Source organism: Paraburkholderia sp. BR14374 (genome assembly GCF_040948685.1).
Classification (GTDB): Bacteria; Pseudomonadota; Gammaproteobacteria; order Burkholderiales; family Burkholderiaceae; genus Paraburkholderia; species Paraburkholderia youngii.
Genome location: NZ_JBFPKF010000007.1, coordinates 113682 through 171352, shown reverse-complemented (window position 1 = coordinate 171352; position 57671 = coordinate 113682). Strand labels below are relative to the sequence as shown.

The window sequence follows — 57671 nt, the reverse complement described above, 5'->3', positions numbered from 1 at the left end:
CCGGTCCGTCTGCGATGTCGTGGATCAGGTGAAGCACCGTATGCAAGCGCGGTATCTCATGCATCATGAACGCATGTCGCATGACATTGCCACTCCGATTCGTCTCGCCTGTTTGATTCACGCAGTTCTCCCTGTTGACGGACCTCGGGCGGGTATCGATCCCTGATGGACAGTTCAGTCAGAACCGATGCCGGATTCCCGCGCCAATGAGCAGCTGGTTACGGCCGGATGACGGCTCCGCGCTGTTGATCACTGCCGGCGCGTCCGTCGAGGCCCGCTGGTAGACCGTCTCGACATATGCATCTGTACGCCTCGATAGCAGGTAAGCCGCCTGCAAGCCGGCCTGGTGCCAGTGCTGGTTCGAACCGTTCGTATAGTTGTACATGCCGGCAAGCGACAGCGTCGGCATCAGCTGATATTGCGCGTTGACCTCGTAGTTGTTGAACTGCGCCGAAGGAGCAGGGTTGCCGGTGTCCGCATCGGCCAGACCGCTGAATGTGGAGCGCGACCACGCTGCTCCGAGCGTAAGGTCGCCGATCGCGTAGTTCGCCCCCGCACCGTATGTATTCTGCGTCTGCGCGAACGCGTCAAACGTGCGGCGAGCACCGCCTGGCACAATGACCGCATCGTACGCACCGGTGCTGGTGGCACCACGCCCGCTCGCATGCAGCCACGCTGCCCCGGCGTTGAACGGACCATTCTGGTAGCTGATGCCCAGGCTATACGCGCGGTTGTTTGCGAACTGACCGGCAGCATTCGATAGTGCGTACATACCGCCAACGGTCAAACCGCCGAATGACGGGCTCGTGTACTTCACCGAGTTGCGTGCGAGGTACGAGTTGTTGGCGTTGTCGTTGTCGAACGGATGAGCGAACGCGGTGCCGCCCGCTCCGCCCGTCAGTGTTACCGGAGCGAAGAAGTCGTGGACCGAATCGTACTGAAGGCCGAGCGTTACCGTCCCCCACGCGTCGCTGCTCAGCCCGAGGTAGGACGGGTGATCATCGAATAGCTCCCCTGTCGTGATCGAGAAGCCGCGTTCGAGCATAAAAATGGCCTTGTTGCCGCCGCCGAGATCTTCGCTGCCCTGGAGTGCCCAGAAGCTGCCGTCGATCAGACCGCTCGTTGCCTTGTATTGCGCATGACCGCCCACGTTGTTCAGCCAGGCCAAGCCAGTGTCGAGTTCACCGTACATCGTCACGCTGCTCTGGGCTTGTGCGTTGGTTGTCAAAGCCGCAAGCGCCATTGCGCCAGCTGTGAAACCGTCCAGGACTGCCTTTGTTGTTGTCGACATGCAACCATCTTCCTGAAAGTTGTGAATGGAACGGGCGGGCAGGCGGGTGCCGCCGCGCCCCGCATCAACCGCCGACGCGCCCGGACGTCAGCGGAATCGCCGTGTCAGTACCACCGGCCATAGCGCCGGATATAGACGGTCTTGACGAGTTGGGTAAGCAGCATGTAGCTGGCGATGGTCGCGACGAGCCATCCCCAGTAGCGGTGATCCAGCGCCTGGAAGCCAAGCGCCGATGCGAATGGCGAGAACGGCAGCCAGCAGCCAACGAGAATGGCAATGGTCGTCGACAGCGTGACCGGCAGTGCTGCCATGCTCTGCAGGAACGGAATCCGATGCGTGCGCAGCATGTGCACGACCAGCGTCTGCGACACGAGACCTTCGATGAACCAGCCGGAATTCATGATGATCTGGCCGCCGCCATCGGAGTAATAAGCGGCGCCGGCGCCGAACACCGTCCACATCAGCCAAAAGGTCGTGATGTCGAATACGGACGAAGTCGGCCCGAGCCAGATCATGAAACGTTTGATGTTGCCGGCATCCCACTTGCGGGGCTTCCTGAGGAATTCAGGGTCCATCCTGTCCCAGGGCAGGAACATTTGCGACAGGTCGTAGATCAGGTTCTGGACCAGCAACTGCATCGCGAGCATCGGCTCCCATGGCAGGAACGCACTCGCCACCAGCAACGAGAACACATTGCCGAAGTTCGAGCTGGCAGTCATGTTCAGGTACTTGAGGATATTGCCGAACGTTTCCCGGCCCTTGATGACGCCTTCTTCGAGCACCATCAGGCTCTTTTCGAGCAGGATGATGTCGGCGGTTTCCTTGGCGATGTCGGTGCCCGTGTCGACCGAAACGCCCACGTCCGCGTCGCGCAGCGCGGGCGCGTCGTTGATGCCGTCGCCGAGGAAGCCCACCGTATGGTCGTTGGTCTGCAAAGCCTTGACCACGCGGGCCTTCTGCAACGGCGTGAGCTTCGCGAAGACTGTCGTGCACTCGACCGCCGCACAGAGTTCGTCGTCGTTCATCTGCTCGACGTCGCGCCCTAGCACCGGGATGCCCGGATCGAGGCCGACGTCCCGGCAGACCTTCGCCGTCACGATCGGGTTGTCGCCCGTGAGTACCTTGATCGTCACGCCATGTTCGTTCAGCGCGCGGATCGCTTCTGCGGCAGAGTCCTTCGGTGGATCGAAAAAGGTCAGGAAACCGCGAACCACGAGGCGCTCTTCGTCGGCGTTCCGGTACTGCAGTTTCGCTTCGGCTCGCGAGATTTCGCGCGTGGCGACGACCAGTACGCGGTAGCCTTCCGCGTTGTATTCCTGCGATCTCGCAATCATCGCACTGCGCGCGGCCTCGTCGAGCTCGCAAACGACATCGCCGTGCTGCACCTGCGTGCAGGCTGCAAGCATCTCCTCCACTGCGCCTTTGGATACCATCAGTTGGCTGCCGTCGGCGCGCTCGACGACCACGGACAGACGTCGGCGCACGAAGTCGAACGGCAGTTCGTCGACCTTCGCGAAGTGGGCCTGCGTGGGTGGCACGCCGGCCGCCTCTGCATGGCTCACGATCGCAATGTCGATCAGATTCTTCTGCCCGCTGTGATGGAAGCTGTTGAGCCATGCCAGCTCGAGGATATGGTCGTCGCGGCGGCCCTCGATGTCCAGATGATGTTCGAGGATGATCCGGTCCTGCGTGAGAGTGCCGGTCTTGTCGGTGCACAACACGTCCATCGCGCCGAAGTTCTGGACAGAGTTCAGGCGCTTGACCACCACCTTGCGTCGTGCCATAGCCACAGCGCCTTTCGCAAGATTCGCCGAAACGATCATCGGCAGCATTTCCGGCGTAAGGCCAACCGCGACGGCAAGCGCGAACGTCAGAGCGGAAAGCCAGTCACCTTTGAGCAGCCCGTTGATCAGGAATACGACGGGCACCATGACGAGCATGAAGCGGATCAGTAGCCACGAAACGCTGTTCACGCCGCGATCGAAGCTCGTTTCGATCCGCTTCCGGCTAGTCACGTTCTTCGCGAGTGCGCCGAAGTAAGTATCGGCACCGGTCGCGACGACAACTGCCGTTGCCGTGCCGCTGACCACATTGGTGCCCATGAAACAGACGTTCGCCAGTTCGAGCGGATCGGCCGGGCCCGCATCGGCGACATCGGCCGACTTCTGCATCACGGCGCCGAGCGTGTCGTACTTCTCGACCGGCAGTGCTTCGCCCGTAAGCGCGGCCTGGCTGATGAACAGATCGCGCGACTTGATGAGGCGAATATCGGCGGGAATCATGTCGCCCGCTTGCAGCGCAACGATATCGCCGACCACGAGATTGGACATCGGAATCTCGCGCTTCACCGACTTCCCGGCCTTCGACGCACGGCGTACGACGGTAGCCGTGGTCCGCACCATCGACTTGAGCCGTTCCGCTGCCTTGTTCGACCGGTATTCCTGGAAGAAGCGCAGCAGGCTGCTCACCGTGACCATCGTGAGCAGGATGCTCACGCCGGTCCAGTCACGATCTCCTGCCGCGGCAAAGTGGACGTCTGTGCAATAGCTGATGCCGGCGAGCACGAGCAGCACGATCACAAACGGGTTGTAGAAAGCATGCAGCACCTGGATCAGCGCGTGTGGCGGCTTGTCGTGCGCGACTTCGTTCGGACCCGTGCTGCGCAGGCGCTGTTCGGCTTCGGCGTCGACCAGGCCGTCAACGGAGCTCTGCGTATGCAGCAAGGTGGCTTCGATGCTGTTGCCGGCTTCGCTGGCAATCTGCGCGGAAATCCTGTTGCGATCCCTGGACGAGGATGCACTTAGAAATCCCTTCTGTCTGAGACGAGATTCGTGATGATGCGAGGGTTGTTTTTGCATGGACTATCCCGGGCAGGGGCGAGCGCTAGCCGACCCCTGTCGCGGCCTCAAAAAGGTTGATGTTTAATGCAGAAAGTCAGCGGAACCGGACGCGGACTGCGGCCCAACACTTTCCGATCAATGTGATGTTTTGATGCTCGCCGGTACGCAGAGTGAGCAGCGAGTCATAGTACGGGCGTGCCTCTTGAATATGAGGCAGGTTCGATACAAGAAGAGCGAAGTGCATGATGTTTCTCCGTCCGGGCTATGGCCCGGAGCGTCGTTCCGGTTTGCCTGACCGAAGGCCTGAACCATGACGTCAATGCTCAATGCTCGAGTGACGGGAAACGGTGCAGCCTCCGCTCAGGCGGAAGAAAAAGTGGGTGGAGGTAAGGGACAAGAGTCACCGTCGGGCATAGGGGCTCCTTCCTCGTGCCAGATGCACGAGCGCGTTTATTCAATCAAGACCCGTACTGATTACAAGAACCGTACGGACGTGAACGGACAACGCTGCGCGAATCGAAGTGCGCAACGCGGGAAGCACGAAGGAGCGCAATCGCGCCGGTTTGTGCGTCGATAATTGAAGGTGCGAGGGGGGTACTGCGACGAATACTGCGACGCGCACCGTCCCGCCTGATGGCGGGACGGCGGCTTGATGGGGCGGACGTCCTGCCGGTCAGGCGGTCAAACTGCTCGAAGATCGACTACTACAGGGTTCCAAGGCATTAGCCCCAATCGTTGAAAACGGACGAATCGTAAACACCACGAAAGGCTATGTCAAGCAGACCGAAGGAAAATCTGCGAGGAGATGGTTTGGGGAATTTTGAGAGAGTCTCAACCCATGCGCGAGTTCTATTGATTCCCATAGCAACGCACAAAAAATGGCGCCGCAGACATTCAGCCCGCGGCGCCATTTCGTGGCGCTACGACGCGAACAACACGCCGTAGCCCGACAGCACACTTACATCGTTACGGTGTCGGCAACTTCCTTGAAGTCTTCGATCTGGTCGAAGTTCATGTATTGATAGATCTTGTCGCCGTTGGCATTGAGCACGCCCATGTCGGCCATGTACTCTTCCCTGGTCGGGATCTTGCCCAGACGCGAGCAGATCGCCGCCAGTTCCGCCGAGCCGAGGTACACGTTCGTGTTCTTGCCGAGGCGGTTCGGGAAGTTGCGGGTCGAGGTCGACATGACCGTCGCACCTTCGCGCACCTGGGCCTGGTTACCCATGCACAGCGAGCAGCCCGGCATTTCGGTACGCGCACCAGCCGTGCCGAACACGCCGTAGTGGCCTTCCTCGGTCAGCTGCTTCTGATCCATCTTGGTCGGCGGAGCCACCCACAGCTTGACCGGAATGTCGCGCTTGCCTTCGAGCAGCTTCGACGCGGCACGGAAGTGACCGATGTTGGTCATGCACGAGCCGATGAACACTTCGTCGATCTTGGCACCCGCCACGTCCGACAGCGTCTTCACGTCGTCCGGATCGTTCGGGCAAGCCACGATCGGCTCGTGGATGTCGGCGAGATCGATCTCGATGACGGCTGCGTACTCGGCGTCGGCATCCGGCGACAGCAGTTGCGGGTCGGCCAGCCACTGCTCCATCGCCTTGATGCGGCGCTGCAGGCTGCGCGGGTCCTGGTAGCCCTGGGCGATCATCCACTTCAGCAGCGTGACGTTGCTGTTCAGGTATTCGATGATCGGTTCCTTGTTCAGGTGCACCGTGCAACCGGCGGCCGAACGCTCTGCGGAAGCATCCGACAGTTCGAACGCTTGCTCGACCTTAAGATCGGGCAGGCCTTCGATTTCGAGAATTCGGCCGGAGAAGATGTTCTTCTTGCCTTGCTTGGCAACCGTCAGCATGCCTTGCTTGATCGCGTACAGCGGAATCGCGTTGACGAGATCACGCAGCGTCACGCCCGGCTGCATCTTGCCCTTGAAGCGGACCAGCACCGATTCGGGCATGTCCAGCGGCATCGTGCCGGTGGCGGCCGCGAAGGCGACCAGACCCGAACCTGCCGGGAAGCTGATACCGATCGGGAAGCGCGTGTGCGAGTCGCCGCCGGTGCCCACGGTGTCGGGCAGCAGCATGCGGTTCAGCCACGAGTGGATCACGCCGTCGCCCGGGCGCAGCGCGATGCCGCCACGGTTGCTGATGAAGTTCGGCAGCGTCTGGTGGGTCTTCACGTCCACCGGCTTCGGATAAGCGGCGGTGTGGCAGAACGACTGCATCACGAGATCGGCCGAGAAGCCGAGGCACGCCAGGTCCTTCAGTTCGTCGCGGGTCATCGGGCCCGTGGTGTCCTGCGAGCCGACCGAGCTCATCTTCGGTTCGCAGTACGTGCCCGGGCGGACGCCCTGGCCTTCCGGCAGACCGCAAGCACGGCCGACCATCTTCTGCGCCAGCGAGAAGCCCTTGCCGCTGTTGGCCGGCTGCTGCGGCAGGCGGAACAGCGTCGACGGAGCGAGACCCAGCGCTTCACGCGCCTTGGCGGTCAGGCCGCGGCCGACGATGAGCGGAATGCGGCCGCCGGCGCGCACTTCGTCGAACAGCACGTCGGACTTGACCTGGAACTCGGCGATCACTTCACCGTTCTTCAGCGCACGGCCTTCGTACGGGCGCAGTTCAACCACGTCGCCCATTTCCATCTTCGACACGTCGAGTTCGATCGGCAGCGCGCCGGCGTCTTCCATCGTGTTGTAGAAGATCGGGGCGATCTTGCCGCCGAGGCACACGCCGCCGAAGCGCTTGTTCGGGATGAAGGGGATGTCTTCGCCCGTGAACCACAGCACCGAGTTGGTGGCCGACTTGCGCGAGGAGCCGGTGCCGACCACGTCGCCCACGTACGCGACCAGGTGGCCCTTTTCCTTCAGCGACTCGATGAACTTGACCGGGCCGCGCTTGCCGTCTTCTTCCGGCGTGATGCCGGGGCGCGCGTTCTTCAGCATCGCCAGCGCGTGCAGCGGGATGTCCGGGCGGGTGGTCGCGTCCGGGGCCGGGGACAGGTCGTCGGTATTGGTTTCGCCCGTCACCTTGAACACGGTGATGGTCAGGCTTTGCGGCACTTCGGGACGGCTCGTGAACCATTCGGCGTCGGCCCAGCTTTGCATCACGGCCTTCGCGTTGGCGTTGCCCTTGTCGGCCAGTTCCTTGACGTCGTGGAACTGGTCGAACATCAGCAGGGTCTTCTTCAGCGCGTCGGCGGCCACGGTGCCCACTTCGGCGTCGGACAGCAGTTCGATCAGCGGCTGGATGTTGTAGCCGCCCAGCATCGTGCCGAGCAGTTCGGTGGCGCGCTCGCGCGAGATCAGCGCGCAGGCGGTCTCGCCTTTGGCCACGGCGGCGAGGAAACCTGCCTTCACGCGGGCGGCTTCGTCCACGCCGGCGGGCACGCGATTGGTGATCAGGTCGAGCAGCGTCTGCTCTTCGCCAGCGGGCGGGTTGGTCAGGAGTTCGACCAGCTCGGCGGTCTGCTGAGCCGTCAGCGGCAGGGGAGGAATGCCGAGCGCGGCGCGTGCGGCCACGTGAGCACGAAAGTTTTCAAGCATGGGGGACCTGCTGGTATTTGCGTTTCAGGGAAAGGCTTTTTAGGCACTCCAAGCTGTGCCGGGCACTGCTTCGATCGCGATTTTAATTGCAATACCCCTCCACGGTCAAATGTCTTATGTCTTATATAAGAGTTGAGGCCTGAAAACCCGCGATGCGCGATGCGCTTCGGGTGCTGTGCGCACGCCTGCCCGCCACCGCAAAAGCACCGATTGTGTAAGCCGTTTCAATCATTCGCCGTCGCTCGAATGCTTTGATTACTGCCCCCTTAACGCCTACAACAGAGGATGTCCGGCGATGTTCTTCCCGGCCGGATTCAACCGGCAGCGGAGGCGCAAATGAGCTATCAACTGATGGGCAGCATCCTCGAAGTGTGCGAATGCAAGGTGCTGTGTCCGTGCTGGATCGGAGAAGATCCCGACAACGGCGTTTGCCGCAGCGCGCTTGCATACCACTACGAGCAAGGCACGATCGACGGCGTCGATGTGTCGGGCCTGACTATCGCGTTCGCGGCATTCATTCCCGGCAATGTGCTCAAAGGTGGCTGGCGCGTCGCGATGTTCGTCGACGAGCGCGCGAGCGACGCGCAATTCGACGCTCTGGTGAGCGTGCACCGTGGCGAGCACGGCGGCCCCCTCGCGGATCTCGTGCAGCTGATCGGCGAAGTCGTGTGCGTGGAACGCGTCCCGATCGAATACACGGTCGTCGACGGCAAGGGCAGGATGAAAGTCGGCGAAGCAATCGATGCCGAGTTGGAGCCCTATCGCGGCCCGACCGGCGAGCCGACCAAGCTGGTCGAAAGCATCTTTTCGACGATACCGGGCTCCCCTGCTTTCGTCGGCAAGGCGAACTCTTTCCGCCTGCGGCACGAAAAGCTCGATCTCGACCTAGCCTTGAGCGGACATAACGCCATTCAGGGATCGTTCAACTTCGCGTCGTGAAGATGCAAGCACGCTCGCGGCTGTTCGCGCCGCTCTTCGTCGCATTGACGAGCAGCGCGTGGATCGCGTTATGGGTGTGGGACGCGGGGCCCTATGCGCGTTACCTGCGTCACGCGAGCTGGGCCGACCTGCCGCTCGTCGGCCCGATATGCCGCGAGGTGCCCGGTGCTAGCGTCACCATCGCGGCGCTGCTGCACAGCGCCGCATGGCTGCTGATGATCGCGGCGATGATGCTGCCGAGCGCCTTCCCGCTGTTCGACACTTTTCGTCGGATGACCGTCGCGCGCGAAAACCAGCGCACGCTGATAGCGCTTCTGATCGTCGGTTATGCGACGACGTGGGCGCTGTTCGGCGTAGTCGCGCACGGCTTCGACGCGGCGCTCCATCTGGTCGCCGGGCAAGTTCCGAACTTGCTTGCTAACGGCTGGCTGATCGGCGCCGCGATCGTCGCGCTCGCGGGCCTCTATCAGTTCAGCAGCCTCAAACATCGATGTCTCGACAAATGCCGCTCGCCGCTGATGTTCATCACCGGGCATTGGCGGGGCAAAAGCGCGCGCCGCGAAAGCTTCGTGCTCGGCGTCAGTCACGCCGCGTTCTGCGTCGGCTGCTGTTGGGCGCTGATGTTGCTGATGTTCGCGGTCGGCACCGGCAGCGTCGGCTGGATGCTGGCGCTGGGCGGGATCATGTCGGCCGAGAAGAACTTCCGCTGGGGCAGGTCCATCGGCAAGCCGCTCGGCGTCACGTTGCTTGCGTGGTCCGCGTGGATCGTCGTTCAGCACGCCGGCATCGCCTGAGCCAGCCGTGCCCGGCGGCCCGCGTCCACCTGCCCCGTTACCCTATGCGCTCCCAAAGAATGCCGTGAGTTCGTCGGCGACCGCGCGCGGTTGTTCTTCTGGAATGAAGTGCCCGCAGTGACTAATGGTGCGGCCTTGGACGTCGGTGAAAAACGTTCGCAGAGGGGTCGCCATATCGGCGATGGACCCTTGATCGGAGCCGAGCGTCAGCAGTGGCAAATCGAGCATGCCTCGCTGCTTCAATTCCGCGTTCTGTCGGGCGGACACGTGCGCGGCGCGGTAATACGCAAGGCCGGCGCGTAAGCCGCCGTCTTTCTTCAGAATGCGCAAATATTCATCGATATCGGCTTCAGTGAAAGTATCGGGATTGGCCGTCTTTCGCCGCAAAAACCAGTCGAGGTATTCGCGTTCCCTGCCGGCCAGCAGCACTTCCGGCAGGTCAGGTAGGACGTGAAACGCAAAATGCCAGGTACGCCATGCACGCTCGGGCGCGGTCGGCAACGCATCGGGCAACGTCACGCCGGGGATCCCCGCATCCAGCAGCGCGAGGCGACGGACCTCGTCGGCGAACATCACCGCGTACGGAAAAGCCACCCACGCTCCAATGTCGTGTCCGGCGAGAAAGTACCGGGTCACTCCGAGTTGCCGGAGCAAACCGTGGACATGGCTCGCAAGGGTCTGTGTGTCGTAGCCGTCCATCGGACGATCCGAATCACCTTGTCCGGGCAGGTCCGGTGCGACGATCCGGTAGGTCTTTGCAAGCAGCGCCATCACGTTGCGCCACGCGAACCAGCTCTGCGGAAAGCCCGCGAGCAACACGATCACATCGCCCTGTGGGTTTCCACCGGTGACGTAGTGCAGTCTCAGCCCGTCTACGGTCGCGAACTTGTGCTCGAATCCTTCTAACCCCGGAACGGGCCTTGATGCTGGCAGCGTGCTTACGATTTCGGAACTCCCAGATGGCATGGGCGAGTGAAGTGCTTTCACGAACGAGACTCCTTTGGGTTGAGTGATTACATCGTTGAACCGCTGTTTCTCATCGGCGGGTCAGGTTGGGAAATGATCATTTCCTAATTTGGCGAGCAGCACACGGAGGCGATGCGCTGTTATGTCGTGCTGTGCTTAGTCCAGCAGACGCATGGCCTGCTCCGCCGCCGCCATTATGTGCGCCCGGGGCCGCCCAACTTTGCCGACGACCCTCAAACCTTGCGTCAAACTCAGCAGGGCGCGGCCGGTAGCGTCCGCATCCACGGCGGACGCGATCGAACCGTCTGTCTGGCCCAGCCGGATCAGACGGCACAACAGACGCTCCGTTCGCTGCAAAGAAGCGGCGACATGACCCCCGACCTCATCATCGAAGGCCAGCAGATCGATTGCGCTTCCGACTACGAGACAGCCCCGCTTGCCCTCGTCGCCGACCGCGGACTCGGCGTAAAACCGCAGAACGGCCCGCACCTTGTCGCGGCCGGTTTGCTCCGCGTCGAGCAGGCTTTGCAACTGGCCATTTCGTAGATGGATGTAGCGCTCCAGTGCGGCAAGGAACACCGCTCGCTTATCGGTGAACGCCTTGTAGATACTGCCGGCCGTGAGGCCCATCGCGGCACCGAGGTCGCCAAGAGACGTCCCTTGATAGCCGCGTTCGCGAAAAATCCGGATTGCGCCGTCCAGCGCGACGTCCATGTCGAATTCGCGTGGACGACCTGGAGCTCGCGGCTGTCTGGCAGGATGGTGGCGTGTGGTCATGGCGCGATTATAGGAAATGATCATTTCCTAATCAAGATGTCCCCGTGTGTACGGTTGTGAGAATCGCGAACTCGGGGTGCGTCGAGCCGTGCAAACCCTAAGGCGAGGCGCTTCCTTCGGGCGAGTTTTGTACGGCATTCTTACTGTATGGCACGAGGTGAGACCTTATCGACAGCAGGCCGCAATGACTCCCATTGGCGGTCACTCCCTGGGCGACGCGCTTCGCGCTTCCGATACGCGTTGGCTGTCCCACACGCCTAGCTCAATCGCACGCTGCAGCATTCCGACTGTAATTGGCTCCTTATTTTTGTAGTCTTTCACGCCTCTGAGTTTTAGAAGATACCGGGTAAGAATCGAAAATGGCCAAACGCTGAATCCTTCCATATTAAAATATCTAAGAAATTCGAAATCGCCGGGTTGAACGTTAAATGTTATTGCGAACGTGTTAATGAGCTTGCTCGCATCGTCGCCCGTGACGCCAAAATCGTCTTCTAAAGAACTGGATGGCTTTATTGCTAATTTTGGCGGAATTCCGATTTTCTCCCGCAAGAATTCCTCCAGCTCAGCCGAAACTTCCGGTAGTGGCATCATTTATACGATCCTCGTTTTTTACCAGTTTATTGTAGTGCATGACAGATGAGGCGGCGATCCTTATAACGTCATAAGCTGCTAATGTAATACCTAGCTGCGGAATCCAGCGCCCTACGAATGCACCTAGATTTCTCGTCATGGAAAACCTGAAGTTCTTCATTGATTGATTGGTGAGGGTAGGCAGAATTGCTTCTTTGAAATTGACGTTCACGAGTGCGCGAAGGACCAGCGATGCAATAGATGTCCCACGTGTTGTCCCCATTGGCTTTGCTCGAGTTGGAATTAACGGTTGTCCAGCAAGTACCAATACGATTGCCAGCACACCACCGTAGTCCTTAATTCCAAAGTGTTTGCAAGCTTCTTCGGTTGCGATGCAAATGAAAAGTGTTTCGTTATCGACGGCCCTTCCGCCATAGATATATGTATTGATCTTCTTTGTTGAATCATTGCTTATGAGCTGCTCGTATTCGTTCACCTGTTTGGTGCTCCGCTTGCGTTACGTGCATCGCCTGGTGGCGCGTTGCATCACATCGATTAATGTCGTTACCGCGCCATGAGAGTGAATCGTTTTTACTCTGTGCGGCATATGATTCCATACTCTTTCGAAGAATTGGGGGTAACGTGCTCTATCGTCATTTCCAAAAATATTTTTGGGCCCGACTTCTGGGAGTTTCTTGAGTCTTTTTCAGCATACCCTATATGCTCGGGGGAATTTTCAAAATGCTGTCAAGATTTGCACATCCTCATTCCGACCCGAATGGCGTCGACCAGAAATGCGGGCCGTTAGCCTGGCGGTTCCAACATGTCGGTCCATAGTTGCGCATACCGTTTTCCCCGATTTACTTTGGGAACACTCGCTATTTGTCGTTGTGAGCTTGTATCGGGTCGACGTACATCACCGTTTTAAGCACGACGAAAGTTGTGCACGGAAGAGGTAGCCAAGACGGTGGACAAGTTTTGCACGAATGCCTGCTTGCGCTGCTAACCCACCCCGTCTCCAGGAAACGTCGGGTTCGGAGCGGCCACTTGGGACGATCGGCTGCGACGCAGCCCAGCGAATCCGGTGTAGTCTGACGGTATGGTGCTCATTTCGGAGGCGGCATGGAACGGGAGCTGAAGCTGCGCGTTGCGAACGAAGATCTCGGCAAGTTGCGTAACGCGTCGATACTTGCACAATCGGAAGCCACAGCGGGGGCGCCTCGCCTGCTGACGAGCACCTATTTCGATACGCCCGAGTTTTCATTTCACTGGTGCGGGGCTTCGCTGCGCGTGCGCAGCGTCGGCAAGGAGAAAATCCAGACGCTGAAGCTCGAAGGATCGGCCAACGCGGGGCTGTTCGACAGGGACGAGTTCGAGATGCCCGTGAATAGCGACACGCCCGATCTGAAGCTGCTGTGCGACCAGATCCCCAACGACAGCGACTGCGGGAAGCTGATTCGCGACGAGACCGTTCCCGCCCAACTGAAGCCAATGTTCGTCACGCGGATCAATCGCTCGGCGTTTGAGCTGCGCCAGCCGTCCGGAGACGAGCTCGAGCTTGCGCTCGACGAAGGAACCATCGAGGCGGAGTCGGGCTCGGTGCAGATCGCCGCCGTGGAACTGGAATTGAAACAGGGCGATCCGGACATGCTGTACCGCGTCGCGCTGGAAATGCTCGAAACCGTGCCACTACATATCGATCGTCGCAGCAAGGCCGATATCGGGTATGCACTGCTGGTAGCCGAGCACAGAGTGGCGGTGAAAGCGCAACCGGTGCAACTGGACAAGCGCGACTCGATCGAGGATGCTTTCTGCGTCATTGTGCGCAACTGTCTGGACCAGGTCCACGCGAATGAACTGGGCGTCGTGTCGGGCCACGATCCATCGAGCGTCCATCAGATGCGCGTGGGGCTTCGCCGCTTGCGTTCGGCTCTCGACCTGTTTGCGAAGGTGATCCCCGCCGCTCCCGGCTTCGACGATGAGTTGCGCTGGATTGCCTCGGAACTCGGCGCCGCGCGCGACTGGGAAGTGCTCGCGGCATCGACGCTCGAACATGCCGGCGCCGACGGCAATACGGACGAGATCCGCCCCGTCAGAGAGGCCTGCGAGCAGAATGCCGTCGACAACCGGCAGCGCGCGGCGGCCGCGGTCGAATCGGTTCGCTATACGCGGCTCGCGCTCCAGTTGGCGCTCTGGTTGAGCCGCAAGGGTTGGCGAGATGAGATGTCCGACGAACAGCGCGACGTGATCGGCAGCCCAGTGAAGCCGTTCGCCGCCGATGTTCTGCGCCGTCGGCACAAGAAACTGATCAAACGTGGCAAGGGTTTGGCCGATCTCGACGATCACAGCCGTCACCGCGCCCGCATCGCGGCGAAGAAGGTTCGATACGCCACCGAGTTCTTCGCGTCGTTATGCCCGCGGCGGGTCGTCCGCCACTATGTCGAAGCGCTCACCGCGCTTCAGGATGATCTCGGCTGGCGCAACGATGCAGTTGTCGCCGATCAGCTGCTGAAGTCGCTGCTGACGACGGCGCCCGAGGCCGCCTCGGGCGCGGCCTTCGCACGCGGCTTTCTCGCGTCACGGGTCGCTGCCGATCATCGGACATTGAAGAAGCTGTGGAAGCGCTTCAAGCTGCTTTCGTCACCGCACTGATTGTCGGAACAAACGCGCCCATACCGCGCGCACGCGGCGCGCGCGATCCTCGAACAGGTACGACGCAGCGAGCGCAAACAGGCCGGACATGATCCCCGTCGCGATGTGTTCGAGAGCGTGAAAGCGGTAGTGGCTCAGATGAGAGTAGGCATCGCCGATGGCGGTCAGGCAACCGACGAGCAGTGCGTTGCTATAGCGATTCCCGTACCACTTCGCCGCCGGCGTGAAGGTGAGCAGCAGCGCGAGCACACCGGTGAGCAGCCCGGTCTTGAATGCGATCGCCCAGTGCGTGAGGCTCATGACGTTGCCCCAGCTCCCCGGCATACAGGTCATGCACGCGCTGGTTGGCTGCCAGAAACGCTGGACAAGCAGTTTGAAGCGGCGTTTCCATGCGCTTCCCATGATGTACTCCACGATGTCCGGCGTGAGACTCCACGCGGAAATGGTACATCGCGAGCGCGCCGTAGCGTACCTGAGCGCCGTGGCGCACGAGGGAACTTCGCTATGACGACCGATCCCGATTACGCGCTCGCGTAGCGCCCGTAATCACCGCGATGCCGAGCAGAATCACGGCCACGATGGCAATGATGTGCTGCGCGACATGCAGCGCCATTAATCCCCACGCGACGCCGCCAATGAAAATGATCCATCCGACCAGATAGATGAGCAGGGTCATCGTTTTTCTCCTTGATCCACGGGTCTACCTGCAAGCACATTGCGCGCCTGACGCCATGCGCTGCTGTGTCTGGCATAGACTATGCTCCCAAGCCGAAGTCGCGTGCGGGAAGGAATGCCGCACGGAGCAAGTTGGCCGACGTGCGACGGCGGCTGCTGATTCAATATCCCACCTGGTTCGCGGACATCAAGCCATACGACGTGCCGGCGCTGCGTTTGACGTGGGTACTCGCCCGAAGGCAACGAACGCACTGCCCTCGCATGCATAAGCCAGATCAAATGTTCTAATCTTTCTCTGCAGCCCCGTAAGCTAGCAAGCATTGACCGGGCAGCAAAACGCGCGACGCCCATGGACCTCTGACATGCCGCTATCCAGTCCAGCCCGGAATGTGTCGACCAGACCGCCCGCCCCTCGCCTGACGACGCTCAGTCACATACAGATCGCGTCGCTGTGGTTTGCGCTGTTTACCCAATGGATGACGGTCGTTCCGGTGCTGGTGCCGTCACAGGTCGCCGAAATGCTCGGACGCGACGCCGCATTGAAGGAAGGGGTGGCCGGCTCCGTCATTGCGTCCGGCGCATTCGTTGCAATGATCGTGGCGCCGCTGGCCGGCGCGCTTTCAGATCGCTCCATCGCAAAACATGGACGTCGGCGATCGTTTCTCGTCACTGGCGTGTTCGGCACTGCGGTTGCCCTGGTATGGCTTGCTTCATTCAACAGAGGGGCGAGCGTATGGCTTTATGCAGTCGCGTTCCTGCATCTGCAGTTCTGGTGGAACTGGGCGGCGGGTCCGTATGCCGGGCTGGTGCCCGATGTCGTGCCAAAACGGGAAACCAACCGCGCGAGCGCGTGGCTCAACGTGATGTCCGTGCTCGGCACCATCAGTGGCAACGTCGTGCTCGTCGTGCTCTATTCGCCCGGCCGCCTGTATCCGACGGTGACCACGTTCATTGCGATCATGCTGCTCTGCCTTTGGCTGACGATTCGCGGCTCGCGCGAGCCGACGCCTGTCAGATCCCATGAACGGTTCGAACTCCTCGCGTTCATGCGCTCGTTCTATCTCGATCCGCGCCTCCACCGAAACTTTTACTGGGTGCTGGTAACCCGTCTGTTCGGCAACATGGGAATCTGGTCGATCTTCACCTTCATGTTGTACTACCTGCAGGACGTGATCGGCATTCGTCATCCGACCGGTGTGATGAACGGGCTTCTTGGTGTCGGCGTGGTGCTGGCGATCCCGGCCAGCCTGTTGGGCGCAAGGCTCGCCGACCGCCACGGCGCGGTCCCCGTCGTCCGCCTGACAAGCTGGATCATGGCCGGAGCCGCAATCGGCTTTGTCATGCTGGCGGTGCATCCGAACCTGTTGCTGGTGATCGCAGTCGGACTCGTTTTCTGCGCCGCTTACGGGACCTATCAAGCCGTCGACTGGGCGCTCGCACTGCAAGTGTTGCCAGACGATGCATCCAGCGGGAAGGACATGGGCATTTGGCAGGTGTCGATGGTGCTGCCGCAGATCCTCGGCCCCGCCGCGACCGGGTGGATGCTGTCGTGGGTCAAGGCGCTTGCTGGTGCCGGAACCGCCTACGTCGTCGCGTTCGTCGTCGCAGCGGGGTGGTTCGTGCTCGCGGCGTGGTTCGTTTCGCACATCAGGATTGCTTCGCAGCAGCACGTATCCACCGGGCTCGCCGGGCGATCGTCGTAGGGCGACCGCCCGCCTGTTGCAGGTTCATCCGGCCGTTACGGAGGCAGAAATGGCTCTCGCAGACGTCGATGTCACGGAACAAAAACGCTTGAACGACGCGCATGCGACGCAGGTGCCGTGGAAGCAGTGGGGGCCGTACTTGAGCGAGCGGCAATGGGGAACGGTCCGCGAGGACTACAGCGAAGATGGCGACGCCTGGAACTATTTCACCCACGATCAGGCGCGCTCACGCGCCTACAGGTGGGGAGAAGACGGGCTCGGCGGACTATCCGACGACCAGCAGCGGCTCTGCTTCGCGCTCGTACTCTGGAACGGGCGCGACCCGATTCTGAAGGAGCGCCTGTTCGGGCTCACCAATAGCGAAGGCAATCATGGCGAGGACGTGAAGGAGTATTACTTCTATGTCGACAGCACGCCCACGCACTCGTACATGAAGTATCTGTACAAGTACCCGCAGCAGGAATATCCGTACCTCGACCTGATCGAGACGAACCGCAAGCGATCGCGAGAAGAACTCGAGTACGAACTGCTCGATACCGGCGTGTTCGATGACGACCGCTATTTCGATGTATTCGTCGAATACGCGAAGCGCGATCCACAAGACATCCTGGTGCGCATTTGCATGCACAACCGCGGGCGGGACGCGGCGCAGCTTCGAATCCTGCCGACGCTATGGTTTCGCAATACATGGTCGGAGAACCACGACGATCCCAGGCCGTCGCTGTGCGAAGAGGCGCCGGGCGTCATTCGAGCGCGCCATCATGAACTGGGCGACTACTGGCTCTATTGCGAAGGCGCGACGGAACTGCTGTTCACGGAGAACGAAAGCAATGCACGGCGTCTGTGGAATCAACCCAATGCTTCGCCCTATGTGAAAGACGCATTCCACGCGTACGTGATCGGCGGACAACGCGAGGCGGTGAATCCGGCCAAAACGGGAACCAAGGCGGCGGCCCATTACGTATGCAACGTACCCGGCCGCGACAGCGTGACGATCCGGCTGCGCCTGAGCGCGATAAGCCGCGACAACGCGTTCGACGGCTTCGAGAACACCTTCAACGAACGCATTGCCGATGCTGACGAGTTCTACGAGCGCATCGCGCCGAAATCGCTGACGGAAGACCAGCGCCGGGTGCACCGTCAGGCGCTGGCGGGCATGTTGTGGGGCAAGCAGTACTACTACTTCGATCTCGAACTGTGGCTGCGCGAGCATGGGAGCCATCCGTTGCTGGACGGCGAGCGGCTCGATGTGCGCAACACCGGGTGGTTCCACATGCTGAACGCGGACGTGATCTCGATGCCGGACAAATGGGAGTACCCGTGGTACGCGGCCTGGGATCTGGCGTTCCACACGATCTCTCTGGCGCTCGTCGACTTCGATTTCGCGCAGGAGCAATTGCTGCTGATGTTGCGCACGCTGTATGTCCATCCGAGCGGCCAGATCCCGGCCTACGAGTGGAACTTCAGCGACGTCAATCCTCCCGTGCATGCGGCCGCCACGCTTTGGGTCTACCGGTACGGCAAAGAGTGGGGACGGGCCGACCCGCGCTTTCTCGAGCGCTCGTTTCAGGGGCTGATGCTCAATTTCAACTGGTGGGTGAATCGCAAGGACCCGTCGGGACGCAACGTGTTCGCCGGCGGCTTTCTGGGGCTTGACAACATCGGGGTATTCGATCGCAGCGCGCAGCTGCCGACGGGTGGATCGCTGGAACAGGCGGACGGAACCGCGTGGATGGCGTTTTATTGCCAGTGCATGCTGGAGATGGCGATCATCCTGACGGAATACGATCCGATGTACGAGGAGATCGCCTTCAGGTTCGTCCAGCACTTCATGTGGATCGCCTATGCGATGGATCGGCGCGGCGAACATCCGGACGACATGTGGGACGAGCATGACGGCTTCTTCTATGATCTGCTGCGGCTTCCCGACGGCCAGACCATGCGTCTGAAGATCAGGTCGATGGTGGGGTTGCTGCCGCTGTGCGCGACCACCGTATTCGAAGCAGATTCGGTGACGCGGTATCCGAAACTGATGGAGCTGATCGCCCAATTCCGCAAACGCTACCCGGAGCTGCTCGCCCACGTGGCTCCGACGGATACGGGCTTCATCGGCCATCGGGAGCGCAGGCTCCTTTCGATCCTGAACAGACGCAAGCTCGAACGGGTGCTCGGATACCTGCTCGACGAGAACGAGTTCCTCGGACCGCATGGCATCCGTTCGCTCTCCCGCTATCACCTCGAGCATCCGTATGTGCTCAACATCGGTGGGACCGATTACAAAGTGCAGTACCTGCCGGCCGAATCGAATACGGGCATGTTCGGCGGCAACTCCAATTGGCGAGGTCCGGTATGGATGCCGGTGAACCTGCTCGTTGTCAGGGCACTGATGAACCTCTACAGCTTTTTCGGCGACGAATTCAAGGTGCAATGCCCGAGCGGGTCCGGACATTACATGACGCTTTTCGAGGTGACACAGGAAATCGTCCGGCGACTGACGGGTACCTTCCTGCGCGATGCGGATGGAACACGTCCCGTCTACGGCGGAACCAGCAAGTTTCAGGACGATCCGCACTGGCGCGACCTGATCCTGTTCTACGAGTATTTCCACGGCGACAACGGTGCAGGGCTCGGGGCCAGTCATCAGACGGGCTGGACGGGCCTCGTCGCACCTCTGTTGGACATGTTCGGGCGGATCGACGCTCGAGCCGTGCTCGACAGCGACCGCTGGCGCGTGATGGCCGGCGCTTCGGCGCAACAGGCGGGCAGCAGCGACAATGCTCTCAACGCGCACCGTCCGTGACCATCGATCCGGACGTCTTGAGGCCCATGACTATGCTAAGGAGGCTCAAAAGCGTCACAGTAGCGGCCAGGCTCGCGGCCAGATGCAGACCTTCGGCAAGATGGTCGAACTCCGGCCGCACAAGGGCGCCGAACAAGCCCACGCCGAGCACGCCGCCAATCTGACGCGCGGTGTTCAATACGCCGGACGCAATGCCCATGTACGACGGTTCCACGTGCGCCAGCACCGCGGTGTTGATCGAAGGCACCGCGAACGCCACACCGACGCCAACACTCAGCAGAGGCAACGCGACTGCTAGCGCGCTGCTATCCACCCGCACGAACGCAAGCGAAACATAGCCGAGCGCCGCCAGTGCCTGGCCGACAAGCATCGGCAGGCGATAACCGAAGCGCGCCGTCAGCGATCCCGACGCGACGTTTGCGACCGCGACCACCGCCGTCATCGGCAGGAACGCGAGGCCGGTTTCGAGCGGCGTGTCGTGACGCGCGCTCTGGAAAAACAGACTCATCGCAAACATCAGTCCGTAGTAGCCGAAATTCAGCGACAGCCCCGTTAGCGCGCTGACGTTCACCGCGGCATGGCGGAACAGCGCGAGCGGTAAAAGCGGCTGCGCCTGCCGCGCCTCGACGATGACGAACAGCCCGCCCGCAACGGCCGCGACGGCCATTCCCGTCAATACGGTCATGCTGGTCCAGCCCAGTCTGCCGCTTTCGACAACCGCATACGTCAGCCCGACCAACGCAACGACGGCAAGCGTCTGGCCGGCCAGATCGATGCGACGGGTCGCATGACCCTGCGTGTCGGGTGCATGAGCGATGGTCAGCCAGATGCCCGCGACGCCAATGGGCACGTTGATCAGAAAAATGGCCGGCCAGCCGAAGCGGTCGACTAGCACGCCGCCGACCAGCGGACCCGCCCCCAGCGTGAGCGCCGCCGTGCCCGCCCAGATGCTGACCGCCCTGGCCCGTGCATGCGGCTCCGGAAACGCCGCGCCGAGCAGCGCCAGCGACGACGGCACGCACAGCGCCGCGCCGATGCCCTGCACCATCCGCGACCCAACCAGCAGCGCCGCGCCATCCGACAGCCCGCACCCCACCGATGCGCAGGTAAACACCACGAACCCGGCGACAAACATGCGGCGCGCGCCGAACCGGTCGGCCAACGCGCCGGCGGTCAGCAGCAGACTCGCGAACGCCAGCGTGTACGCGTTGACGACCCATTCCAGCGCCGTCGAATCGAGGCCGAGGCCATCTCGCATTCGTGCGAGCGCGACGTTCACCACCGTGACGTCGAGACAGATGATGACGAAGCCGAGGCTCGTCGCGAGCAAGGCAAGACGTGGTGACCGGGCCGGTGAGCTGAGCTGTTTGCGCATGATGTCCGTGCATGAAGTCGGGCGATGCGGAACCGGGATGGGCCGCAAGTGCCGTGTACGCGAACTGTATTCCCACAGCCAAGATTGATAAACGCACGGCAAATGGCAACAGAACCAATTATTATTGGGGAATGGACCTCCTCAAAGCGATGACCGTGTTCGTGCGCGTAGTAGAAAGCGGCAGCCTGACGGCGGCGGCGGTGGCATGCGACCTGTCGCCGACGATGGTCGGCAATCACCTTCAGGCGCTGGAAACGCGGCTTGGCGCGACACTCATCCATCGCACCACGCGCAAGCAGCAGATCAGCGCGTTTGGGCAGGCCTACTATGAACGATGCATCGAGATTCTCGGGCTGATCGACGATTCGGAACGGCTCGCTCTCGATCACCTCGCGACGCCACGCGGACGGCTGCGCGTAACCGCGCCCGTCGTGTTCAGCAACGAATGCCTGATGCCGGTGATCGCGGATTACTGCGAGCGCTATCCCGAGGTGAAGCTCGATATCGTCGCCACCGATGCGCTGTCGGACCTGCTCGACGACGGCTTCGAGGCGGCGGTTCGGATCGGCGCGCTGGGCAATCCGGATCTCGTCGCGCGGCCTCTGCAGCCGTACCGTCTGGTGTTGTGCGCGTCACGCGGGTATCTGGCAACGCATGGCACGCCGTCATCGCCCGACGCGCTGCGCGCGCATCAGTGCCTGACGTACGCGTATCCGCCGCGCTCGGAATGGCACGCGGCGCAGGCCGAATGGAGCTTGCAGGGTCCGGACGGCCGCGTGAGCGTGCCCGTCGACGGCAGGCTGAGGATCGACAATTCTGAAGCGCTGCGACGGGCGGTGTTGCGCGGCATGGGCATCGCCATGCTGCCCGAGATCCTGGTGGGCGCGGATCTGCGAGCGAAACGGTTGGTAGAAGTGCTGCCGGCGTTTGCCGCGCCCGAGCGGCCGCTGAACCTGCTGTATCTGCGTGAGCGGCGGACGTCGCCCAAGCTTCGGAGCTTTATTGAATTTATGGTCGAGCGCTTCGGTGCGGAAGCGGCATGGCCCAGCGGCGCTTGACCATCCCACGCTCAATGCGAATGCTGTCGCCGCCTGCGCAGGTTGTCGCGCAAACGACGAGCGACCAGAACCGTCAGGTAGTCGGTGATTCGTGCACCTTCGCTGTATTCGATCCACGTCTGTGCGTACATTTGCGAGACCGTTTCCTCAGGCGTGTTGGTAGCGGCGGCAATCTGCTTGATGACTTCCTCGACGTTGCGCGTGACCATTGCCTGGCTCCCGGCGTGCGGTGATAAAAGACCGTCACGCGCACGTTACCCGCCTCGAAGCGGCCGTTACTTGATCTGAGTCAATTGATTGCACCCATGACCGACCACGATCTGTTCGAGGCGGGTCGCAACGAGGCCTTCACTGAAACACCGGTTTTCCCGACGCATCCTTGACCTTGGTCTTCCACTGCTCGCGGATTTCCGACACGACCGAATCCGGCAGCGAGATGTAGTCGAGATCGCTGGCAGCCTGCCCGCCGTTCTTGAACGCCCAGTCGAAGAATTTCAGCGTTGCCGCGCCCTGCGCCGGCTTGTCTTGCGTCGCGTGCAGCAGCACGAAGGTCGCGCCGACGACCGGCCATGCGTCCTTGCCGGGCTCGTTGGTCAGGATCTGGTAGAACGACGTCTTCCAGTCCGCGCCCGAGGCGGCCGCCTTGAAGGTCTCGGCTTTCGGCGCAACCACCGCACCGGCGGAGTTCTTCAGGCTGGTGTAGACCATGTTGTTTTGCTTCGCATACGCCCACTCGACATAGCCGACCGCGCCCGGCAGCCGTTGCACGAAGGCGGCAACACCGTCATTGCCCTTGCCGCCCGTACCGGTCGGCCAGTTCACCGTCGTGCCTTCGCCGACCTTCGACTTCCACTCCGGGTTCACCTTCGACAGAAAGTTCGTCCAGATGAAGCTCGTGCCCGAACCGTCGGCGCGGCGTACCACGGCGATGTCCGTATCCGGCAGTTTCATGCCCGAATTCAGCGCGGCGATCGCCGGATCGTTCCATTTCTTGATCTTGCTCAGATAGATGTCGCCGAGCACCGCACCCGACAGAACCAGTTGACCCGGCTTCACGCCAGGCAGGTTCACGACCGGCACCACGCCGCCCACCACCGTCGGGAACTGGAACAGGCCAGTCTTCGCCAGTTCGTCGTCCTTCATCGGCGCGTCGGAGCCTGCGAAGTCGACGGTCTTCGCCAGGATCTGCTTGATGCCGCCCGCTGAACCGATGCCCTGGTAGTTGACCTTGCCGCCCCCCGCCTTATGGTAGGCGTCGGCCCACTTGTTATAGATCGGGGCTGCGAAAGTGCTGCCCGCACCGGTGATGTCGACGGTTTGCGCTTGCGCGGCCGCGAGAGGTAGAGCAACGGCAAGAACTGCAATTCCTCGTTTGAACAGCATGGTTTGCCTCCACGAGATTGACTGACCGGATCAATGGTTGCAGCAAGCTGCGCTCCGCGACGCAATTTCTCAACTACGCATCCTGCGGGCCTAGGGTACTTGCGCTGGACACCCGCAACTTGCGCGGGCGCGCGGTGTTCTTGCGATGATGCATTTCAATGCGCCCCAGCACGTCCGTGTCTGTATTGAGCGTTTCCAGAAGGTTTCGCCCCTTTGTTCGGCTTTACGCACCGGCACGGCTGCCCATCGCTCGAACCTTCAAACTTAAGCACTTCAGGTTACATTCCGTTGACAACGGCATTGTTCGATATCAGGGAGAATGGCTCGCCGTGCGCCGCCCCGCTACACCGACCGAGGCGAGCGAGCCCGCCAAGCGGGTTACTGCGCTTCTGTCGGTAGTGGAATGTCGGTGAGACTGTCCTCGATCGCAGCCAACACGGCGGGCATCAGCGGCTCCCTGCCGATCCCTGCCCCTCCCAGCGCTTGCAGCACAGTGACGATCTTGTTTGCGTCATATCGACGGCCACTGCCCACCGCCTCTTCGAAGGCGTTGGCCCGCTGGTTCGCCTCATCCGGATCGGCACTGACGAGCAATACGGCGTGCGCGAGCACCAGATGGCCCCGTCCATCGCTCGTCCGCATCGCGGCTGGCGCCTGTCGCCAATACTGCGCCGTGCCAGCAATCTTGCGAGCGTCAGTGTCGACTCCCCAAGCCAAATTGAACCGACCGTCGCAAAATGAACCGTCCACTGCCTGGTAATGGGTCGTGACGCCGATCACGCGCAGCGCGCTTCCGATGACTTCGCATAAGTGCAGGTACACCGCCTCGCTCATTTTGCTCGCCTGCTGCTCGACGAAATAAGCCAGACTCAAATTTAGAATCCCGGGACCCTGCGGTACGAGGCCGCCGCCCGACATGCGTAGCCAGACGGGGCATCCGCCGCGAAGGAAAGCGCAGCGTGCAGATTCGAACTGCGGATAGCGCAGATAGCTGCGCGGTACCACCAAAGACCTCGGCGCTTCCCACAATTGAGCAACAGTGCGGCCACGCGCCGCTAAGTCCAGCAGTGTGTGCTCTGCCTGAAGGGGGTCGTGGACGGTCGGATCAGGTTGGATGAATTCGAATGACATAGTCAAAACGCGAAACAGAGCAACTCTCAGGATCGGTTGCAAGACGCAATGGCCGAAGCCTCGTCTTTTCCAACGAGGAATGTGACATCAGTTTCCGAGCCGGTCAACGTTGACGTCGAACGGGCGCGCGATGCTTCACCGACTTTGAACGTCAGCAACGGTGTCTTCTTCTCACGACGGTGGAAATCAAGATCGGCATTGACAGGCCGTGTCAGGCGTGTTCATATTTGTGCACCATATTCTATTTTTCGCACCCAGTGCATCGATCCCGGCATCCACGTAAAGCGATCTGCACCCAGCAAGACGCGTAATGTCCACAGCCTGAACCCCAATGTCTTCCACGAAACCACAACCCGAGCCCGGCCCGCTTCGCTATCGCCCGTTTCGCGCAATATGGATGGCAATGTTGGCGGCGAGCCTTGGCGCCTGGGTGCAGAACGTTGGGGCGGCATGGTTGATGACTTCGCTCACGACGTCCCCGGTGATGATTGCACTGACCCAGGCTGCGACCACGATGCCGGCCTTCCTGCTCGGGATGCCGGCAGGAGTACTCGCCGATTCGATGGATAAACGCCGCCTTTTGCTAGCCGCGCACTGTTGGATGCTGGTCTCGTCGATCTTTTTTTATGTTCTGCTGATGCTGGATGCAATCGATCCAGTCAGATTGCTGATCTTCACCTTTTTGCTCGGTTCAGGCAGTGCCGTATCAGTTCCGGCCTGGCAATCCTCAACCGCGGAAGCAGTGCCTCGATCGGCGTTGCTCTCTGCGATCGCTCTCAATGGAGTCGCTTTCAATGGCGCGCGCGCAGTGGGCCCCGCGTTGGCAGGTGCAGTCATCGCTGGGGTAGGATCGTATGCGGTGTTCGCACTAACGACCGGACTATTTGCGGTCGCAGTGACCATCTTTTTGCTTTGGTACAAGCCGGAAAAAGAACAAGTCGTTTCAAAGCAGGAGCGTCTGGTAAGCGCGATGTGTGTGGGCGTACGCTATGTGCTTGGTTGCGGTGTTTTGCGCGGACATCTGGTTCGCACATTCACCTTTGTAGTTAGCGCAAGCGCGTTGTGGGCGCTACTGCCGATCGTAGCGAAAAATAACCCGGGTTTAGGCGGCGGCGGGTACGGTATGATGCTGGGGAGTATGGGAGCAGGCGCCGTGGCTGGTGGAATTGCACTTGGTCAGGTACGCCGTTTTCTGGCGCTCAATACTCTGGTCTGCGGTGCGTCTGTGTTGTTCGGCATTGCGACGCTGACCGCCGCCTATGTGCAGTACAGCGCACCCGTATATCTGTCCCTGCTCGTCGGGGGTGCCGCGTGGATCACATTCAACTCCACCGTCTCCTCGGCCTTCCAGGCGACTCTGCCCGCTTGGGTGCGAGCTCGGGCGTTAGCAGTTTTTTTGCTCACGTTCCAAGGCTCAATGGCATTGGGTGCATTGATATGGGGCGTTTGTGCGGATCAATTTGGTGTCTCGAAGACGCTAACTGCCGCTGCCTTGCTGATGCTCGCCGGACCGCTGCTCTTGCGGCGACACCCAGTGCACATGGAGGCCGAGTTGATGCCTCCATCCACAATGATTGAATCGCAAGGCGGTAGTTGAAACCCGCAGCAAAATCAGTAGCGGTTATCCGTATTCGGCCGCAAAATCCCTGTCGCCACTCAGCTTACGCTGCCAGGCGGCTTCAGTACTTATAGACCCCCCAACCGGCTTTTCGCCCTAGCCGTCCCGCCGCAACCAGCTCCCGCAATAGCGGGCATGCGCGATACTTGGAATCGCCGAAGTCTTTCAGATAAACATCCATGACAGAAAGACAAACGTCTAGCCCGACCAGGTCGGCGAGCGCGAGTGGCCCGATCGGGTGATTCGCACCCAGCTTCATTCCGGCGTCGATTTCTTCCGCGGTGGCGACGCCTTCCGCTAGCACGAAAAACGCCTCATTGATCATTGGCACGAGGATACGGTTCACTACGAAGCCTGGCGAGTTGGTCACGCCTATCGGCGTCTTGCCGAGCCGTTCAGTCAACTCGCGCACCGCATTGACAGTGGAGTCAGTGGTTTGCAGCCCACGGATGACCTCCACGAGCGTCATTAGCGGTACAGGGTTGAAGAAATGCATGCCGATGAAACGTGTCGGATCAGTAAGCACCGCGCCGAGCGCGGTGATTGAAATCGACGACGTGTTCGACGCAATGATCGCATCGGCACGCGCCACCGACTCGATTTGCTTCAGGATGCGGATCTTCAGATCAACGTTCTCGGTTGCCGCTTCGATAGTGATGTCTGCCGTCGAGAGGCGCTGATAGTCAGTGGAAGTTTCGATACGGGTTAGCGCAGAATCACGCGACGCCGCGTCCAGCTTTCCCTTGTCGACGAGACGCCCGAGATTCGCCGTCAAGGTTAACAGGCCCTTTGAGAGCGCCGTCTCGTTGACATCGGTCATGACCACGTGGAGACCCGCCACCGCGGCGACCTGAGCGATGCCATTGCCCATTGTTCCGGCACCGACTACAGCTAGCGTTTTGAAAATCATATGTTCTCTCCTTGCAAGATCGAGGTTATCTTGTTCCTTTTCATCGACGAATGCCGGCTTCGGACGCCAGCCCGCCGCGAGCCGCGAACAACGAGGGGCTCTCTATGAACCATGACGACAAGGCCTTTCGCACGATCTTTCCGGCAAGCAGCTTTTCGGCTCCTGCAGGAGGCGGAATGATCAAGCTGCGGCGGAAGTATCCTGTCAGGCAAGCGTGAATAAAAGTTGCCTCGAACGCGTAGTCGAGATCCTCAGATGTACCTGGCGGCTTTGCGATGCGTGCCAAGGTCGTCTCGATCGAGTACTGTGCAAGAAGCGCCGACTCCCTGAACATCGATGCCGGCAAAGTGCAATCGCCATCAATTTCCGTAGTGGACAGCGCGATCGAATACAACCGCCGCTTCGTCCCTATCCGTAGCACATCGACCAACCGCCGCTCGAGCTCGACACGCAACGCATCGATGCTTGCAATCGCGGCTTCTGCGCCGCACACAGTGAATGCATCCAGCGGAAGTTCTGAGCGTTCGAACAGCGCGCTTACGAGCGACCACTTGTTCGTGAAGTGACCATAGATGGCGCCACGAGTCGTACCGCTCGCACGAGCAATGTCCTCGAGGGTCGTCGACGAGACACCACGTTCGAAAAAAAGGCATTCCGCGCTATCGAGTAGCTTTTCTCGCGTAGCGAGTCCCTGCAATTTCCGCTTCATTGCTCGCCCTCGACGGTCGGCGGATGCACATTTTCTTCGCCATCAGTGATTCACTGACGGTCTGCGAAGAGACACTCAGCAGCAGTGCGGCCTTTCGACACCGAGTCCATGAACATCACGTCACGGCTGCTCGATACAAGATGCTGACCTCCGTCAACGACCAATGTCGTCCCCGTGACGCCATGCGCATTCGCGAGATACGCCGCCGCTTCGACGATATCCTCCGGTCGCGAACCGCGCAGAAGCGGCGTCATCTTATGGACTGTGCCGAATTGCGCCTGTGTTTGATCGCCCGACACTAACGTCAATCCCGGAGCTAGCCCCACGACTCTGATTTTCGGAGCGAGAGCCTGCGCGAGTGCGACGGTCGCGTTGGCTAGCGCAGCCTTGGTCGCCGTGTAGGAGATGTAGTCGGGGTTCATGTTGAACAGCTTCTGGTCGAGCACGTTCACCACTACACCGCGCTTCGCTTCGTCCGATACCGCGCTGTCCGGCACCACCTCGAAGAGTCCTCGCGCCAACGCCAGCGGCGCCGCGACGTTGATCGCCATCAGTTCGAGCAACCGCGCATAACCGAATGTTTGCGCGGTATCTTCATCGAACCGTGACGCACAGTTCAGCACGCAGTCAAGTCGACCGAAGGTCTCCACGCACGCTGGTACCAGTTGCTCGACCTGTTCCTCGATCGCCAGGTCAGCGCATAGGGCGACCGATCTGCGCCCCTGCGACTTGATGTGGTCGACAACCTCTCGGGCTTCCTGTTTTGACTCGTGATGGTGCACCGCGACATCCCATCCTCGCGCAGCGAAACCGAGCGCAAGCGCCCGCCCGATCCGTCTGGCGGCGCCTGTTACGAGTACTGCGCGGCGGGAGGACCCGCCGTGATCCGAGTCTGATTCGATCATGTCAAACGGCCGGAGTGGGAAGGCACGTGACCAGCCTTCGGATTGGCACCCTGTCCTGCTGGTCCACAAGCGCGGCGCAAGGCTATGCATGGAGAACTCAAATTTCCATGTTGTCGATCAGTCGCGTGTTGCCGAGGCGCGCAGCGGCAAGGATAACCAGCTTGCTGTCATCGGCCTCCTGCGCCGTGGGTGATCGCAGATTGGCCTGCTTGCGCACCGAGATGTAATCCGGCTGCCAGCCCCGATCGACCAACGTGGAGAACGCGCGTCGTTCGATACCCTGAATATCTTTCTCTCCGCTCAAAACCTTGTCGCGGATCTGGTTCAGGAGCCGATACAACGTTGGCGCCTCGACCCGCTCCTCGGGCGTCAGGAAACGATTGCGAGAGGACAAGGCAAGACCGTCGCAATCACGGATGGTTTCGCCCGCTACCACGTCCGTCGGCATCGCGAACTGCTTGCACATCTCCCGAACAATCATCAATTGCTGGTAGTCCTTTTTTCCGAAAACGGCGACACGCGGTTGGGCGCACAACATCAGCTTCATCACCACCGTGCACACACCCTGGAAAAACCCGCGCCGGAATTCACCCTCCAGCATGTCGCCAATGCCGCCAGGCGGCTGCACTCGATACTCCTGCGGCTGAGGGTATAGATCCTCTTCCGTAGGGGCAAAGACGACATAGACGTTCTCCTTCTGGAGCTTCTCGATGTCCGCCTCCAGCGTTCGCGGATAGCGCGCAAAATCCTCCTCCGGCCCGAACTGCAGCGGATTGACGAAGATGCTCGTGACGACCGGATCCCCATGCTGCCGGGCAAGCCGGATAAGCGACAAATGCCCTTCGTGCAGATTGCCCATGGTCGGCACGAATGCTGTACGGTTTTGCCCGCGCAACTGCGCGCGCAGCTCGTCGATTGACCGAATCAGTTTCATTCTGAGACTTACCTCTGAGACCTGGCTGACATCTGCTTACATGTTTGGATAGTTCGGACCGCCGCCGCCTTCCGGCGTGACCCACACGATGTTCTGGGTCGGGTCCTTGATGTCGCAGGTCTTACAGTGCACGCAATTCTGCGCGTTGATTTGCAGACGGTCCTCGTCCTGCTCGTCCTTCACGTACTCGTAGACGCCTGCTGGACAGAAGCGGGTTTCTGGGCCTGCATACGTTCGCAGATTGACGTTCACCGGCACACTCGCGTCCCTGAGCGTGAGATGCGCCGGCTGATTCTCTTCGTGATTCGTATTCGAAATGAAAACAGACGACAGACGGTCGAACGTGAGTTTGCCGTCCGGCTTTGGATACTCGATCGGCTTGCACTGCGAGGCGGGTTTCAGCATTGCGTGATCGCGATGCCGGTGATGCAGCGTCCAGGGCACATTACCGCCCAGCACTTTCTGCTCGATGCCCACCATCAGCGTGCCGAGGTACAGGCCTTTGCTCATCCACTGCTTGAAGTTGCGCGCCTTGTACAGTTCCGTGTAGAGCCACGACTGCTTGAATGCCTCCGGATAGGCCGCGAGTTCGTCGTGCTGGCGGCCAGCCTGCAACGCATCGAAGGCGGCATCCGCGGCCAGCATGGCGGTCTTGATCGCTGCGTGACTGCCTTTGATGCGCGAGGCGTTCAGGAAGCCGGCATCGTCACCCACGAGCGCACCGCCCGGAAATACCAGCTTAGGGAGAGACATCAGGCCGCCGGCTGTGATCGCGCGCGCACCATACGACACGCGCTTGCCGCCCTGCAGGAACTTGCGGATTTCCGGGTGCGTCTTGTAGCGCTGGAACTCCTCGAATGGCGAAAGATAGGGGTTCTGATACGCGAGACCGACGACAAAACCCACCATCACCTGGTTGTTGTCGATGTGGTACAGAAACGAGCCGCCATAGGTGTCCGACTCCAGCGGCCAGCCAGCCGTGTGAACCACCAGACCCGGCTGATGCTTCGAAGGATCGATCTCCCACAGCTCCTTGATGCCGATGCCATAGACCTGTGGATCGGCGTTCTTGCCGAGATTAAAATTCTCGTCGAGCTGACGGCCAAGATGACCGCGGCAGCCTTCGCAGAACAGCGTGTACTTCGCGTGCAACTCCATCCCGAGCTGGAAGTTCTCGGTAGGCTCGCCGTCTTTGCCAATGCCCATGTTGCCGGTGGCGACGCCCTTGACCGAGCCGTCCTCGTTGTAGAGGACTTCAGCGGCCGGAAAGCCCGGGAAAATCTCCACGCCCAGTGCCTCGGCCATTGTCCCAAGCCAGCGCGTGACATTCGCGAGGCTGATCACGAAGTTGCCGTGGTTCTTGAAGTTGTCCGGCAATGCCCAGTTCGGAACCGACTTCGCACCAGTTTCCGAAAGGAAAAGGAACTTGTCTTCGGTCACGGCGACGTTCAGCGGCGCGCCCTGTTCCTTCCAGTCGGGTATCAGTTCATCGAGCGCGCGGGGGTCCATGACCGCGCCCGAGAGGATATGCGCTCCGATCTCCGAGCCTTTCTCCAGCACACAAACGCCAATCTCGGCGTTCTTTTCGGCTGCCAGCTGCTTCAGGCGGATCGCCGCGGAGAGGCCTGCGGGACCGCCGCCGACGATGACCACGTCGTATTCCATCGACTCGCGCGGCCCATAGCCTTGCTGATTGCTTTCCGCCATCCCCACTGCCTCCTTGACGCGTCGAAACGTCCCGATACCTGTTGGACTGTCGCCCGACGAGGGCGATGTCAACACGGGAATTGCGCTCTGCGTCTCCCGTGGTCGACAGCAGGGAGTATATATAAATGAATGGCGTATAACAATATGAACGCAAGGCGAGCGAGGCACGCCGCCCCGTGACGTCTCAGAGCGGCGATCCCCGCGACACGTCAAGGAACCCCGCGGTCTGCAACTTCTGGAAGATCGTCTCTACAGCAACCTCGGCAGAACTGGTCGTGGTATTGATGTGGATTTCGGGCTTTACCGGCGCCTCGTAGGGTGAATCGATGCCAGTGAAGTTCTTCAACTCTCCGCGACGCGCTTTCTTGTAGAGTCCTTTCGGATCGCGCTGCTCAGCCACTTCCAATGGCGTGTCGATGAAGACCTCGATGAATTCACCCTCCTCCATGAGCTCGCGCGCCAGTGCGCGCTCCGCACGAAACGGCGAAATGAATGCGGTAATGACGATCACGCCGGCGTCGGCCATCAATTTCGCCACCTCGGCAATGCGCCGGATATTTTCGACGCGGTCTTCGGCCGTGAAGCCGAGATCCTTGTTCAATCCATGCCGAACATTGTCCCCATCGAGCAGATAGGTTCGCTTGCCCATTGCATGCAAGCGTTTCTCGAGCAAATTCGCAATCGTCGATTTACCCGCACCAGAAAGGCCTGTCAGCCAGACGACGCCGCTCTGATGCCCATTGAGGGTCCGTCGCGCATGTTTGTCGACTTCCAGCGTCTGCCAGCGAATATTGGTCGCACGGCGCAGTGCGAAGCGCAGCATACCCGCACCGACCGTGCTATTGGTCATGCGGTCAATAACGATGAAACCGCCCGTCTCGTGGTTCTGCTCGTATGGATCGAAAGCGATCGGACGGTCGAACTCCAGTTCGGCAACGCCGATTTCGTTCAACGCGAGAGTCTCAGCGGCGACGTGATCGAGCGTCTCGACATTGAGCTTGTATTTCAGCGGCAATATCGTTGCCGTGACGGTCCGAGTGCCGATCTTCAGCGGGTAGCTGCGCCCACGGAGCATGGGTTGATCGCTCATCCATACGAGCGTTGCTTCGAACTGGTCGGCAACCTGCGCTGGGGAATCGGCCGCTGAAATCAGATCGCCACGAGAGACATCCACTTCGTCGGCGAGCAGAAGGGTCACCGACTGTTCCGCGAAGGCCTCGTCGAGATCTCCATCGGCCGTCACGATTCTTGCGACGGTGGTTTCTCGCCCTGCCGGCTGAACTTGCACACGCTGCCCGACGCGTACAACACCGGACGCAATAGTTCCTGCAAACCCACGGAAATCAAGGTTCGGGCGGTTGACCCACTGCACCGGGAAACGCAATGGCTGGGTCTGCAAACGGGCCTCGTCGATCTCGACAGTCTCCAGGTGATGCATCAAGGACGGCCCGTCGTACCATGGCGTCCTTGTGCTCCTTTCAACAACGTTGTCGCCATTTACGCCCGAAATCGGAATTGCCGTCACATCGGATATACCGATTTTCTTTGCAAATTCGCAATACTCGCGTGAAGTTTCGTCGAACCGTTCACGCGAGTAATCGACGAGGTCCATCTTATTCACCGCAAGAACCACGTTGCGAATGCCGATCAACGACACGAGATAGCTATGCCGCCGCGTTTGCTGCAAGATGCCTTTGCGTGCATCGACCAGGATGATAGCCAGATCCGCGGTGGAAGCCCCCGTTATCATGTTGCGGGTGTACTGCTCATGCCCGGGCGTATCGGCCACGATGAACTTGCGGCGGTCCGTCGAGAAAAACCGGTAGGCGACGTCGATAGTGATGCCCTGCTCGCGCTCGGCAGCCAGACCGTCGAGCAGCAGCGCATAGTCTATTTCCCCACCACGCGTACCGACCTTCTTCGAATCGGCTTCGAGCGCGGCAAGCTGATCCTCGAATAGCATCCTGGATTCATAGAGCAAACGGCCAATCAACGTGCTCTTGCCGTCATCCACGCTCCCGCATGTGATGAAACGCAGAAGGCTCTTCTTTTCATGCTGCTTCAGGTACCCTTCGATATCGGTCCCGATCAGGTCAGAGACGTGTGCCATTAAAAGTACCCCTCCTGTTTCTTCCGCTCCATCGATGCGGCGCCGTCGTGATCGATCACCCGACCCTGGCGCTCGGAGGTCGTCGTCAAGAGCATCTCCTGAATGATTTGCGGCAATGTCGTTGCGTTCGACTCGACCGCACCGGTCAGCGGATAGCAACCGAGCGTGCGAAAGCGCACCATTCTGTCCTCTGCCTTTTCGTGCGGCGAAAGCGGCATGCGGTCGTCGTCCACCATCACTAGCGTGCCGCCCCGATTCACTACGGGTCGCCGCGCCGCAAAATATAGCGGCACGATGGGGATGTTCTCGTGGTAGATGTACTGCCAGATGTCCAGCTCGGTCCAGTTTGAGATGGGAAACACGCGGATCGACTCGCCATGGTTCTTGCGCGCGTTATAAAGGCGCCACAGTTCGGGTCGTTGACTCTTCGGGTCCCATTGATGGGTGGCGGTACGGAATGAAAAAATTCGCTCCTTCGCACGCGATTTCTCTTCGTCCCTGCGAGCGCCCCCCAAAGCGGCGTCGAAGCCGTACTTATCGAGCGCCTGCTTCAGGCCCTGTGTCTTCCACATGTCGGTGTGAACCTGCGAACCATGATCGAACGGATTGATTCCAAGTTCTTTCGCTTCCGGATTCTGGTGAACGATGAGCTCCATTCCGGCCTCGCGAGCCATCCGGTCGCGCATCGTGTACATGTCGCGAAACTTCCAGGTGGTATCGACATGCAGGAGCGGAAACGGGGGCGGCGCCGGGTAAAACGCCTTTTTTGCCAGATGGAGCATGCAGGCGCTGTCCTTGCCGATCGAGTAAAGCATCACAGGGCGCTGTGCCTCAGCGACGACTTCTCGCATGATATGAATGCTCTCGGCTTCGAGCCGCCGCAGGTGAGTCAATGTGGGCATGCCAAATCCTTTACAAAGGCGATTCACTGCGTGGCCGCGATAGCGGCCAGCATCAGTTCGGCGATCTCCGGTCGACAGATGAGCAGGTCGGGCATCGAGACGTCCGACCCGTTATAGATGCATGGGCTACCGTCGATGCGGCTGGCATGAAGTCCGGCCGCAAGCGCGACCCCTACCGGAGCGCACGAATCCCATTCGTATTGCCCGCCGGCATGAAGATATGCGTGCGCCTCGCCACGCAGCACTGCCATTGCCTTTGCGCCTGCCGAACCCATCGGCACGAGCTCGGCATTCAAGCGCTGGGCAACCCGTAGCGCCAGTTCGGGGGCGCGGGAACGGCTCACGAGAATTTTTAGGCGCCCCTCAGGCGCTGGGGGCAACTCAGGCGGCGATAAAGTTCCGAACGTGACGCCACGAGCCGGAAGCGCGACAGCGCAAGCGCGAGGCTCGCCGCCAACCGTCAGTGCGACATGGACCGCCCAGTCGTCGCGCCGCTCGAGGCATTCGCCATATTCGCGCGTGCCATCAAGCGGGTCGATGATCCATACACGATCGAGGCCCAGCCGCTTTGGATCCGGTGCCGACTCTTCCGAAAGGAAGCCGTCTGTCGGTCTGGTGTGAGCGAGAATGTGCGTGATCAGCTCGTTTGCCGTGGCATCGCCCGCTGCTCCCAGTGGTTTGCCCGCAAGGACCGCCGACGCGCGTATCGCGTTCAAGGCAGCTCCGGCCGCCGTAGCAATGTGCACGGCCAGGCGGTGATCGTCGTCAACCGAATGCACGGTGCCAGCCGGGTTCATTGAACCGCTCCATTGCGAGGCACCTGTTCCATCGCGGCCAGACCCGCTGGTGTGTACCAGATGTGCTCGATATAGTGGCCCAGCGTTGACCTGTGATCTGTGTAGAAGTACCGGGCGGACCCGGGCGATTGGCCGTCGATGACGATGGGCACGCCCGCAGCAGCCATTTCGCTACGCTGCGTTTCGAACGCCGCTTCGCTATCGATCAACTGCGCGATGTGGTGATGGCGAATCGCGAATCCGTCTCGCGGCAGCGCATCACGATACACACGGTCGTCGCCGGATAACGGCTCGATCAGTTCGAGCTGAACCGATCCGACGAATGCAAGCGCGATGTTCAGCTTGCAGTGTCGCCCGGCGATCGACTCGATTTCAATGCCGGGCAAGCACGCCCACGTCTGCACATGCTGTTCTCTGCAAAAGTGGTCAATTGCCTTGTCCACGTCGGTGGTGACGTACGCAATCTGCAGAAAGCCGGAAAACGGAGAAAGTGAGAGCGTGCTCATCATTGCAGTCCATAGGTAGTCATGTAGCGGGAGAATCGCTCCCGAATCGCCTCGGGTGCAAGGCCGAATTCGGCTTGGGTATATTTATGCACGCCATGAGCGCGTTCAGGGCTCTGCTCAATGCGTCGACGCATTGCCTCCATCGTTTCCTCGGTCAGTTGGAAGCCGAAGTGACCGTAAATCCGCCGCATCGTACCAATCGGATCGGCGTGAAGGTCGGCTTGGCTGATATCGAGGAACTGCTTCTTCGGCAAGGACGCGCGCGCCGCCATTGCTGCTTCGCTGGCCCACGCCCAATTATCGAGTTCGCGCGCGCCGATCTCGTGCCTGTCGACTTGCTCGCCCTCGGAAATTCGACGCGCCATCGCCAGCACGCTCGCGAGCGAAGGCAGCGCCTCCACGGGATCTCGATGTGTCTGCACCACGCATGCGTCGGGAAAAACCTCGAACAGAGCGGGCAACTGCATCAGATGTCCGGGATTTTTCAGCAGCCACGTCTTTTCGGGGTCGCGCGCGCCGATCAGACTAAGCGCCTTTGCAAAGTAGCGATAGGCCGGCAGTTCGCTCTGCTCGCGCCACCAGCGATCGTATTGAGGTACGCGGAAGGACGACCCCCACAGATTGCTGCAAAAACCCTGCTTGAGTATTTCGAGGCATTCATCGACCTCGTCGGCGACGATGTTATGTGCTGCGCGCATCTCTGGCGCCGACCTGAAAAAGGCCTCCAGTCCGGCCGCGGTCGCCTGGAACTGAACATGGTTGGTCCACGTGTCGCGAGGGGGCCGTGGCTGTGGAAAAACGGTCAGCCACTTTTCCAAACCCTGAAACTGCGGGTCGACCGAAAGCAGCTTGTGCAATGCGGTCGTCCCGGTCCGAGGTATGCCGGTGATGACGAGCGGACGCCGCGGCGTCTGCGGCAAGACATCGGCATGCCTGCGCACGCCCTCCACTAGCGTCAGGCGCGAGACCAAAGCACCGACAACTGCATTCCACGCGAATTCCCGGCCCTCTGGCGCGAAGCGCGGGCCATCTTCGTCGAATGCGTTCAGAAGTTGCGTCAGGCCCGGCATGTACTCGTCGCTGGAGCCGAAGTCGCTCAAGCCAGTAGCGGCACTCGCGATTGCATGAAGCTCATCCTGCGCACCCGAAAATCGTTTTGATGGCGACATCTATCGTCTCCTGAAGATACCTTGATTGTGCTTACCACCGCCGTCTCAGCTGCGCACCTATGCGTCTCTCGCGCAAGAGTCTCTCGCGTTCGGTCGCGTCAACGAAGCGAGTCCCTGTCGGCAAGTGATTGCGCAACTCGGACACCGGCACACGCTTGAGCGTCGGAACCGGCTCCGAGTTGCACTCATACCATCTGCCTATTGCGGTCCCCCGATTCACCGCGCATGTATCGAGCCAGTTCACGACACCCGGATCCCGGTGCGCAATCACCGCGCGGAAATAGCCGTCTTCGTCGACGTGCGCCTGATGCCCATTGAGGCTGCTTTGGTGATCGATATAGTCAAGCGCGTTGAACAGAGCGTCGTTCAATTGCACGTTCCAGTAGCGGCGTGTCTGCGGCAGCGCGGTTTCGAGAATGAGCGCTTCGTCGTCACCGAAATCGAAAATAGCTTGCCAGTACGCCTGTTTCGCGAGGCCACCGCCGAAAGCGAAAAACTCGAACTCGTTCACGTTGATCCGCGTGCGCAGTTGCTGCATATGCGTGAGCCAGCGACGTGATAGACGCTCCGCGTAGTCCATCAGCTCGCCGGTACGCCTCGCGATCTCCTCGTGGCCCATTGGCGGCTTGGTCCGGGGAGCGTCGAGGCACTCGATAGCGATTCGTGCGTCACGTTCCGCTCCCCACGCATACGAGCGCTGGCGCAGCATTGCGAAGTCAGCCTCGGGGTGCAACTCGAGCCAGTTGCCGTGATAGCCGGTGGGACGCCGTGCGCTCAACAGAACTTCGAAGCTGCCGTCCTCGCCGATCTCGAGGTCGTCCAGGTCGAACTGACCTAGCGGAGGGTGGACTTTGTCGGTAGTACCCATGATGCCGCGGCCGATATCCAGCGTCAGCAAATGCACGCTGCCGCGCTCTCCAACTAGCCGATATCGCAGGTCACCTCGCAACGGTGCGACGAAATAGGTGTCGTCGGGATTCGGCTGCAGCATGAAGACCGAGTTAAGGAAAGGCAACCAGTCAGGATGAAGCGGATCGGATTGGAAGTAGATGAAGTAGGCGAGCGAGAGATTCATCTGAAACTGCCGATACAGCTCCGCGCGCGTTTGAGGATCGTGCGGTGTCTCGGTCAACTCGAGCAGACTCTCCGCGTTTGCCAACTGGGAGAGATAGTCGCTCCAGGATTTCAGCTGAGCCATGGGTTCACCATTACCTTGCATTGCGTCGACCGTTCACGCAGTGCTTCAAATGCATCGGGTAACGCGTCAAGCGAGACGCGGTCGGTAATCATCGCGCGCGGTTCTACAGAGCCCGCGTCGAACACGTTCGCGACGTGAGTGAACTCTTGCATACTGTAGGTGACCGCGAACTGAATTCGCACTTCCTTCCATACCGCGACTGCCGGAATGAACTGATCTGGCACCGTGCAGAAACCGAGCACTACGATGTCGCCCTGCGGCTTGACGCAACGAATCGCCTTTGCAATCAGATCTTTCTGTCCCGCGCATTCAAACACGACGTCTGGTGGACCCTTGAGAGCATCGGCAGCTAGCGCCGCCAAATCCTGCCCATCCTGCGGAACCACAAACTCGTCGGCCCCCATGTGTCGCGCAAGCGCTTCGCGGCGCTGTGACGGAGCGGTCGCAACAATGCGGCCGGCGCCGAGGCGGCGAGCCCAGAACGTTGCGGCCAGCCCAACGGGACCCGCGCCGATCACGAGCACTTTCGCGCCCGGCGTGAGCTTTGCCAGCGCAACGCCGTGCAAGCCGACGGCCATCGGTTCGATCAGTGCGCCGTCCTCCATGCTCAGCGTCTTCGGAAGCCGGGTCGTTACGCGCTCCGCAACGACTGCATATTGAGCGAAGCCGGCTGCGGCGCCCTTGAATTCCGCGCAGAAGTTCGGCTTCCCGGAAAGACAGGTCGCGCAATGCCCGCATCCGACAAACGGGAGCGCGGTTACGGCATCGCCAACTTTCAGCTTCTCCACAGCCTTTCCTACGGCAACCACCTCGCCGGCAAATTCGTGACCCAGGGTCGAATTTTCTGGAAGCGTGAAATGCGGTGCGTGTCCATCCGTCATGTGGAGATCCGATCCGCAGATACCGCAGCGGTGAATCTTCAGCACAACTTCTCCGAATGCTGGAGCGGGATCTGCAACACTCCTAACTTCCAGAGGCAAACCTACTTTCGTGAAATATGCGGCCCTCATCGCTCGAGTCTCCGTTTGGCGTCAATGTGCTGCCTGTCATCGAACATCTAAAATATACTTTACTGGGAAAGTACATTGGCGTGACCAGGTGTTTGTACCGAGACGGCACTGGAAGCAAACGCGTCAATGTGTGCCCCTGAGCTTTCGCTCACGAACATAGCGTTATGCGGGATTGGCCATTGGCCACCGGATGCGTCGATGGCAACGAAAGACGGGAGAAGGCCTGCTGAGAGCGCAGGCCCAGGATGGGTTTTGTGTCTTGCGCGCTGATTGCGAGCAGCGATGGCGATGACTTAGGGGTTTGCTGCCGAAATGGTGATCACCGAAGCTATGTCAGCCGCGCTCGGCACCCCGACGTGCGGCCTCCGCGTCTGCAAAGAGATGCAGTTCCCGCAATAAGGTCGAGAGTGCCGCTCGCCGTTCGGGCGCCATATGACTGGACGCCACCCAGTCGGTGCCGTACGCCTCCTGATGGAGGATATTCTTCAATACTTTGCGTGCCTGTGGCTTCATTCGCACGAGAATTCCACGACCATCCGCCGGGTCCGGCATGCGCTCCACCAAGCCCATCTGCTCGAGCCTGCCGACACACTTCGTGATGCCGCCCAGCGTCATTGCCAGCGGTTTTTGAAGTTGCGTCGGAGACTGCGTGTAAGGCGGACCGGAAACCAGAAGCGCATCCAATAGCAACAGTTCGGCTGCCAGCAGGCCCTGACTCGCGGCGGCTTCCTTGAGCGCCCGGTCGATGTGAGCAGATAGTCGTAGGAGTCGTTGCCCGATCAGGTAGACATTCGGGTCTTCCGCTGGCCACTCGCGCGCCCAAGCCGCAGCCTGTTCGTCCAACTCATCGCTAGCCTCTGAGCACACGGGCTTCTGCAACGCCTCGCATTCGGCCAGAAATTGTGCTTCAGCTTGAGAACGTTTCGAATAGGACGCCTCGCCGTCGTCACCAATAGCGACGTCGACCCAGCCGGCCTCGCCAAGTTCGTTCAGGTGCTCGATCACGCTCGCACGCGATATTTTCAGCTCACGCGCCAATGCGGCTGCGCTTTGAGGACCCGCGTTCAGCAGAGTCAGCAGTTGTCGTCGGGAAGCATCCGCTAATGCGGCGAATAGCGAATCTGCGGTCTTGCGAGCACCCATGCGATTATCGATTGGTTCGGACCCCCGCTTGCCGGACAGCAAATACGCGTTGTCGAGCAAACAGGCGATCGGCATGGACCGCGACTCAGCGGTCCGTGCCAGCGCCCTACAGGTGCCGTTTCCTGTCACGCGGGTCAATTCAGCCACGCTAAGTTACCAGAAAACACGCCCTGTAAGCTCGGTGCTAATAGACACGCTTCACGTGGCGAGCCGCACACTGGTCAGATCGACGGCTATTGTTGAACCAGGTCGTATGCCGCAAGCGCGGCGACCTCCGTCACACCACCGTCTACGGGTAGGCACGTGCCGGTAATGAATCGCGATTCATCGCTGCAGAGAAACAACGCGGCGGCCGCGACGTCCCACGCATCCCCTTCCAACGGAAGGGGCGCGATTTTTCGGCGGCGTTCGCGGGCCTTGTCATTGAGCATGCTTTCGACCATCGGCGTAAAAATATGCCCCGGAGCAATCGCGTTGGCACGAACATGATCGCGGCCGTACATCACCGCGAGTTCACGCGTAAAGCCGACCATGCCCGCTTTCGATGAGCCGTATGCGGCTGACCCGTGGCTGCGGATGCCCGCGACCGAACCGATATTGACGATTGCCCCGCCTCCGCGCGCCACGATCTTCGGCACCGCACTTCGGCTCATCAAGAAGGCACTTTTCAAATTGACGTCGATCACGCGATCCCAGGACGCCTCGTCGACGTCCTGCAACCGCCCCGGCGCGCCCGAGATACCGACGTTGTTGACGAGAATGTCGAGGCCACCGTACCTCTCGACGGTCTCGTCGACAATGCGCGCGCAGACAGCACCGTCGGTGACATTGCCGGTCGAGACGAACGCGCTGCCGCCCGCCTCCGTGATCAGCGCGAGCGTTTCCGCCGCCCGCTCGTATTGCTGATCGACGAGACAGACGGACGCGCCCTCCGCGGCGAAAAGACAGGCAATTGCCTTGCCCGTGCCGAAACCCTGACCGAGCGATCCTGCGCCGGTCACGATCGCGATCTTGCCGTTTAAACGTTGATGAAAGACTTTCGGAGCGGGCATGCTGTAGCCGGTCGAGGTAGATCGATCGTCGTCTGGAGCGTTCGATCGAGCGGGTATTCGTTAGCGCTCAATCCCTCGCTCGCGAGGACGTCACTGATGCTTGAGCTTAGTCTCGTCAGGCCAATAATGCAACATATAGTTGCATTATTGGCCTTCGATCCAATCGGTTAGCCCACTTCGCCATGATCCACCAATGCCGCACCAAAGCGCGCTGCATACGCCGTGTTCACCGCCTCGGTCTGGAAGCGCGTTTCGTTGATCGCGAAGATGAAATATCCGTATGCGAGATCGCGTCGATAGTCGCCCCATGCTTCGTCGAAGTCTGGTGCCTGAACCCCGTTAATCGCCAGTTGGGAAAGATAGTGCTCTAGTAGCGACCGCTCCCACGAGCGCCGGTCTTCGATATCGAGCGCGCACCCTATGTGATAAGCGACCTCGAGACTCCAAGGCGCCCGGCTAACCTGAGCATCGAAAAAACCCGGCGCTCCATCAGCTTCGACGTAGAGATTTCCAAGGTGCGTATCGCCGTGAATCAGACATGCCGGTTTGCGCTTGTGTTCGCGCGCAATGCGCCCGAGCGCTGCCACCATCCAGCCGCGATCGTGCAGACGCCGGCTTACAGCGGCCCCTCTCGGCAGCGATACGTAGTGCGCCCAGACATCCGCCTCGAGGTAGCGGTTCTGATATTCCAACGACCAATCCGAAAAGCGCTCCCCCACCCAATCAAGCCGGCCGCCCTTGTCGAACTCCAGGCTATTCCATGTTTGCGCGTGATAGCGCGCCATTGCACTGAGACGCAAAGCCACCTGTTCGTAGCCCTGCGGCTGCTGAGCGCGACAGAACCGAACATTACGCTCGACCAGGTCTTCCATCACTACGACCGCCTGCCAGGCGTCAGGATCGGCGCCCGCATAAAAACATTTCGGTGCGTTCATATTTATGAACGGCAGTACGTCCCGATAGAAGCGCATTTCGTTGCGATACATCTCCTTCATCGACGGACTATGTTCCTCGAAACCGCCCTTCACGATCATGCGCGACGGTAGTGCCATCGCATGTCCCGCGTCGTTGTACTCCAGAGCCACGCGGACCTTGGTCGACGTGCCCGGCAGTACATCCACGTGTTCGCACGAGAGCACTTCCACGCCGCTGAAGCGGAATCCCAGCGCTGAAGTAAGCCACTCTGCCGTCACTTCCCCGACAGTGACAGGCAACCTCATGTCACTTACCACACCAGATTCAGACAAGGTTCCTCCCGAATATTGCGGATGAAAGACGCGTGCGCATCGTCGCGCAGACAGCCTTTCGGTCGCAACATGGGGAAAACCACACCCCCCGGTGCGTTGCATATTTTGAATGACGTGCATATAGTTGCTTGCAAACGCAAAAATTTTTTTAGCAGGTAATCGATGACCCCACTCGAATCCCCCGCAGTTCAGAGACGTCCGGCTAGCGCCGAACTCGCGCATACGCTTGCTCCGGACGAGTACCGCACAGAAGAAAGCGTCGCGTTCAAGATGAACATGGTTCATCTTCTGCTTGGCGCGGAAATCGACCGGAAGCTCGCGGCGAGCAAACTTTCTGCAATTCAGTGGGGGATTTTGAAAGCGCTGTTCGACGAGCGTGCTCGTACACCTACCGCCCTGTGCCGAATACTTCTCGCTGACGGCAGCATCATGACCCGCAAGCTCGATTCGCTCGAAAAAAGAGGATTGGTTGAACGGATCCGCAGTACGTCAGATAGACGTTCCGTCGAGCTCGCACTGACAGAAGATGGCCGACAGCTGTTAGGCGAGACTCTGCCGCTCATCGTCGAAACAAGCAATCGCCAACTTCACGGCTTCACGGTGGATGAAGTTGAAACCGCCCGGAATCTGCTCGACCGGATGATCGCCAACTTGAGTTGAGCTGCGAGATCCCCAGAATCGATCGACGTCGGCGCTCAGGCCGATGCGTACCCGCTACTGAAAGGAGTTGTTCATGGAGCATACCGAAACAACAGTAAAGCAAAGCGCGGACCCGGCGCAGGATGCCAGCCTCGCACCGCTGCTGGTTCCTCACGTATACCGCGGGCGCACCGTCACCGGAAGCGCGATCAGACACGTGTCTCGCGATCTGGGGCAAGGCTTTTGCACGCCTAAAATCGAATTGGACGATTTGGTGTGGCCACGCGCTGAATCCGGCCCTGCCTTCGATGTTCCAGTCGCGAAGATCATCGATTTTCTGGTCGAGCTAGGTCCGCGTTTGCACCTCGACGCGAATCCGCTGATGCAGGCCGCGCTCGAATCGATGATCAAGGTCAGTCCGCTCGGGCGACGGATCCTCGAAAACTGCTATCGCGACATTCCCAATCTTTTCTTGCGTGAAGTGATCGAGGACGAACTGCGCGTGAGTCTCGGCGACGCGCGCCTCGTGGACGGTTGGGTGGAACGTACTCTGCGCGGGCGCCCGAGTCGTCTGCGCGCGTTTCCCCCGCGCCTCGTACATATCCTCGCAGGCAACTCGCCGATGGTCGCAGCCATGACGGTCATGCGCGCGGCGCTGACGAAGGGTGTTCACCTGCTGAAGCTGCCTTCGAACGATCTTTTCACGGCCACCGCAATCCTGCGCACCATGGCCGAAATCGACCCGGATCATCCGATTACCCAGTCGTTTTCTGCCGCGTACTGGCGCGGTGGCGACGAAAACGTCGAGTCGATTCTTTATCGTCCGCAGTACTTCGACAAAATCGTCGTGTGGGGCGGCGAAAGCGCGGTTCGGCATGTGATGCGCTATGCCGGCCCCGGGCTCGAGCTGGTCGCGTTCGATCCGAAGGTTTCGATCTCGCTGATCGGCCGCGAGGCCTTTGCATCGGACGAAGTACTGCGCGAGGTCGCGCGTGCGGGCGCAGCCGATGTGCTGTCGTTCAATCAGGACGCGTGCAATGCTAGCCGGTATCAATTCGTCGAAGGCGACGAAGACGACGCCGACCGCTACTGCGAGCAACTAGCGCTCGCACTCGGCGAAGACTATCGGTACGGCGACGGCCAAGGCCCGCTCGTGCCCGCCGACATTCGCGAGGCCGTGGACGTGCTGCGTGAAATGGAATCGATCTATCGCGTGTTCGGTGGCTATGACGGCAAGGGGCTCGTCATTCGTTCTGACGAAATGGTGGATTTTCACCCCATTTGCAAGACCGTCAACGTTGTTCCTGTATCAAGCCTGCGCGATGGCGCGCGGCACGCGACGGTCGCCACGCAGACGGTGGGGATCTATCCGCCTCACCGGGTCACGGAGGTACGCGACGCGCTCGCCTGCGCTGGTGTCCAGCGCATGGTGGCGCTGGGCGAGTCGATTTCTGACGGAGTCGGCGGCTATCCCCATGACGCCATGTTCCCGATCCATCGATTCATGAAATGGGTATCGGAGGAATCCGGTCCGAATCAGGAGGGGACTCGATGATGCAAGCCCTTTCTAAGCTACTGCCACTCACGGACGTCGCCGACCCTTTCCGGAATGCGCCCGAAAACCTCCACGCGATGCAGCTTCAGGCCGTGGGCGAGCGCTTCGCACAGCGACGGCTGCAGATCCGTATTCTCGACAAGCGGGCCAGCGAGGCTGGCGTTACCGAAGTGAAGAACATCAGCGATGCCGTGCCATTGCTCTTTGCCGACGCCGTATATAAAAGCTATCCGGATGCGTTCATCGAGCAGGGTAAATGGCGCCATCTCACTGCGTGGCTGCAAACGCTCACGACGCGCAAGATCGACGGACTCCAATATGACGCGATTCGCGACCTCGATGACTGGATCAACGAGTTGCGCCGCAACGGACACTACGTGATGAGTTCGAGCGGGACGTCGGGCAAGCAGTCCTTCATATACCAAAGCGAGGCCGACCGTGAACTTGGATGGCGGCTGCTCGCCCAGGGTATTCGGTGGGCCGCGAGCGGCATGCGCGATCCGTCGCGGCGTTATCCGGTGTTTCTGTTGACACCTTCTTCAGGCTCTTATACCGGCACGGAACGGATGGCGAAGTTCGCTGAATCGATTGCCGTGCCCGGCGACCTCCACTACATGTCCGATGTACCGCAGAGTGCCGCGCACACGACGCGCATGGCACGCATGCGACGCGCGATCGCGGACGGTACCGCGCTGCCAAGTGAAATCGAGGCGTTCCAGAACGAGAGCCGGGAACGTAGCGAGCGCGTACAAGCCGATTTCCGGCTTTTCATCGACCAATTGCTCGACCGGCGCCATGAGCCCATGTTCATCATGGGCATGCTGGGCATGCTGTATCAGATCGTGGCCACCGGCCGCGAACGCGGTATCGCCGACGGCGACTTTCATCCCGATACGATCATCAGTATCGGAGGCGGCAAAAAAGGCGCGAACTTGCCCGAGGATTTCCAGCAGCAGTGCGAACGCTTCTTCAATTTCAACTCGGCCAATTTCAACGACGGCTATGGAATGGGCGAAGTGTCAGGCTTTTGCCCGTGGTTCCATGAAGCGAAGGCGTGGGCCGTACCGCCATGGCTGGTCCCGCTGGTGCTCGACTCCAAAGGCGAAGAACTTCTCAATCCGCCCGATGGAAAAGGCGTTGTCGAAGGACGGCTCGCGATGATCGACCTGCTGGCGGATGGTCGCTGGGGCGGGGTCATCAGCGGCGACAAGGTCACTGTCGAGTTTGGTCATGGCATCGACGGCGTGCGCACGCCCATCATTCGCGACGTCGTTCGCTACAAGGATCTGCCCGGCGGCGACGACAAGCTGTCTTGCGCCGGAACGATCGACGCCTATGTCCGCGGAGAGGTCGCAGACATGACTGAGGCTCGCACGGCCGGATGATTTTATCTACCCAGAAATCTACAGAATCTACTCAACGATGACACGACAAACGACAAATCCGGCCGTGTGGTTTATCACCGGTGTTTCGTCCGGCTTCGGCCGCTCCCTGGCCGAGGCGGTCCTCGCTCGCGGCGACAAAGTGGTCGGCACTGTACGCAATGAAACGCAGATCGCCTCCTTTGAAAATCTTGCGCCCGGCCGCGCGCACGGCCTGCTGCTCGACGTCACCGATGCGGCGGCGGTACCACGCGCCGTTGGGCAGGCGCTCGAGCGCACTGGCGCTATCGACATACTCGTCAACAATGCCGGCTATGGCCTGTTTGGCGCACTCGAAGAGGTTTCCGACGAGCAGGCGCGGCAACTATTCGATACCAACGTCTTTGGCACGGTCAATGTGATACGAGCGGTGCTGCCCCACTTTCGCGCGCGTAAGCGCGGGCATATCGTGAATTTCTCGTCGGTCGCCGGCGTGATCGGCATCGCTGGCTGCAGCTTCTATTGCGCGTCGAAGCACGCGGTCGAAGGACTTTCAGAATCGTTGGCTCAGGAACTCCACCCATTTGGCATTGGCGTGACCCTCGTCGAGCCGGGCGGTTTCCGCACGAACTTCGCGGGTGGATCGCTGAAGTGGAGCGAGAACGAATTGCCCGACTACTCGGAGACAGTGGGGCAAATGCGCCGATATATGAGCAGCTACCACGGCACCCAGGCAGGCGACCCCGCGAAGGCCGCCGAGGCCATCGTCCGCGCGGTGTCGGCAGACGCGCCGCCGCTGCGTCTGCCGCTCGGTCCCGACGCCGTCGACGTCGTCCGCAAAAAGCTCGCATCGGTACAGGACAACCTCGAAACATGGCTTGAAGTCTCGAGTTCCACCAATTTCGATCAATAAATTCGCAGCAATTTCCTGCAGAGGAGACAACATGTCCGCTCTGGACCCGTTCTACGCAATGCTTGGTGGCGAAAGCGACCCTTTCCGTAACCACCCCGAGAATCTCCGTGAGCTTCAGCTCGCAGCCATGAAAGAGCGCTTCGCCGAGCGCCGCGAGCAGATCAAGCTGCTGCGCCGCAGAGCGGACGATGTCGGCATCGCAGACGTCAACCGTCACGCAGACATGGTGCCGCTGCTGTTCGCGCATCAAATCTACAAGAGCTACCCTGAGCAGTTCATCGACAACGGCCGCTGGAAGCATCTGTCCGTCTGGCTGCAGACACTATCGAGCAAACGCGTTGGTGACGTCGAGGTCAACGGCGTCGATAACGTCGACGCGTGGATGGATCGATTGCGCGACGCAGGTCATCACGTGTTCAGCTCGAGCGGCACGTCCGGCAAGTGCAGCTTCGTCAGCCAGACGCGAGCCGATCTCGACAATGTCACCGAGTCCTGCGTGAAGCTGGGCGTGTACGGCAACGCATTGATCCAAAGAGACTTCGGCAAACGCCCGGTATTCCTGATGATGCCACCGGGCGGGGCGCATCGGCATATTGAGCCGGTACTGAACGCAGCAAAGCGACTCGGCGCCGAAAGTACCTTGATGTTCGACGACCCGGTGCTCGCATCTTCAACGATCTCGATGGGCCGCATGCGTCGTGCAATGGCCGATGGCTCCGCCAAGCCCAGTGAAGTCGCGGCATTCCAGGAGCAGGCGGTGGCACGCCAGCGACACACAGGCGCGATGATCGACCGGTTTCTCGACAAGCTTACGGCGCGCCGGGAAGTCCCCGTGCTCGTGCAAGGCAACTGGTCGTTGCACTGGACTCTCGTGGAGCGCGCCCGCCAGCGCGGGATAGCGGATGGAATCTGCCACCCCGACACGGTGATCACGGCCGGAGGCGGATTGAAAGGCACTGCCGCGCCCGCCGACTACCGCGAGCAGGTCATCCGCTTTTACGGTATCCGGCCGGAGAACGTTCAGAACAGCTATGGCATGACCGAGATGATCGGCACCGGTCCCTGGTCGGACGTTGCGCAGGGCTACGCTATCTGCCCGTGGATCGTTCCGTTCGTTCTCGACAAATCGGGTGAGCACCTGCTGAATCCTTCCGATGGTCAGGGCGTCGTCGAAGGGCGGTTCGCGTTCTTCGATCTGCTGGCCGAAGGATACTGGGGCGGTTTCATTACCGGCGACAAGGTCACCGTCGACTTTTCGCCGACCGGCAACACCGACGGACTGCGGGGACCGCTAGTCAGGCAGGTCGGCCGGTATGCGGATCTCGAAGAAGGCGAAGACAAACTTTCGTGCGCAGGTACGATGGAGTCGTATGTACGCGGCATGATCAACGTTTGAGCCTCGCGCACTGACCTTGGAACCGAGGGGCGCCGTCAGTGGCGCCCCCCGGGACACGTGAGTATACTGGCGGCCTGTATCCGTCATAAAACACTCACCGATGTTCAAACCTATGGCAGTCCTTGCTCCCGACGGAGCTTCGCGGCTCGCTGCCGCGGGCAAACAGCGAACGGCCGGCCGGCCCACCCACGACGATGCGCTCCAGATGCGCGAGAGCCTCCTCGATGCCGCCAAATCGGTCTTCATGAGAGAAGGTTTCGGCGCCGCGAGAGTCGAAGAAATCGCGTCGATCGCGGGCGTCAGCAAGACGACGATTTACCGTCAGTTCGGAACCAAGGAAGAGTTGTTTCGCGCCATCGTCTGGCGCGGGATGGCTGATTTGCGCGGCAAGATTTCACAGCATGTCGAGCCGGGCCGCGATTTTTCGACGAACCTGGCAGCCCTCATCGACGCGCTCGTCGAGCACATGGCGACGCCGGACAGCATGCACACTTCCCGGCTAGTGATCGGCGAAGCGATGCGCTTCCCGGACATCGCAAAACAATTTCTGCAATACACAGCTACGATGCTGGCGCCCCTCGCGAGCGCGCTCGAATCCGCCGCGGCCAGCGGAGTGATCGACATCGACGACCCTGCGAATTCGGCGCGCGATCTGCTGACGTTGGTCACCGGCGCGCCCGAAGTCCACCTTGCGATACAAACCACGCGTGCAGAACGCAAACGCCGGGCCGAACGCATTCATCGGTTCGTGTTGACGGCGTGGAAATATCGAGCGACTCTAGATAAGGTTCGGGGCAGATCAATGCCGTAACGTGGGGCGCTACATTCTCTAGTCCCGCGAAGGACTAGTTGTCAAACGCCCCCATCACCTGGAACTGCCCCGACGCCTGGGCAATGCACTTTGCATTCGCCCAGATTTGACAGTCCGAGAAAATCACTCGCCTTCCCGAACGCAAAACGTCGACACGAGCTTCGACCCAATCGCCGGGCTCAGCGTTGCCCATGAAGTTGACGGTCAAATTCGTCGTCAACACCTTCACCGCCGGCTCACGCGAATGCTTGCTCGCCCATGTAATGGCCGTATCAGCTAGCATGCAAACCGCGCCGCCGTGCATCATCTGACCGAGGTTGCGATGCGCCTCGCGGACATACATCCCAATCACGTGTCCGCGCTCAGTCTTACGAAAGTACGTTGGTCCGAACATCTGATGGAAGGGCCCAAACGCCGGCATCAACGCAAATCCTTCCGGAATGGGCCCTTCGTCATCTGCTTGCCAGCAGAAGACGGCCAGTGCGTCTGTTTGCTCCAATGCAATTCTCCTCTTCGACGCCGGATGTAACGCGGCGGCAGATTTCCTTTCTTCCTCAATCAAAGATAGCGTATCATTATCCGCACGAAAGTCAATTATATGAACGCTCATGGATATCGGATCGCTCTTTACGCCCCTCACCGTACGGGGCGTCACGCTTGCCAACCGTATCGTCATGTCACCCATGACCCGCGGCTTTTCACCCAATGGACTGCCTGGCAGTGACGTCGCGTCCTACTACAAGCGCCGTGCGCAGGGCGAGACAGGTCTCATCATCACGGAAGGCGTTGGTGTCGATCATCCGGCAGCACTTGGCGAAGCGGGACTAGGCGAAAATTCGATCCCGGTGCTGGTCGACGACGAATCCGTTACCGCCTGGCGCCGCGTGACAGACGAAGTGCATGCAAGTGGCGGCATCATCTTTCCTCAGTTGTGGCACATGGGCCCGATGAAGGAAGCGAATACGGGCCCCTTCCCGGCTGCGGCACCGCTGCGCCCCTCCGGATTGTGGGGACCGGCGGGACGAACGACATCGCTGAACGCAGGCTACATGGAGCGGGTCATGACGCCAACTCGCCCGATGACCGACGCCGAGATCGCGGACGTCATTGCGGCCTATGGTCGAAGCGCCCGCTATGCGAAGGCCGCCGGCTTCGATGGAATCGCGATTCACGGTGGTCACGGCTATCTGATCGACGCGTTTCTGTGGGCCGAAACCAATCAGCGCACGGATCAATGGGGCAAAGATCTGGCAGCGCGCAGCCGCTTCGCCACCGAAGTCGTTCGCGCAATTCGCGAAGCGATCGGCGCCACGATGCCGATCACGTTCCGCTTCTCCCAGTGGAAACAGCAGGATTTCCGCGCGCGTCTCGCCAACGATCCGCACGAGCTTGAACAGATCCTCGCCCCGCTCGCGGACGCGGGCGTCGACATCTTCGAGGCGAGCACCCGGTACTTCAATCGGGCGGAATTCCCGGGCTCAGAAATGAATCTCGCCGGTTGGGTGAAGAAGGTAACCGGCAGGCTTTCGATGGCTGTTGGTGGAATCGGCATTAACAAGGGCTACTACGATTCGATGGCCGGGGACGAGACCTCGGCGCAGCCCGATCTCACCCCTCTGCTCGATCGCTTTTCGCGCGGCGAATTCGATCTTGTTGGCGTAGGACGCTCGCTTCTGCATGATCCAAACTGGGCGCGGCGCGCGCGGCTTGGCGAGCCGTTCCTCGGATTCAGCAACGAGTCGCTCGCACGACTAACTTGAAGTACATGTTTCGCTCTGCCTAAATCAGCGAGAGACTTCGATGAAGAGACTGGATGGCAAGATCGCGCTCGTAATGGGAGCATCACGAGCTGGCAACATGGGGCAGGCCATGCGCGTCGCTTTGTCGATGAAGGCGCGACAGTGGTGATCTCGGGAAGGAGCGTCGAGGGCCTGCAGTCGTTCGCTCGGGAAATCGGCGCACCAGTGAGCGCGAAGCTCTGCGATGTCGCGTCGAAAGCAGCGGTTTCTCAGCTCGTCGAGGATGTGGTCCATGCGCACGGCCGTCTCGACATTGCAGTCAACGCCGCGGCAACCGGCCACTACGGAGCATTCGAAGAAACCACCGAAGCCGAGATCGACGAGATGCTGTCGATCATATTCAAGGGCGGGTTCTTTTTCATGCAGAGCGCGGTCGGCGCAATGAAACGCTCGGGCGGCGGTTCGATCATCAATATCTCTTCGGCTGTGGCCACGATCATGTTCGAGAACCACGCTGCCTATATGGGCGTCAAGGCGGGGCTCGAACACGTTACGCGCACGGTCGCCAATGAGTTTGGCCGCTTCGGCATACGCGCGAACTGTATCGCGCCTGGCTTGACCGAGACGCCGATGCTGGGCGACTTCATCAGCCCGGGCATGACCGACGCCTTCATCAAGGAAATGCCGCTAGGCAGGCTCAATACAGTCGAGGACATCGCCAACGCCGCGGTGTTCGTCGCGTCGGACGAATGCTTCATGACGGGGCAGACCCTCCATGTCACTGGCGGACTCACGCTCCGGCGCAATCCCACGGCGGCCGAGATCGCCGCTTCGGTGCAAGGGGCGACACGATGAGGACATTTTTTATGAGCGGGAGAAACTGACAATGGATCTGCAGCTTGGAGGCAAGCGCGCACTGGTCACCGGCAGCAACTCTGGAATTGGCGAAGGCATCGCAAAAGTCCTGGCTCGCGAGGGCGCCGTCGTGGTCGTGCACGGCCGCAATGAAGGACGTTGCCGGAACGTGGCAGAAGCAATCACGACTGCCGGAGGCAAGGTTTCTTATGTCGTGGGTGACTTATCCGATGAGGCGGCTTGCAACGGCGTCGCCGATCAGATCATCGAGCGGCTCGGCGGAGTTGACATCCTGGTGAACAACGCCGGCGGCCGTGCCAGCTCGCATCGTATGGACGGCAAAGGTGGTGCGATGAATCCAGCCTGGCTCGAGACGCCTTGGACCGATTGGCTCTGGACTTTCGAGCAGAATGTCGGCGCGGCCGTCAGGCTTGTCCAGAAGCTCGTTCCAGGAATGAAAGAGCGCGGCTTCGGGCGCATCATCAATATCGGAAGCGCGGCCGCCACACAAGTGGAGCCCGATCTTGCCGAATATCAGGCCATCAAGGCGGCGATGGTCAACATGAGCGCATCGCTTGCCAAGACACTCGCCGCGACCGGGATCACGGTCAACACCGTGACGCCCGGCATCATCATGTCGCCTGCGGTCAAAAGTACGTTTACCGATCTCGCACTGAAGCAGGGTTGGGATGTCGATGACTGGGCAGAGGTGGAGCGCCGTTTTACTTCCCAGATCTTCGTCAATTCGGCCGGCAAGTTCGGCGAGCCGGAGGATATCGGCCGCATGGTCGCCCTGCTGGCCAGTCCGCTATCCGGTTACATGACCGGTGCCAACTATCGTGTCGATGGCGGCCAAGTCAGATCGATCAACTGAGTTCCAAGGCTGGATGAGCGAACGCCGCGAAAGGCCCGGCAAAGATCTGCTGAGCGCTATAGCCCACGATCGATTTCAACCGCAAGCGAACGCAGTTCTAGCGTACCGTTGACTAGTCCGCTGCTGGCGACGGCCTTCTTCGCCGGATCGCATTTGGTGTGGCCTGTTTGACCAGCCAGCGAGACAGAAAACGCTCGGGACATCTCGCCTGACTGCCCGCTGGACCATCGCTTGCGGTTTTTTACGTGCGCCCGGTCACCGGAATCAACGCCCCGGTTACCCCCGACGCGGCACCCGACGCGAGAAAGAGAATCACGTTGGCGATTTCTTCAGCCCGCACCCAACGGGAAAAGTCGTCGTCCGGCATATCCTTGCGGTTTTGCGGCGTATCGATGATGCCTGGCAAGATAGCGTTGACGGTAACGGAGCGGCCCTTGAGTTCCTCGGCCAGCGCCTCTGTCAAACGCATCACCCCCGACTTCGAAGCCGTATACGCTCCCATGCCCGCGCCCGCCTTCAGTGCAGCGCCGGCTCCGATATTGATGATGCGTCCGCCTTCCGCGCTGTTGGCAATATAGTCGAGCGCGGCTTTCGACGCAGTCGCTGCCGTGCGCACGTTCATCTGGTACATCAGATCCCACGTGTCCAGACTGCCGTCCGCCAACGTCTCCCAGCGAAAGCCCCCCGCTATGTTGACGAGCGCATCGAGCTTGCCAAGCTGCTCGACGATATCCGAGATCGCCGAGCGCGCCGAATCGAGATCAGTTAGCTCGACGCCGCCTCGCCACCACGAAGCGTGCAATTGCTCCGCGCTCGCGTTCTCTGGCGCAGGCGCCTTGTCGATCAGCGCAACCTCCCAGCCGTTCTCAGCAAACACGCGACCAACCGTGCGCCCAAGCGCGCCGAATCCACCCGTTACCGCCACTACCCGTTGCATGTCAGATCTCCCTGGCCGCGCCCGCCGCCCACATCGCTAAAGCCGGACGCAGTAAAAAGCTCAGCGCCCCTTGAACACCGGCTCGCGTTTCTCGCGAAACGCGTTGACCGCCTCTTGATGGTCTTCCGTCAGGTTCGACAACGCCTCGTATGCGATCGACGCGTCGAGAATGGAATGCGCAAGCTGCTTCAGGCCGATGTTGATCGAAGCCTTGGTCCACTGGATCGCGCGTGAAGCGCCGTTGGCGAGACGCCTCGCCATGGCGTCGACCACGGCATCCAGTTCGTCGGCCGGCACCGCATGATTGATGAGACCCAGTCGTGCTGCTTCTTCCGCGGTGACGAGGTCGCCCGTCAACAGGTATTCCTTGGCCTTCGCATAGCCCACCAGCTGCGGCCAGATCACCGCGCCGCCATCGCCCGCCACGAAGCCGACTTTCACGTGCGGATCACCGATCTTCGCGTGATTGGCCGCGTAGCTCAGATCCGAGAATAGCGCGATCGTCGCGCCGAGGCCAATTGCATGACCGTTGATCTTTGCGATGACCGGCTTCGGACAATCGAGCATCGAGAAGACAATTTTCTTCGCGCGTTGCATGCCTTCGAGAAACAGCGTCGGGTTGTCGATGACCTGCTGCATGTGCTCGATGTCGCCACCCGCGCTAAAAGCGCGCCCTGCGCCAGTCAACACGACGACCCGGGTTTCATCATCCTCGGCGACATCGAGAAAAAGCCGCGACATCTCGATGTCCATCTGCTCGTCGAACGCGTTCAACGTTTCAGGGCGGTTGAGCGTGACGGTCAGGATGCCGCCATCGCGTTCGAGCAACAACGCCTTATAGTCCGAAATATTCATGGCTAACCTATTCACAATGAAGAAATCCGGCGGGACGGCAGGACAGTCTGCCGCCGTCGACGGACGCTGCATTCGCGCTGCCGCGCGAATGCATGACGCCGACCAGCGCACACCCGGCGCACAGCGCAAAAGCGGTCACACGTGCAGCGGAATGAACCTGCGACCGTTGTCGTACATGATCTTGCGCGTGTCCTCTTCGGACAGCGCATTGCATGCTTCCGACGCAAAGTCCTTCGGTTCCGGCACCCCTTCCGCGTGCGGATAGTCGGAGCCCATCAACAGGAAGTCCGACGAATCCGTTTGAGCGATGATCTGGGCAATGTTGTCCTCCGGATACGCGACCACGAAGACGTTTTCCTTGAAGATCTGACTCGGGCGTTTCTTCAACTGCCCGCACGGCCAGTAACCATTCTTCGCCATCCCGCGGCACTTGTCCATTTTGACGAGCATCGACGGCACCCATTCCGCGCCGTTTTCCGCGCTGCACAGCTTGACGCGCGGGAAACGCTCGAAGAAGTTATAGAAGATGAACGACGACAGCGTCTCGATCACGGGACGCTCGCCGTAGCCGTGCATCCAGACGAAGGCGGTCTGACGCTGGCGCGACTGCTGCACCGGCTCGCCCCACACCGCCATGTGATCCTTCATGTAGATCGCTTCCGACACGTGGAACGTCACGCGCACGCCAGCCTCGTTCAGAATCGACCAGAACGGATCGAAGTACGGGTCCGCAGGCGCACGGCCATTGAACGGCCCCATCGGCATCAGGACCACGCGCACGCCGTTCGCCACGAGCCACTTGGCCTCGGCGACAGCGGCATCGAGATCGTCGAGCGTGACGACCGGCGTCGTGTAGATGCGATCCTTGTAGTTGAAACCCCAGTCTTCGAGCATCCAGCGGTTATACGCATGCAGAACCGCATTGGCGGCGACCGGCTCGTTGAGATACGAAATACACGCGACCATTTCGCCGATGTACATCGTGCAGGCCTCGACACCGAATTGGTCCATCTTCTGCAAACGCGCGTCGCGGTTGAACATGTCCGGGGTCGGGGGCACCCGCATATCGACGTTATCCTTGCCTTCCTTCATCGCGCGCAGCCATTCATGCAGCTTGCCCGGCGGCGGCACGTGCCCCTCGGCCGAGGTGTAGCCCTCGCTGATTTCCACCTTGCGGTCACCGACATACATGCAGCGATTGCCGTCTGCCGTCACGCGGCTGGTAAACGACCAGTCCTTCTTGAACTGCTCGGGCAAGTAGCGGCTGAATGCGTCCTCGACTTCGTAGAAGTGCGTGTCCGCGTCGTAGATCTTCCCTTGATACGCTTGCATGTTCTATCTCCTGATCGTGGGGAGCGCTGCTGAACGAGCGCCCTTGAGAGAAGTATCGGGTCAAGCCATCGACCGAAAAACTCTCATATCGAACTCAAAAGCGTCGATATCGATTTGATATCGGGCAGCGCCTTCGCCATCCTTGTGGCCTGCATCGATCGCTCGTACAAAAACATCAATGCGAACACTGTTCGGATATAAGTATAATCCAAACGATACATGCAACCGGAGACGTTCATGCAAGCAGAAGTACTCTCCCCGCAGGCACACCGAGCGCAACGCGTAGCGGGACCACCACGTGGATTCACGATCGCGATCCTGCTTGCCGCGGTAGCGGCTTCGTCTGGCATCACCGTCATCTATACGGTGCTCGTCACGCTCTACAAGGCCTTTCCTGCGTCGAACTCCGTGAGCTGGACCGTGACCGCATATTGGCTCGGCTCGGCCGTCTTTGCAGCCGTGAGTGGGCGACTCGGTGATCTGTTGGGCTACCGCAGAATCCTGCTGGTGGTGATGTCGGTCGCTGCGGTCGGCGCAGTCGTCGCTGCGTGCGCGACCGACGTCGGCATACTCGTCGCGGGTTGTGCGATGCAATCGATCGCGGCAGGCATTACGCCGCTCTCGATCGGGTTGGTTCGTGAGAACCTGCCACCTGCCAGGGTGCCTGCCGCGGTCGGATTGATCAGTGCGGCGGGAATGGTATCGGCGGGGCTGATTTACATCTGCGCGGGCGTCGTCGTGGATCACTATTCGTGGCAGGGCGGCTTCTGGTTCAAAGTCGCGCTGTGCGTCGTCGCCGTCGCAGCCGTACGCACGTGGGCACCGCCGTCTCCGCCGAATCCCGGCGTCCGGATCGACTACATTCGAGGCCTTGCGTTCGCTCCAGCACTGTGTGCCATCCTGTTCGCAGTGCAGGAAATCCGCGCGTGGGGACTCGGCGATGTGCGGCTATGGGCTTTGATCGTTGGCGGGATGATCGTGCTCGGACTCTGGGCACGCCATCAACTCGGAGCCCGTCATCCGCTCATCAACGTACGTCTGCTGAAAATGCGCGAAGTCGTATTGGCGAATGCATGCATGGCATTCCTCGCGGCTGGCGCCATGCAGTTGGGACAGGTTTTCTCGCTGCTCGCCCAGCAACCTGCCGGCACGTACGCCGGATTCGGGCTGAGCGCAACGACGGCTGGACTGCTGATGTTTAGCATCAACATCGTCGCGCTGGTCGCAAGCCCGTGGAGCGGCCGTGTTGCGGCCCGCTACAAGGCCCGCCCCGCTGCCATGATCGGCATGCTCATACTGGCCCTGGCCTGGGCCTCACTGATCGTGCTTCATCGCAACCTGCTGCTCTTCGTGCCAGGTGCGGTGCTGTGCTCGTTCGGCCTCGCCTTTACGAGCACTGCGCTGTACAACCAGATCGTGGAAACGACGCCTGCACATCAGACAGGCGAGGCAACGGGCATGCTCTACGTGTTCTTCTCGTGTTTCTTCGCGGTAGGCGCCCAGGCGGTCTTTTCACTACTGCGCAGCGCGACGACCGGAGCCAGCGGTGCATCGTTTCCCGCCGATAGCGGCTATGTTTCGGTATTCGTCTACATTGCCTGCAGTTCGATTGCCGGACTGCTGATCGCTTCCATACTGCCGAAGCGTCGTACCCACTGATTGTCGTTTCGATCGATGCGTTGCGCTCAGGTGCAACGCATCTTAAACCGCGCCGCGGCCACTGCGCGGTGAAGCACGCGCTTCACCGCGCAGCCGACCGCCTGGCCAGTCACTCCTCTTCTGCTTGCCCCAACGCGGACGCCCGCTGAGCGACTCTGATCATGTTCTCTTCGAGTCGATGACGTTCGCGGTCGAAGCGCTCGAGCGGCGCACCAATCGCCATCGCCGCGATCACATTGCCATTCGGCCCGAAGATCGGCGACGACACACCGGCGGAATCCGGCAGCAGTTCGCCGCGACTCACCGACAGGCCACTTTGGAGAATATGAT

At 60.4% G+C, this 57671-nt stretch carries 50 protein-coding genes (1 of these 50 only partly in view); 17 read left to right on the top strand and 33 right to left on the bottom strand.

Annotated elements, in window-relative coordinates; genetic code table 11:
• Positions 1 to 178: 178 nt before the first annotated feature.
• The 3 genes from AB3X86_RS18620 to acnB form a co-directional block, all read right to left on the bottom strand.
• Entirely contained in the window at positions 179 to 1243 is a 1065-nt protein-coding gene (locus AB3X86_RS18620; RefSeq protein ID WP_368597290.1) for a porin, read from the bottom strand.
• A 152-nt stretch (positions 1244 to 1395) separates the two neighbouring features.
• Positions 1396 to 4149: a magnesium-translocating P-type ATPase gene (gene mgtA / locus AB3X86_RS18615; protein ID WP_368597128.1), complete on the bottom strand. Its 2754-nt coding sequence runs from the start codon at positions 4147 to 4149 to the stop codon at positions 1396 to 1398.
• A gap of 940 nt (positions 4150 to 5089) precedes the next feature.
• On the bottom strand, positions 5090 to 7675 hold the full coding sequence (gene acnB, locus AB3X86_RS18610) for a bifunctional aconitate hydratase 2/2-methylisocitrate dehydratase (protein ID WP_368597127.1): 2586 nt from the start codon (positions 7673 to 7675) through the stop codon (positions 5090 to 5092).
• Positions 7676 to 8011: 336 nt separating this feature from the next.
• On the opposite strand from acnB, the gene AB3X86_RS18605 reads away from it, so the two are divergent.
• Both AB3X86_RS18605 and AB3X86_RS18600 read left to right on the top strand, forming a co-directional pair.
• Positions 8012 to 8614, top strand: a complete 603-nt coding sequence (locus tag AB3X86_RS18605) for a DUF1326 domain-containing protein (RefSeq protein ID WP_368597126.1) — start codon at positions 8012 to 8014, stop codon at positions 8612 to 8614.
• A 2-nt stretch (positions 8615 to 8616) separates the two neighbouring features.
• A complete protein-coding gene (locus tag AB3X86_RS18600) occupies positions 8617 to 9408 on the top strand; it encodes a DUF2182 domain-containing protein (protein ID WP_368597125.1) in 792 nt (263 codons plus the stop codon).
• A gap of 42 nt (positions 9409 to 9450) precedes the next feature.
• Here AB3X86_RS18600 and AB3X86_RS18595 read toward each other — a convergent pair whose 3' ends face one another.
• The 4 genes from AB3X86_RS18595 to AB3X86_RS18580 form a co-directional block, all read right to left on the bottom strand.
• Positions 9451 to 10395 carry an alpha/beta fold hydrolase gene (locus AB3X86_RS18595; RefSeq protein WP_368597124.1) on the bottom strand — a complete coding sequence of 315 codons (945 nt, stop codon included), beginning with the start codon at positions 10393 to 10395 and terminating at the stop codon, positions 9451 to 9453.
• A gap of 135 nt (positions 10396 to 10530) precedes the next feature.
• Positions 10531 to 11088: a TetR/AcrR family transcriptional regulator gene (locus AB3X86_RS18590; RefSeq protein ID WP_368597123.1), complete on the bottom strand. Its 558-nt coding sequence runs from the start codon at positions 11086 to 11088 to the stop codon at positions 10531 to 10533.
• Between the two features lie 264 nt (positions 11089 to 11352).
• Entirely contained in the window at positions 11353 to 11742 is a 390-nt protein-coding gene (locus AB3X86_RS18585) for a DUF1493 family protein (protein WP_368597122.1), read from the bottom strand.
• The gene (locus AB3X86_RS18580) at positions 11714 to 12217 is read right to left on the bottom strand and encodes an STM2901 family protein (RefSeq protein WP_368597121.1); all 504 of its coding nucleotides are present in this window, start codon (positions 12215 to 12217) and stop codon (positions 11714 to 11716) included. The genes AB3X86_RS18585 and AB3X86_RS18580 overlap by 29 nt, the downstream gene beginning before the upstream one ends.
• 626 nt (positions 12218 to 12843) lie before the next feature.
• Between AB3X86_RS18580 and AB3X86_RS18575 the strand changes: the two genes are divergently transcribed.
• Positions 12844 to 14373, top strand: coding sequence for a CHAD domain-containing protein (locus tag AB3X86_RS18575; protein ID WP_368597120.1), 1530 nt, complete (start codon positions 12844 to 12846; stop codon positions 14371 to 14373).
• On the opposite strand, the gene AB3X86_RS18570 is transcribed toward AB3X86_RS18575, so the two are convergent.
• Positions 14362 to 14775 (bottom strand): hypothetical protein, encoded by a 414-nt coding sequence (locus AB3X86_RS18570; protein WP_368597119.1) that lies wholly within the window; start codon positions 14773 to 14775, stop codon positions 14362 to 14364. The two genes, AB3X86_RS18575 and AB3X86_RS18570, sit on opposite strands and share 12 nt — an antisense overlap.
• Positions 14776 to 14875: 100 nt before the next feature.
• Positions 14876 to 15049: a hypothetical protein gene (locus tag AB3X86_RS18565; RefSeq protein ID WP_013093753.1), complete on the bottom strand. Its 174-nt coding sequence runs from the start codon at positions 15047 to 15049 to the stop codon at positions 14876 to 14878.
• A gap of 361 nt (positions 15050 to 15410) precedes the next feature.
• Between AB3X86_RS18565 and AB3X86_RS18560 the strand changes: the two genes are divergently transcribed.
• Positions 15411 to 16751 carry an MFS transporter gene (locus AB3X86_RS18560; protein WP_368597118.1) on the top strand — a complete coding sequence of 447 codons (1341 nt, stop codon included), beginning with the start codon at positions 15411 to 15413 and terminating at the stop codon, positions 16749 to 16751.
• A 49-nt stretch (positions 16752 to 16800) separates the two neighbouring features.
• The gene (locus tag AB3X86_RS18555; protein WP_368597117.1) at positions 16801 to 19551 is read left to right on the top strand and encodes a glucosidase; all 2751 of its coding nucleotides are present in this window, start codon (positions 16801 to 16803) and stop codon (positions 19549 to 19551) included.
• Here the strand turns inward: AB3X86_RS18555 and AB3X86_RS18550 are convergent.
• Complete coding sequence (locus AB3X86_RS18550; RefSeq protein ID WP_368597116.1) at positions 19532 to 20926, bottom strand: MFS transporter; 1395 nt, start codon at positions 20924 to 20926, stop codon at positions 19532 to 19534. The two genes, AB3X86_RS18555 and AB3X86_RS18550, sit on opposite strands and share 20 nt — an antisense overlap.
• Positions 20927 to 21057: 131 nt before the next feature.
• On the opposite strand from AB3X86_RS18550, the gene AB3X86_RS18545 reads away from it, so the two are divergent.
• Entirely contained in the window at positions 21058 to 21984 is a 927-nt protein-coding gene (locus AB3X86_RS18545; RefSeq protein ID WP_368597115.1) for a LysR family transcriptional regulator, read from the top strand.
• A gap of 11 nt (positions 21985 to 21995) precedes the next feature.
• Here AB3X86_RS18545 and AB3X86_RS18540 read toward each other — a convergent pair whose 3' ends face one another.
• The 3 genes from AB3X86_RS18540 to AB3X86_RS18530 form a co-directional block, all read right to left on the bottom strand.
• Complete coding sequence (locus AB3X86_RS18540; protein WP_368597114.1) at positions 21996 to 22193, bottom strand: DUF3562 domain-containing protein; 198 nt, start codon at positions 22191 to 22193, stop codon at positions 21996 to 21998.
• 139 nt (positions 22194 to 22332) lie between these two features.
• Positions 22333 to 23367: a phosphate ABC transporter substrate-binding protein PstS gene (pstS, locus tag AB3X86_RS18535; RefSeq protein WP_368597113.1), complete on the bottom strand. Its 1035-nt coding sequence runs from the start codon at positions 23365 to 23367 to the stop codon at positions 22333 to 22335.
• 378 nt (positions 23368 to 23745) lie between these two features.
• The gene (locus tag AB3X86_RS18530; protein ID WP_368597112.1) at positions 23746 to 24498 is read right to left on the bottom strand and encodes a lipoate--protein ligase family protein; all 753 of its coding nucleotides are present in this window, start codon (positions 24496 to 24498) and stop codon (positions 23746 to 23748) included.
• Positions 24499 to 24829: 331 nt separating this feature from the next.
• Here AB3X86_RS18530 and AB3X86_RS18525 point away from each other — a divergent pair, with 331 nt between their 5' ends.
• The gene (locus tag AB3X86_RS18525) at positions 24830 to 26095 is read left to right on the top strand and encodes an MFS transporter (protein WP_368597111.1); all 1266 of its coding nucleotides are present in this window, start codon (positions 24830 to 24832) and stop codon (positions 26093 to 26095) included.
• Positions 26096 to 26177: 82 nt separating this feature from the next.
• Here the strand turns inward: AB3X86_RS18525 and AB3X86_RS18520 are convergent, their stop codons facing one another.
• The 15 genes from AB3X86_RS18520 to AB3X86_RS18450 form a co-directional block, all read right to left on the bottom strand.
• Entirely contained in the window at positions 26178 to 27026 is an 849-nt protein-coding gene (locus AB3X86_RS18520) for a 3-hydroxybutyryl-CoA dehydrogenase (protein ID WP_368597110.1), read from the bottom strand.
• Between the two features lie 40 nt (positions 27027 to 27066).
• Positions 27067 to 27735 (bottom strand): TetR family transcriptional regulator, encoded by a 669-nt coding sequence (locus AB3X86_RS18515; protein WP_368597109.1) that lies wholly within the window; start codon positions 27733 to 27735, stop codon positions 27067 to 27069.
• A gap of 50 nt (positions 27736 to 27785) precedes the next feature.
• Positions 27786 to 28640 carry an SDR family oxidoreductase gene (locus tag AB3X86_RS18510; protein WP_368597289.1) on the bottom strand — a complete coding sequence of 285 codons (855 nt, stop codon included), beginning with the start codon at positions 28638 to 28640 and terminating at the stop codon, positions 27786 to 27788.
• 97 nt (positions 28641 to 28737) lie between these two features.
• Positions 28738 to 29574 (bottom strand): pantoate--beta-alanine ligase, encoded by an 837-nt coding sequence (panC, locus tag AB3X86_RS18505; protein ID WP_368597108.1) that lies wholly within the window; start codon positions 29572 to 29574, stop codon positions 28738 to 28740.
• A gap of 36 nt (positions 29575 to 29610) precedes the next feature.
• Positions 29611 to 31281, bottom strand: a complete 1671-nt coding sequence (locus AB3X86_RS18500) for an electron transfer flavoprotein-ubiquinone oxidoreductase (RefSeq protein ID WP_368597107.1) — start codon at positions 31279 to 31281, stop codon at positions 29611 to 29613.
• A 184-nt stretch (positions 31282 to 31465) separates the two neighbouring features.
• On the bottom strand, positions 31466 to 33391 hold the full coding sequence (cysN, locus tag AB3X86_RS18495) for a sulfate adenylyltransferase subunit CysN (RefSeq protein ID WP_368597106.1): 1926 nt from the start codon (positions 33389 to 33391) through the stop codon (positions 31466 to 31468).
• A complete protein-coding gene (gene cysD, locus AB3X86_RS18490; RefSeq protein WP_368597105.1) occupies positions 33391 to 34293 on the bottom strand; it encodes a sulfate adenylyltransferase subunit CysD in 903 nt (300 codons plus the stop codon). Before cysD ends, cysN begins: the two co-directional genes overlap by 1 nt.
• Positions 34294 to 34316: 23 nt before the next feature.
• A complete protein-coding gene (locus AB3X86_RS18485) occupies positions 34317 to 35090 on the bottom strand; it encodes a 3'(2'),5'-bisphosphate nucleotidase CysQ (protein ID WP_368597104.1) in 774 nt (257 codons plus the stop codon).
• Complete coding sequence (locus tag AB3X86_RS18480) at positions 35087 to 35599, bottom strand: VOC family protein (protein ID WP_368597103.1); 513 nt, start codon at positions 35597 to 35599, stop codon at positions 35087 to 35089. The genes AB3X86_RS18485 and AB3X86_RS18480 overlap by 4 nt, the downstream gene beginning before the upstream one ends.
• Positions 35596 to 36765, bottom strand: coding sequence for a sulfotransferase (locus AB3X86_RS18475; RefSeq protein ID WP_368597102.1), 1170 nt, complete (start codon positions 36763 to 36765; stop codon positions 35596 to 35598). The genes AB3X86_RS18480 and AB3X86_RS18475 overlap by 4 nt, the downstream gene beginning before the upstream one ends.
• Positions 36766 to 36796: 31 nt before the next feature.
• Positions 36797 to 37963 carry a DUF1214 domain-containing protein gene (locus tag AB3X86_RS18470; protein ID WP_368597101.1) on the bottom strand — a complete coding sequence of 389 codons (1167 nt, stop codon included), beginning with the start codon at positions 37961 to 37963 and terminating at the stop codon, positions 36797 to 36799.
• A complete protein-coding gene (locus AB3X86_RS18465; protein WP_368597100.1) occupies positions 37951 to 38889 on the bottom strand; it encodes an alcohol dehydrogenase catalytic domain-containing protein in 939 nt (312 codons plus the stop codon). The genes AB3X86_RS18470 and AB3X86_RS18465 overlap by 13 nt, the downstream gene beginning before the upstream one ends.
• 417 nt (positions 38890 to 39306) lie before the next feature.
• The gene (locus AB3X86_RS18460; RefSeq protein ID WP_368597099.1) at positions 39307 to 40191 is read right to left on the bottom strand and encodes a MarR family transcriptional regulator; all 885 of its coding nucleotides are present in this window, start codon (positions 40189 to 40191) and stop codon (positions 39307 to 39309) included.
• A gap of 158 nt (positions 40192 to 40349) precedes the next feature.
• Entirely contained in the window at positions 40350 to 41168 is an 819-nt protein-coding gene (locus AB3X86_RS18455; RefSeq protein WP_368597098.1) for an SDR family NAD(P)-dependent oxidoreductase, read from the bottom strand.
• A gap of 167 nt (positions 41169 to 41335) precedes the next feature.
• A complete protein-coding gene (locus AB3X86_RS18450) occupies positions 41336 to 42415 on the bottom strand; it encodes a phosphotransferase (RefSeq protein ID WP_368597097.1) in 1080 nt (359 codons plus the stop codon).
• Positions 42416 to 42577: 162 nt separating this feature from the next.
• On the opposite strand from AB3X86_RS18450, the gene AB3X86_RS18445 reads away from it, so the two are divergent.
• From AB3X86_RS18445 to AB3X86_RS18420, 6 genes are all read left to right on the top strand, one after another.
• The gene (locus AB3X86_RS18445; RefSeq protein WP_368597096.1) at positions 42578 to 43075 is read left to right on the top strand and encodes a MarR family winged helix-turn-helix transcriptional regulator; all 498 of its coding nucleotides are present in this window, start codon (positions 42578 to 42580) and stop codon (positions 43073 to 43075) included.
• A 73-nt stretch (positions 43076 to 43148) separates the two neighbouring features.
• Positions 43149 to 44609, top strand: a complete 1461-nt coding sequence (locus AB3X86_RS18440; RefSeq protein WP_368597095.1) for an acyl-CoA reductase — start codon at positions 43149 to 43151, stop codon at positions 44607 to 44609.
• A complete protein-coding gene (locus tag AB3X86_RS18435) occupies positions 44564 to 45994 on the top strand; it encodes a hypothetical protein (protein WP_368597094.1) in 1431 nt (476 codons plus the stop codon). Before AB3X86_RS18440 ends, AB3X86_RS18435 begins: the two co-directional genes overlap by 46 nt.
• 37 nt (positions 45995 to 46031) lie before the next feature.
• Entirely contained in the window at positions 46032 to 46883 is an 852-nt protein-coding gene (locus tag AB3X86_RS18430) for an oxidoreductase (RefSeq protein ID WP_368597093.1), read from the top strand.
• A 31-nt stretch (positions 46884 to 46914) separates the two neighbouring features.
• Complete coding sequence (locus AB3X86_RS18425) at positions 46915 to 48279, top strand: hypothetical protein (protein ID WP_368597092.1); 1365 nt, start codon at positions 46915 to 46917, stop codon at positions 48277 to 48279.
• Positions 48280 to 48391: 112 nt separating this feature from the next.
• Positions 48392 to 49090: a TetR/AcrR family transcriptional regulator gene (locus AB3X86_RS18420; protein ID WP_368597091.1), complete on the top strand. Its 699-nt coding sequence runs from the start codon at positions 48392 to 48394 to the stop codon at positions 49088 to 49090.
• Positions 49091 to 49124: 34 nt separating this feature from the next.
• Here the strand turns inward: AB3X86_RS18420 and AB3X86_RS18415 are convergent, their stop codons facing one another.
• On the bottom strand, positions 49125 to 49775 hold the full coding sequence (locus AB3X86_RS18415) for a PaaI family thioesterase (protein ID WP_368597090.1): 651 nt from the start codon (positions 49773 to 49775) through the stop codon (positions 49125 to 49127).
• On the opposite strand from AB3X86_RS18415, the gene AB3X86_RS18410 reads away from it, so the two are divergent.
• The 3 genes from AB3X86_RS18410 to AB3X86_RS18400 all read left to right on the top strand — a co-directional run bounded on the left by AB3X86_RS18410 (position 49699) and on the right by AB3X86_RS18400 (position 52558).
• Entirely contained in the window at positions 49699 to 50850 is a 1152-nt protein-coding gene (locus AB3X86_RS18410) for an NADH:flavin oxidoreductase (protein WP_368597089.1), read from the top strand. The two genes, AB3X86_RS18415 and AB3X86_RS18410, sit on opposite strands and share 77 nt — an antisense overlap.
• A 144-nt stretch (positions 50851 to 50994) precedes the next feature.
• Positions 50995 to 51684 carry an SDR family NAD(P)-dependent oxidoreductase gene (locus AB3X86_RS18405; RefSeq protein ID WP_368597088.1) on the top strand — a complete coding sequence of 230 codons (690 nt, stop codon included), beginning with the start codon at positions 50995 to 50997 and terminating at the stop codon, positions 51682 to 51684.
• A 31-nt stretch (positions 51685 to 51715) separates the two neighbouring features.
• Positions 51716 to 52558, top strand: a complete 843-nt coding sequence (locus AB3X86_RS18400; protein ID WP_368597087.1) for an SDR family NAD(P)-dependent oxidoreductase — start codon at positions 51716 to 51718, stop codon at positions 52556 to 52558.
• A 241-nt stretch (positions 52559 to 52799) separates the two neighbouring features.
• On the opposite strand, the gene AB3X86_RS18395 is transcribed toward AB3X86_RS18400, so the two are convergent.
• From AB3X86_RS18395 to AB3X86_RS18385, 3 genes are all read right to left on the bottom strand, one after another.
• Positions 52800 to 53495: an SDR family NAD(P)-dependent oxidoreductase gene (locus AB3X86_RS18395; RefSeq protein WP_368597086.1), complete on the bottom strand. Its 696-nt coding sequence runs from the start codon at positions 53493 to 53495 to the stop codon at positions 52800 to 52802.
• A 60-nt stretch (positions 53496 to 53555) separates the two neighbouring features.
• Positions 53556 to 54350 (bottom strand): enoyl-CoA hydratase/isomerase family protein, encoded by a 795-nt coding sequence (locus AB3X86_RS18390; protein ID WP_176122671.1) that lies wholly within the window; start codon positions 54348 to 54350, stop codon positions 53556 to 53558.
• Between the two features lie 135 nt (positions 54351 to 54485).
• Complete coding sequence (locus tag AB3X86_RS18385; protein WP_176122672.1) at positions 54486 to 55682, bottom strand: amidohydrolase family protein; 1197 nt, start codon at positions 55680 to 55682, stop codon at positions 54486 to 54488.
• A 219-nt stretch (positions 55683 to 55901) separates the two neighbouring features.
• Here AB3X86_RS18385 and AB3X86_RS18380 point away from each other — a divergent pair, with 219 nt between their 5' ends.
• Positions 55902 to 57341, top strand: a complete 1440-nt coding sequence (locus tag AB3X86_RS18380; protein ID WP_368597085.1) for an MFS transporter — start codon at positions 55902 to 55904, stop codon at positions 57339 to 57341.
• Positions 57342 to 57450: 109 nt separating this feature from the next.
• Here AB3X86_RS18380 and AB3X86_RS18375 read toward each other — a convergent pair whose 3' ends face one another.
• Positions 57451 to 57671, bottom strand: the 3' end of a protein-coding gene (locus AB3X86_RS18375) for an IclR family transcriptional regulator (RefSeq protein ID WP_176111329.1). 574 nt of this gene lie beyond the right edge of the window; 221 of the gene's 795 nt are visible here — the last part of the coding sequence; its start codon lies beyond the right edge, outside the window; its stop codon occupies positions 57451 to 57453.

What these genes read in the sequence shown, in the direction of transcription:
- AB3X86_RS18620 (WP_368597290.1), bottom strand. Translation starts at nt 1,243, where the DNA reads ATGGCGCTTGCGGCTTTGACAACCAACGCACAAGCCCAGAGCAGCGTG.
- mgtA (WP_368597128.1), bottom strand. Translation starts at nt 4,149, where the DNA reads ATGCAAAAACAACCCTCGCATCATCACGAATCTCGTCTCAGACAGAAG.
- acnB (WP_368597127.1), bottom strand. Translation starts at nt 7,675, where the DNA reads ATGCTTGAAAACTTTCGTGCTCACGTGGCCGCACGCGCCGCGCTCGGC.
- AB3X86_RS18605 (WP_368597126.1), top strand. Translation starts at nt 8,012, where the DNA reads ATGAGCTATCAACTGATGGGCAGCATCCTCGAAGTGTGCGAATGCAAG.
- AB3X86_RS18600 (WP_368597125.1), top strand. Translation starts at nt 8,617, where the DNA reads ATGCAAGCACGCTCGCGGCTGTTCGCGCCGCTCTTCGTCGCATTGACG.
- AB3X86_RS18590 (WP_368597123.1), bottom strand. Translation starts at nt 11,088, where the DNA reads ATGGACGTCGCGCTGGACGGCGCAATCCGGATTTTTCGCGAACGCGGC.
- AB3X86_RS18585 (WP_368597122.1), bottom strand. Translation starts at nt 11,742, where the DNA reads ATGATGCCACTACCGGAAGTTTCGGCTGAGCTGGAGGAATTCTTGCGG.
- AB3X86_RS18575 (WP_368597120.1), top strand. Translation starts at nt 12,844, where the DNA reads ATGGAACGGGAGCTGAAGCTGCGCGTTGCGAACGAAGATCTCGGCAAG.
- AB3X86_RS18570 (WP_368597119.1), bottom strand. Translation starts at nt 14,775, where the DNA reads ATGGGAAGCGCATGGAAACGCCGCTTCAAACTGCTTGTCCAGCGTTTC.
- AB3X86_RS18565 (WP_013093753.1), bottom strand. Translation starts at nt 15,049, where the DNA reads ATGACCCTGCTCATCTATCTGGTCGGATGGATCATTTTCATTGGCGGC.
- AB3X86_RS18560 (WP_368597118.1), top strand. Translation starts at nt 15,411, where the DNA reads ATGCCGCTATCCAGTCCAGCCCGGAATGTGTCGACCAGACCGCCCGCC.
- AB3X86_RS18555 (WP_368597117.1), top strand. Translation starts at nt 16,801, where the DNA reads ATGGCTCTCGCAGACGTCGATGTCACGGAACAAAAACGCTTGAACGAC.
- AB3X86_RS18550 (WP_368597116.1), bottom strand. Translation starts at nt 20,926, where the DNA reads ATGCGCAAACAGCTCAGCTCACCGGCCCGGTCACCACGTCTTGCCTTG.
- AB3X86_RS18545 (WP_368597115.1), top strand. Translation starts at nt 21,058, where the DNA reads ATGGACCTCCTCAAAGCGATGACCGTGTTCGTGCGCGTAGTAGAAAGC.
- AB3X86_RS18540 (WP_368597114.1), bottom strand. Translation starts at nt 22,193, where the DNA reads ATGGTCACGCGCAACGTCGAGGAAGTCATCAAGCAGATTGCCGCCGCT.
- pstS (WP_368597113.1), bottom strand. Translation starts at nt 23,367, where the DNA reads ATGCTGTTCAAACGAGGAATTGCAGTTCTTGCCGTTGCTCTACCTCTC.
- AB3X86_RS18530 (WP_368597112.1), bottom strand. Translation starts at nt 24,498, where the DNA reads ATGTCATTCGAATTCATCCAACCTGATCCGACCGTCCACGACCCCCTT.
- AB3X86_RS18525 (WP_368597111.1), top strand. Translation starts at nt 24,830, where the DNA reads ATGTCTTCCACGAAACCACAACCCGAGCCCGGCCCGCTTCGCTATCGC.
- AB3X86_RS18520 (WP_368597110.1), bottom strand. Translation starts at nt 27,026, where the DNA reads ATGATTTTCAAAACGCTAGCTGTAGTCGGTGCCGGAACAATGGGCAAT.
- AB3X86_RS18515 (WP_368597109.1), bottom strand. Translation starts at nt 27,735, where the DNA reads ATGAAGCGGAAATTGCAGGGACTCGCTACGCGAGAAAAGCTACTCGAT.
- AB3X86_RS18510 (WP_368597289.1), bottom strand. Translation starts at nt 28,640, where the DNA reads ATGATCGAATCAGACTCGGATCACGGCGGGTCCTCCCGCCGCGCAGTA.
- panC (WP_368597108.1), bottom strand. Translation starts at nt 29,574, where the DNA reads ATGAAACTGATTCGGTCAATCGACGAGCTGCGCGCGCAGTTGCGCGGG.
- AB3X86_RS18500 (WP_368597107.1), bottom strand. Translation starts at nt 31,281, where the DNA reads ATGGCGGAAAGCAATCAGCAAGGCTATGGGCCGCGCGAGTCGATGGAA.
- cysN (WP_368597106.1), bottom strand. Translation starts at nt 33,391, where the DNA reads ATGGCACACGTCTCTGACCTGATCGGGACCGATATCGAAGGGTACCTG.
- cysD (WP_368597105.1), bottom strand. Translation starts at nt 34,293, where the DNA reads ATGCCCACATTGACTCACCTGCGGCGGCTCGAAGCCGAGAGCATTCAT.
- AB3X86_RS18485 (WP_368597104.1), bottom strand. Translation starts at nt 35,090, where the DNA reads ATGAACCCGGCTGGCACCGTGCATTCGGTTGACGACGATCACCGCCTG.
- AB3X86_RS18480 (WP_368597103.1), bottom strand. Translation starts at nt 35,599, where the DNA reads ATGATGAGCACGCTCTCACTTTCTCCGTTTTCCGGCTTTCTGCAGATT.
- AB3X86_RS18475 (WP_368597102.1), bottom strand. Translation starts at nt 36,765, where the DNA reads ATGTCGCCATCAAAACGATTTTCGGGTGCGCAGGATGAGCTTCATGCA.
- AB3X86_RS18470 (WP_368597101.1), bottom strand. Translation starts at nt 37,963, where the DNA reads ATGGCTCAGCTGAAATCCTGGAGCGACTATCTCTCCCAGTTGGCAAAC.
- AB3X86_RS18460 (WP_368597099.1), bottom strand. Translation starts at nt 40,191, where the DNA reads ATGCCGATCGCCTGTTTGCTCGACAACGCGTATTTGCTGTCCGGCAAG.
- AB3X86_RS18455 (WP_368597098.1), bottom strand. Translation starts at nt 41,168, where the DNA reads ATGCCCGCTCCGAAAGTCTTTCATCAACGTTTAAACGGCAAGATCGCG.
- AB3X86_RS18445 (WP_368597096.1), top strand. Translation starts at nt 42,578, where the DNA reads ATGACCCCACTCGAATCCCCCGCAGTTCAGAGACGTCCGGCTAGCGCC.
- AB3X86_RS18440 (WP_368597095.1), top strand. Translation starts at nt 43,149, where the DNA reads ATGGAGCATACCGAAACAACAGTAAAGCAAAGCGCGGACCCGGCGCAG.
- AB3X86_RS18435 (WP_368597094.1), top strand. Translation starts at nt 44,564, where the DNA reads ATGGGTATCGGAGGAATCCGGTCCGAATCAGGAGGGGACTCGATGATG.
- AB3X86_RS18430 (WP_368597093.1), top strand. Translation starts at nt 46,032, where the DNA reads ATGACACGACAAACGACAAATCCGGCCGTGTGGTTTATCACCGGTGTT.
- AB3X86_RS18425 (WP_368597092.1), top strand. Translation starts at nt 46,915, where the DNA reads ATGTCCGCTCTGGACCCGTTCTACGCAATGCTTGGTGGCGAAAGCGAC.
- AB3X86_RS18420 (WP_368597091.1), top strand. Translation starts at nt 48,392, where the DNA reads ATGGCAGTCCTTGCTCCCGACGGAGCTTCGCGGCTCGCTGCCGCGGGC.
- AB3X86_RS18410 (WP_368597089.1), top strand. Translation starts at nt 49,699, where the DNA reads ATGGATATCGGATCGCTCTTTACGCCCCTCACCGTACGGGGCGTCACG.
- AB3X86_RS18415 (WP_368597090.1), bottom strand. Translation starts at nt 49,775, where the DNA reads ATGGGTGACATGACGATACGGTTGGCAAGCGTGACGCCCCGTACGGTG.
- AB3X86_RS18400 (WP_368597087.1), top strand. Translation starts at nt 51,716, where the DNA reads ATGGATCTGCAGCTTGGAGGCAAGCGCGCACTGGTCACCGGCAGCAAC.
- AB3X86_RS18395 (WP_368597086.1), bottom strand. Translation starts at nt 53,495, where the DNA reads ATGCAACGGGTAGTGGCGGTAACGGGTGGATTCGGCGCGCTTGGGCGC.
- AB3X86_RS18390 (WP_176122671.1), bottom strand. Translation starts at nt 54,350, where the DNA reads ATGAATATTTCGGACTATAAGGCGTTGTTGCTCGAACGCGATGGCGGC.
- AB3X86_RS18385 (WP_176122672.1), bottom strand. Translation starts at nt 55,682, where the DNA reads ATGCAAGCGTATCAAGGGAAGATCTACGACGCGGACACGCACTTCTAC.
- AB3X86_RS18380 (WP_368597085.1), top strand. Translation starts at nt 55,902, where the DNA reads ATGCAACCGGAGACGTTCATGCAAGCAGAAGTACTCTCCCCGCAGGCA.